The organism is Polyangium mundeleinium, from assembly GCF_028369105.1.
Taxonomy (GTDB): Bacteria; Myxococcota_A; Polyangia; order Polyangiales; family Polyangiaceae; genus Polyangium; species Polyangium mundeleinium.
Genome location: NZ_JAQNDO010000001.1, coordinates 10,670,481 through 10,726,866, shown reverse-complemented (window position 1 = coordinate 10,726,866; position 56,386 = coordinate 10,670,481). Strand labels below are relative to the sequence as shown.

General features: G+C 67.6%; 54 protein-coding genes and 2 pseudogenes (2 of these 56 only partly in view). 23 read left to right on the top strand and 33 right to left on the bottom strand.

Annotation, left to right across the window (positions count from 1 at the left end; translation table 11 throughout):
- From POL67_RS42185 to POL67_RS42170, 4 genes and pseudogenes are all read right to left on the bottom strand, one after another.
- A protein-coding gene (locus POL67_RS42185) for a hypothetical protein (RefSeq protein ID WP_271931070.1) crosses the window boundary here: on the bottom strand, positions 1–457 show its 5' portion. It extends 152 nt beyond the left edge of the window; only the first 457 of its 609 coding nucleotides appear in the window; it begins with the start codon at positions 455–457; its stop codon lies off the left edge, out of view.
- A 414-nt stretch (positions 458–871) separates the two neighbouring features.
- Positions 872–1,675 (bottom strand): annotated as a pseudogene (locus tag POL67_RS42180) (IS630 family transposase); the annotation flags it as partial.
- A 115-nt stretch (positions 1,676–1,790) separates the two neighbouring features.
- Complete coding sequence (locus POL67_RS42175; protein WP_271926778.1) at positions 1,791–3,020, bottom strand: hypothetical protein; 1,230 nt, start codon at positions 3,018–3,020, stop codon at positions 1,791–1,793.
- Between the two features lie 421 nt (positions 3,021–3,441).
- Positions 3,442–4,293 (bottom strand): amidohydrolase family protein, encoded by an 852-nt coding sequence (locus POL67_RS42170; RefSeq protein WP_271926776.1) that lies wholly within the window; start codon positions 4,291–4,293, stop codon positions 3,442–3,444.
- 163 nt (positions 4,294–4,456) lie between these two features.
- Between POL67_RS42170 and POL67_RS42165 the strand changes: the two genes are divergently transcribed.
- Positions 4,457–5,689, top strand: a complete 1,233-nt coding sequence (locus POL67_RS42165) for a hypothetical protein (protein WP_271926774.1) — start codon at positions 4,457–4,459, stop codon at positions 5,687–5,689.
- Between the two features lie 26 nt (positions 5,690–5,715).
- Here the strand turns inward: POL67_RS42165 and POL67_RS42160 are convergent, their stop codons facing one another.
- A complete protein-coding gene (locus POL67_RS42160) occupies positions 5,716–6,576 on the bottom strand; it encodes a sigma-70 family RNA polymerase sigma factor (protein ID WP_271926772.1) in 861 nt (286 codons plus the stop codon).
- Between the two features lie 80 nt (positions 6,577–6,656).
- Here POL67_RS42160 and POL67_RS42155 point away from each other — a divergent pair, with 80 nt between their 5' ends.
- From POL67_RS42155 to POL67_RS42145, 3 genes are all read left to right on the top strand, one after another.
- A complete protein-coding gene (locus POL67_RS42155) occupies positions 6,657–7,112 on the top strand; it encodes a carboxymuconolactone decarboxylase family protein (RefSeq protein ID WP_271926771.1) in 456 nt (151 codons plus the stop codon).
- 162 nt (positions 7,113–7,274) lie between these two features.
- Entirely contained in the window at positions 7,275–7,781 is a 507-nt protein-coding gene (locus POL67_RS42150; RefSeq protein WP_271926769.1) for a hypothetical protein, read from the top strand.
- 156 nt (positions 7,782–7,937) lie between these two features.
- A complete protein-coding gene (locus POL67_RS42145; RefSeq protein WP_271926768.1) occupies positions 7,938–9,086 on the top strand; it encodes a M35 family metallo-endopeptidase in 1,149 nt (382 codons plus the stop codon).
- A 9-nt stretch (positions 9,087–9,095) separates the two neighbouring features.
- Here POL67_RS42145 and bcp read toward each other — a convergent pair whose 3' ends face one another.
- The 5 genes from bcp to POL67_RS42120 all read right to left on the bottom strand — a co-directional run bounded on the left by bcp (position 9,096) and on the right by POL67_RS42120 (position 16,263).
- Positions 9,096–9,746, bottom strand: coding sequence for a thioredoxin-dependent thiol peroxidase (bcp, locus tag POL67_RS42140; RefSeq protein ID WP_271926767.1), 651 nt, complete (start codon positions 9,744–9,746; stop codon positions 9,096–9,098).
- A 65-nt stretch (positions 9,747–9,811) separates the two neighbouring features.
- On the bottom strand, positions 9,812–11,773 hold the full coding sequence (locus POL67_RS42135) for a hypothetical protein (protein WP_271926765.1): 1,962 nt from the start codon (positions 11,771–11,773) through the stop codon (positions 9,812–9,814).
- Positions 11,774–11,857: 84 nt separating this feature from the next.
- A complete protein-coding gene (locus POL67_RS42130) occupies positions 11,858–13,192 on the bottom strand; it encodes an FAD-binding oxidoreductase (protein WP_271926764.1) in 1,335 nt (444 codons plus the stop codon).
- Between the two features lie 117 nt (positions 13,193–13,309).
- Positions 13,310–14,197 (bottom strand): Hsp33 family molecular chaperone HslO, encoded by an 888-nt coding sequence (hslO, locus tag POL67_RS42125; protein WP_271926763.1) that lies wholly within the window; start codon positions 14,195–14,197, stop codon positions 13,310–13,312.
- Positions 14,197–16,263 (bottom strand): M3 family metallopeptidase, encoded by a 2,067-nt coding sequence (locus tag POL67_RS42120; protein ID WP_271926762.1) that lies wholly within the window; start codon positions 16,261–16,263, stop codon positions 14,197–14,199. Before POL67_RS42120 ends, hslO begins: the two co-directional genes overlap by 1 nt.
- 268 nt (positions 16,264–16,531) lie before the next feature.
- Between POL67_RS42120 and POL67_RS53950 the strand changes: the two genes are divergently transcribed.
- Both POL67_RS53950 and POL67_RS42110 read left to right on the top strand, forming a co-directional pair.
- Complete coding sequence (locus tag POL67_RS53950; protein ID WP_271926761.1) at positions 16,532–17,077, top strand: DUF350 domain-containing protein; 546 nt, start codon at positions 16,532–16,534, stop codon at positions 17,075–17,077.
- Complete coding sequence (locus POL67_RS42110) at positions 17,074–17,994, top strand: hypothetical protein (RefSeq protein WP_271926759.1); 921 nt, start codon at positions 17,074–17,076, stop codon at positions 17,992–17,994. The genes POL67_RS53950 and POL67_RS42110 overlap by 4 nt, the downstream gene beginning before the upstream one ends.
- Positions 17,995–18,001: 7 nt before the next feature.
- On the opposite strand, the gene POL67_RS42105 is transcribed toward POL67_RS42110, so the two are convergent.
- A complete protein-coding gene (locus tag POL67_RS42105) occupies positions 18,002–19,177 on the bottom strand; it encodes a hypothetical protein (protein WP_271926757.1) in 1,176 nt (391 codons plus the stop codon).
- Positions 19,178–19,756: 579 nt separating this feature from the next.
- On the opposite strand from POL67_RS42105, the gene POL67_RS42100 reads away from it, so the two are divergent.
- The 3 genes from POL67_RS42100 (at position 19,757) to POL67_RS42090 (ending at position 22,749) form a co-directional block, all read left to right on the top strand.
- A complete protein-coding gene (locus POL67_RS42100) occupies positions 19,757–21,067 on the top strand; it encodes a serpin family protein (protein ID WP_271926755.1) in 1,311 nt (436 codons plus the stop codon).
- 61 nt (positions 21,068–21,128) lie between these two features.
- Positions 21,129–21,788: a peptide-methionine (S)-S-oxide reductase MsrA gene (gene msrA, locus POL67_RS42095; RefSeq protein ID WP_271926754.1), complete on the top strand. Its 660-nt coding sequence runs from the start codon at positions 21,129–21,131 to the stop codon at positions 21,786–21,788.
- 73 nt (positions 21,789–21,861) lie between these two features.
- Complete coding sequence (locus POL67_RS42090; protein ID WP_271926753.1) at positions 21,862–22,749, top strand: fibro-slime domain-containing protein; 888 nt, start codon at positions 21,862–21,864, stop codon at positions 22,747–22,749.
- On the opposite strand, the gene thiD is transcribed toward POL67_RS42090, so the two are convergent.
- The 12 genes from thiD to POL67_RS42030 all read right to left on the bottom strand — a co-directional run bounded on the left by thiD (position 22,750) and on the right by POL67_RS42030 (position 33,752).
- Positions 22,750–23,550 (bottom strand): bifunctional hydroxymethylpyrimidine kinase/phosphomethylpyrimidine kinase, encoded by an 801-nt coding sequence (gene thiD, locus POL67_RS42085; RefSeq protein WP_271926751.1) that lies wholly within the window; start codon positions 23,548–23,550, stop codon positions 22,750–22,752.
- 49 nt (positions 23,551–23,599) lie between these two features.
- Positions 23,600–24,634 carry a lipase secretion chaperone gene (locus POL67_RS42080; RefSeq protein WP_271926749.1) on the bottom strand — a complete coding sequence of 345 codons (1,035 nt, stop codon included), beginning with the start codon at positions 24,632–24,634 and terminating at the stop codon, positions 23,600–23,602.
- Positions 24,635–24,657: 23 nt separating this feature from the next.
- Positions 24,658–25,671 (bottom strand): esterase/lipase family protein, encoded by a 1,014-nt coding sequence (locus POL67_RS42075; protein WP_271926747.1) that lies wholly within the window; start codon positions 25,669–25,671, stop codon positions 24,658–24,660.
- A 176-nt stretch (positions 25,672–25,847) separates the two neighbouring features.
- Complete coding sequence (locus POL67_RS53945; protein ID WP_271926745.1) at positions 25,848–26,615, bottom strand: energy transducer TonB; 768 nt, start codon at positions 26,613–26,615, stop codon at positions 25,848–25,850.
- Between the two features lie 60 nt (positions 26,616–26,675).
- A complete protein-coding gene (locus tag POL67_RS42065) occupies positions 26,676–27,692 on the bottom strand; it encodes an energy transducer TonB (RefSeq protein ID WP_271930993.1) in 1,017 nt (338 codons plus the stop codon).
- Positions 27,693–27,697: 5 nt separating this feature from the next.
- Positions 27,698–28,333, bottom strand: coding sequence for an RNA polymerase sigma factor (locus POL67_RS42060; protein WP_271926743.1), 636 nt, complete (start codon positions 28,331–28,333; stop codon positions 27,698–27,700).
- Between the two features lie 172 nt (positions 28,334–28,505).
- Complete coding sequence (locus POL67_RS42055; protein WP_271926742.1) at positions 28,506–29,444, bottom strand: hypothetical protein; 939 nt, start codon at positions 29,442–29,444, stop codon at positions 28,506–28,508.
- The gene (locus tag POL67_RS42050) at positions 29,441–30,388 is read right to left on the bottom strand and encodes a hypothetical protein (protein ID WP_271926741.1); all 948 of its coding nucleotides are present in this window, start codon (positions 30,386–30,388) and stop codon (positions 29,441–29,443) included. The genes POL67_RS42055 and POL67_RS42050 overlap by 4 nt, the downstream gene beginning before the upstream one ends.
- 39 nt (positions 30,389–30,427) lie before the next feature.
- Positions 30,428–31,180, bottom strand: coding sequence for a 2OG-Fe(II) oxygenase family protein (locus POL67_RS42045; RefSeq protein WP_271926740.1), 753 nt, complete (start codon positions 31,178–31,180; stop codon positions 30,428–30,430).
- Between the two features lie 40 nt (positions 31,181–31,220).
- Positions 31,221–31,574 (bottom strand): hypothetical protein, encoded by a 354-nt coding sequence (locus POL67_RS42040; protein WP_271926739.1) that lies wholly within the window; start codon positions 31,572–31,574, stop codon positions 31,221–31,223.
- A gap of 177 nt (positions 31,575–31,751) precedes the next feature.
- Complete coding sequence (locus tag POL67_RS42035; RefSeq protein WP_271926737.1) at positions 31,752–32,099, bottom strand: helix-turn-helix domain-containing protein; 348 nt, start codon at positions 32,097–32,099, stop codon at positions 31,752–31,754.
- A 225-nt stretch (positions 32,100–32,324) separates the two neighbouring features.
- Positions 32,325–33,752 (bottom strand): LA_2272 family surface repeat-containing protein, encoded by a 1,428-nt coding sequence (locus tag POL67_RS42030; protein ID WP_271926735.1) that lies wholly within the window; start codon positions 33,750–33,752, stop codon positions 32,325–32,327.
- Between the two features lie 160 nt (positions 33,753–33,912).
- Here POL67_RS42030 and POL67_RS42025 point away from each other — a divergent pair, with 160 nt between their 5' ends.
- Positions 33,913–35,196 carry a hypothetical protein gene (locus POL67_RS42025; RefSeq protein WP_271926733.1) on the top strand — a complete coding sequence of 428 codons (1,284 nt, stop codon included), beginning with the start codon at positions 33,913–33,915 and terminating at the stop codon, positions 35,194–35,196.
- Between the two features lie 63 nt (positions 35,197–35,259).
- Positions 35,260–36,801, top strand: coding sequence for an aldehyde dehydrogenase family protein (locus tag POL67_RS42020; RefSeq protein WP_271926732.1), 1,542 nt, complete (start codon positions 35,260–35,262; stop codon positions 36,799–36,801).
- Between the two features lie 9 nt (positions 36,802–36,810).
- Here POL67_RS42020 and POL67_RS42015 read toward each other — a convergent pair whose 3' ends face one another.
- Complete coding sequence (locus POL67_RS42015) at positions 36,811–37,125, bottom strand: hypothetical protein (RefSeq protein WP_271926731.1); 315 nt, start codon at positions 37,123–37,125, stop codon at positions 36,811–36,813.
- Between the two features lie 222 nt (positions 37,126–37,347).
- Positions 37,348–38,163 (bottom strand): response regulator, encoded by an 816-nt coding sequence (locus POL67_RS54400; protein WP_373372386.1) that lies wholly within the window; start codon positions 38,161–38,163, stop codon positions 37,348–37,350.
- A 50-nt stretch (positions 38,164–38,213) separates the two neighbouring features.
- On the opposite strand from POL67_RS54400, the gene POL67_RS54395 reads away from it, so the two are divergent.
- The 5 genes from POL67_RS54395 (at position 38,214) to galE (ending at position 43,229) form a co-directional block, all read left to right on the top strand.
- The gene (locus tag POL67_RS54395; protein WP_373372385.1) at positions 38,214–38,462 is read left to right on the top strand and encodes a matrixin family metalloprotease; all 249 of its coding nucleotides are present in this window, start codon (positions 38,214–38,216) and stop codon (positions 38,460–38,462) included.
- A gap of 304 nt (positions 38,463–38,766) precedes the next feature.
- Positions 38,767–39,471 (top strand): hypothetical protein, encoded by a 705-nt coding sequence (locus POL67_RS42000; RefSeq protein ID WP_271926725.1) that lies wholly within the window; start codon positions 38,767–38,769, stop codon positions 39,469–39,471.
- 60 nt (positions 39,472–39,531) lie between these two features.
- On the top strand, positions 39,532–40,995 hold the full coding sequence (locus POL67_RS41995; protein ID WP_271926723.1) for a hypothetical protein: 1,464 nt from the start codon (positions 39,532–39,534) through the stop codon (positions 40,993–40,995).
- Positions 40,996–41,013: 18 nt separating this feature from the next.
- Positions 41,014–42,210, top strand: a complete 1,197-nt coding sequence (locus tag POL67_RS41990; RefSeq protein WP_271926721.1) for a sodium/glutamate symporter — start codon at positions 41,014–41,016, stop codon at positions 42,208–42,210.
- 23 nt (positions 42,211–42,233) lie between these two features.
- Entirely contained in the window at positions 42,234–43,229 is a 996-nt protein-coding gene (gene galE / locus POL67_RS41985; RefSeq protein ID WP_271926719.1) for a UDP-glucose 4-epimerase GalE, read from the top strand.
- On the opposite strand, the pseudogene POL67_RS41980 reads toward galE, so the two are convergent.
- The 4 genes and pseudogenes from POL67_RS41980 to POL67_RS41965 form a co-directional block, all read right to left on the bottom strand.
- A pseudogene (locus POL67_RS41980) lies at positions 43,226–44,640 on the bottom strand (glycoside hydrolase family 1 protein). The gene galE and the pseudogene POL67_RS41980 overlap by 4 nt on opposite strands.
- A gap of 54 nt (positions 44,641–44,694) precedes the next feature.
- Positions 44,695–45,864 (bottom strand): galactokinase, encoded by a 1,170-nt coding sequence (gene galK / locus POL67_RS41975; RefSeq protein WP_271926717.1) that lies wholly within the window; start codon positions 45,862–45,864, stop codon positions 44,695–44,697.
- 24 nt (positions 45,865–45,888) lie between these two features.
- Positions 45,889–46,926: a hypothetical protein gene (locus tag POL67_RS41970; protein ID WP_271926716.1), complete on the bottom strand. Its 1,038-nt coding sequence runs from the start codon at positions 46,924–46,926 to the stop codon at positions 45,889–45,891.
- 123 nt (positions 46,927–47,049) lie between these two features.
- Complete coding sequence (locus POL67_RS41965) at positions 47,050–47,385, bottom strand: hypothetical protein (RefSeq protein WP_271926715.1); 336 nt, start codon at positions 47,383–47,385, stop codon at positions 47,050–47,052.
- Positions 47,386–47,510: 125 nt separating this feature from the next.
- Between POL67_RS41965 and POL67_RS41960 the strand changes: the two genes are divergently transcribed.
- Entirely contained in the window at positions 47,511–49,481 is a 1,971-nt protein-coding gene (locus POL67_RS41960) for a c-type cytochrome (protein ID WP_271926714.1), read from the top strand.
- Positions 49,482–49,519: 38 nt separating this feature from the next.
- Positions 49,520–50,545 (top strand): hypothetical protein, encoded by a 1,026-nt coding sequence (locus tag POL67_RS41955; RefSeq protein WP_271926713.1) that lies wholly within the window; start codon positions 49,520–49,522, stop codon positions 50,543–50,545.
- A gap of 29 nt (positions 50,546–50,574) precedes the next feature.
- Here POL67_RS41955 and POL67_RS41950 read toward each other — a convergent pair whose 3' ends face one another.
- Both POL67_RS41950 and POL67_RS41945 read right to left on the bottom strand, forming a co-directional pair.
- Positions 50,575–50,988, bottom strand: a complete 414-nt coding sequence (locus POL67_RS41950; RefSeq protein ID WP_271926712.1) for a SpoIIAA family protein — start codon at positions 50,986–50,988, stop codon at positions 50,575–50,577.
- A gap of 234 nt (positions 50,989–51,222) precedes the next feature.
- Positions 51,223–51,426 carry a hypothetical protein gene (locus POL67_RS41945; RefSeq protein ID WP_271926711.1) on the bottom strand — a complete coding sequence of 68 codons (204 nt, stop codon included), beginning with the start codon at positions 51,424–51,426 and terminating at the stop codon, positions 51,223–51,225.
- A 145-nt stretch (positions 51,427–51,571) separates the two neighbouring features.
- Between POL67_RS41945 and POL67_RS41940 the strand changes: the two genes are divergently transcribed.
- From POL67_RS41940 to POL67_RS41930, 3 genes are read left to right on the top strand one after another with little or no spacing between them, the layout of a single operon-like run.
- Positions 51,572–51,733, top strand: coding sequence for a helix-hairpin-helix domain-containing protein (locus tag POL67_RS41940; protein WP_271926710.1), 162 nt, complete (start codon positions 51,572–51,574; stop codon positions 51,731–51,733).
- 5 nt (positions 51,734–51,738) lie between these two features.
- A complete protein-coding gene (locus POL67_RS41935) occupies positions 51,739–53,271 on the top strand; it encodes a PHP domain-containing protein (RefSeq protein ID WP_271926708.1) in 1,533 nt (510 codons plus the stop codon).
- A gap of 57 nt (positions 53,272–53,328) precedes the next feature.
- Positions 53,329–53,691 (top strand): hypothetical protein, encoded by a 363-nt coding sequence (locus POL67_RS41930; RefSeq protein ID WP_271926707.1) that lies wholly within the window; start codon positions 53,329–53,331, stop codon positions 53,689–53,691.
- A 3-nt stretch (positions 53,692–53,694) separates the two neighbouring features.
- On the opposite strand, the gene POL67_RS41925 is transcribed toward POL67_RS41930, so the two are convergent.
- Both POL67_RS41925 and POL67_RS41920 read right to left on the bottom strand, forming a co-directional pair.
- Complete coding sequence (locus POL67_RS41925; RefSeq protein ID WP_271926706.1) at positions 53,695–54,207, bottom strand: hypothetical protein; 513 nt, start codon at positions 54,205–54,207, stop codon at positions 53,695–53,697.
- A gap of 53 nt (positions 54,208–54,260) precedes the next feature.
- Positions 54,261–54,878: a rhomboid family intramembrane serine protease gene (locus POL67_RS41920; RefSeq protein ID WP_271926704.1), complete on the bottom strand. Its 618-nt coding sequence runs from the start codon at positions 54,876–54,878 to the stop codon at positions 54,261–54,263.
- Between the two features lie 165 nt (positions 54,879–55,043).
- Here POL67_RS41920 and POL67_RS41915 point away from each other — a divergent pair, with 165 nt between their 5' ends.
- Complete coding sequence (locus POL67_RS41915; RefSeq protein ID WP_271926703.1) at positions 55,044–55,442, top strand: hypothetical protein; 399 nt, start codon at positions 55,044–55,046, stop codon at positions 55,440–55,442.
- Positions 55,442–56,386, top strand: partial view of a DUF3570 domain-containing protein gene (locus POL67_RS41910; RefSeq protein WP_271926702.1) — the 5' portion only. It continues 270 nt past the right edge of the window; 945 of the gene's 1,215 nt are visible here — the first part of the coding sequence; it begins with the start codon at positions 55,442–55,444; the stop codon falls past the right edge of the window. The genes POL67_RS41915 and POL67_RS41910 overlap by 1 nt, the downstream gene beginning before the upstream one ends.

Below are 56,386 nucleotides of genomic sequence, written 5' to 3'. Positions count from 1 at the left end.
CGCTACAGTCATTCGTGCACTGGGCGCCGTCCGTGGCGTCCAGGAGCCCGCATTGTAGCATCTTCTTGCAGGCGTCTTGACACCTCGCCAGGTTATTGCCCCCACCTCCGCCGCCGCCGCTCGAGCTCGCGCTCGAGCTCGACGTGGTGGTCATGTTGTTCTGGCACGCCCCCGTGGTCTCCCCCGCCGCCTTTTGACACGTCTGGTCCGAGGCGCAGTTCACGTTCGAGAGGCATCCGGCCTTGCAATCGGAGAACGCCGCGTCCGCGCAATATTGGCCCGGCTGACACGACTTCGCGACCATGTCGGGGAAATTGCCGCACGACGTGAAGCCCTGCTCGGGACCCGTGCCGCCGGTGGGCCCGGAGTCAGCGTCGCCCTCCCCCCCACAGGCCACGAACGCAACGAGGAGCGTCGACACGAGCACACCAAAAACAAGCGACGAAGAGCGGACCATCAAGACCTCCTGAGCGCCATCCATCCGTGGCGCCGTACCGAAGATGCTCGGGGGATCCGTTCGTCGCAGACATTCTGCATGCCCCCCCCGAATTTCGTCGGCCGGCGCCAGATGTAGGCGGGGACGCCGCCGCAGGCCACTCCGCGTTGCCCAACGAGCACGCGACGCGGATGGCCTGCGGACGCTGGAGGAGCGTGGCCTCAGAAACGGTCGAGGTAGACGGCGCGCGGTTCCCAACCTGGTTGCGGTTCCCGGTTCGGTTCCCGGTTTGGCGGAACCAGCCGGAGAGCCGTGGGACCAGGACCGGAGACGCGCGACCGCTGCGCTGGGTTGTCCGCTCGCGGTCAACCTGGTTGCGAGTGGTTCTTGGGGTGTAGTGCTTGTCACATCAAGCCAGCGCGAAAACCGAACGCTGATCGCCTTCTCCAGCTCGCGCACGCTGCAATGAACGCCACGCCGTAGCGCCGGTTCGGTGAGCAGCCCGAACCACCTCTCCACAAGGTTGAGCCATGCTCCGTGGGTCGGCGTGAAATGCACGTGGAACCTCGGATGCCGCGCGAGCCACCGCTGGATGAGCGGCGTCTTGTGCGTCGCGTAGTTGTCGAGGATGAGGTGGAGCTCGAGCTCCTTCGGCACCGCGTCGTCGATCGCTTCCAGAAACTTTCGGAATTCGACGACGCAGAGAACGACCGCATTGTCCGGCGGATGCATGTACAGGCCGACGATGTCGCGGACCTTCTCGACGAGGTGTGGATCCTTCGAGAACGTGAAGGTCTCGCTTCGATGGGGCTTCAGACCGAAGGCGCGCCAGATGCGGCCGACGCTGCGATAGCTGATGCCCGCGACCTTTGCCATCTGCCGCGTGCTCCAATGCGTGCAGCCTCGAGGCGTGGTCTCCAGGGTTTGGGTGACGATCTCCTGGACCTTCGCGTCGCTGATCTTGCGCGGCGCTCCTGGACGAGGCTCGTCGAGCAGTCCGTCGAGCCTCTTGCTGACGAAGCGCGCCCGCCATTTGCACACCGTCGCGTCGCACAGACCGAGCTCCCGCGCGACGTCCTGGTTGTCCTTCCCCTCCGCGCACGCAAGGACGATGCGCGCACGAAGCGCGAGCTGTTGCGAGGTCTTGCCTCGGCGCGTGTACCCCAGCAGCAGCTCGCGCTCCTCTTCCGTCCGTACCAGCGGCTTCTTCGGTCTTCCCCCACCTGCATATGTCGTCAGGTCGGTGCTTTGTACCGATGAACAGATAATTTTTACGAACTTCGGTCCCAGGACACGAGAACTCATCCCATGAACCATCTGGCCTCGGCGGATCTTGCTCGAGGCCGGATGTCCGTCATGGCTCGACGTCGCGCGCGGCGAACTCCGCCGCCGCACGCTCGATCTCCGAGCGCGCCGAGGCCACGTCGTACGCGGCAGGCACCTGGGAGAGCGCCTCGCCCGTGGCCTGCAACACCATCAAGTTGAATGCCACGAGCACCTCGGCCGTGGTGAAGTTGCAATGCCCGTACCGGGGGATGGGGATCTGGATCGTGCCGAACTCGCCGTTCGAGAGCAGCTTGATCTGGTAAAGGCTCTGGTGCCAGGAAGGGATGATCTCGTCCCCGAGGGTGTGCATGGTGACGAGGGGAATCGTCGGGGCGCCGGAGGTCTCGTAGTGCGTGACGTTCGCGAGCGCGATCGGGCTGGCCGAGAAACGCTTGACCTTCGCGTTGAGTGCAAGATCGTTGAAGGATCCGTGATAGAAGCGCGATTGGTTGTCGAACGGGTTGCCGCCGAGCTGTGCGATGCCGTCGTTCGTGGCGAACACGTTGTACCACAGGAGGCCCAGCGTCGTATTCACGGCCGTCGCGGGATTGGCGATGTCGATCGGGGCCTTGGAGGTGCTGATGAGCTGAGCGGTGGCGAGGGGCCGCGCGGGCAGCAGGGCGGCGATGCCCGGTGCGTATGTGGTCTCCCATTGCGCGATGACCGTCGGAGGGATCGAGATCGGGCTCGGGGGCAGGACGCCCGGGAAGATAGCATCGAAGAGCACCCGGAAGTCGCCCCAGTCGTTGAGCTGCCGCCGGAAGCTCCCAATCGGCCCGCAAAGTGACAGGGCGCCGTCGAACCGCTGCGTCCCGAGCTCGTCTTCCGCCAGGAGCGCGGTGACGAGTCCCCCTTCGGACGGCCCGGTCACATAGGCGCGGTCGAACGCCGCCGGGAACGCGTCGATGAGGTTCCGGATATCCTCCACGCCCTCGAGGACCGCGAGGCCGTTGCGGCGGTAGCTGGTCGTGGCGAACGCATACCCCAGCGATTGCACGAGATCGGGCAGAGGGGTGCCGTCCGCCATCACCAGACCATAATAATCGAGGGGTGCCATCGGCGGGACGTACCCATGGGCATACGCGACGACCTCGCCGTTCCACCCCTCGGCCGGGATACAATACAACGTACGGGCGCCCGAAAGCACCGGGCCCTCGAAGCATTCCCCAGGTACGGCTGCCCGGGCGGTCGATGCGGTGAGCGCGCCGCTCCCGATCAGCGCAAGTGAAAGCGCGAGACGAAGCACACCTTGATTCATGCGGTCCTCTCCCCGGGGAGGACGGCCATCCGACGGAGCCTGTCCTTCGCCCCTCAAAGCATTGTACGATGGTATCATCCACATCCGGGAACGCCAGGATCACCAGGCAAGTATGAATGGCGCACGTCCATGCGGAGTGCGCCCGAGGCGGTGGTGGCCCTGGGGACGACGTATCGTCCGCGATCGGAGGTGGATGGTAGCACCCCGATTGGCCGGCGAGCGGAAAATATGGCAAATGGCGCGAGAAGGAAGGGAAAATCCGCGCTCATTTGTCGTGGACGCAGCACGGGCCAACGCGGCCAGGCCAATCGATCCAGCAAGCCATCGACCAGGCGGTCCGTTCGATTGTGCCAACAAAGTGGGCTGTTGGAGCGGATGGACCTGCTGGATGGTTTATGGGATGCGTTCTACGGAGCGCGGATCAGCAGCAGCGCTTCAAGGCCGCCACGCGGGCCTGCTGCTTCGCCCCGATCGGGGGGTATTTGGCGATCTGGTCCATGAAGGCCGCGAGGTCGACCCTCTTGCCATTCGACCACGTTCCGTTCACCTTGACCTCGTCCACGAGACGGTCGATGGGGACCGCATAGGGATCGGCGGAGAGCTCGACGAAGTCCGCGAGCTTGCCGACGGTGATGGAGCCGAGATCGTTGTCGCGCTTCAGATGGTGGGCCGCGTGCATCGTGTGCGCCAAGAGCGCGTCGTGCAGGATCACAGCCTGCTCGGGGCCATGCAGCGTGCCCGAGGGCGTGCGGCGCGTGACCATGGACTGGACGTTGAGCAGCGGAATGGGCGGGCTGACGCATCCGTCATTGTGGAAGGAGACCGGCGCGCCGGTCTTCATCGCGCCCCCGGCCTGCACCCATTGCCTGCCGATCTCGGACGGGAACATCGTGCCGTCGAGCACGTCGCCCCAGTAAATGAACTGGAACGGCGGCAGCGAGATCATCACGCCGAGGGACGCGGCGCGCGCGAACTGATCGCCGCGACAACCTCCGCAATGCTCCACGCGCCAGCGATGATCGGTGCCGAGCAGGCGGTGCTTGACGAGCGCGCGGATGATTTCGTAATGCTTGATGTACCCGTCGCGCGGAATGGGGGCGAGCGAAGGCGGAGCGGCTTCGGGCAACGTGGGGTCGGGGGCCGAGGGGGCGGCGGACGGCGTGTCTGCGAGGTCCGGCTGGGTGAGCGTGCGGGTGGCGCTGTCCATCCGCGCGTGCCCTTGCTCCGCGGGCGAGGGGCGCGCCGGCAGGGGGTCGTGAAGCTCGCTCCTCATGACGCGGGGGGCCGAGCCTATCACGCACAGGAGAAGCAGGCAGGAGACAACCGTAGAAATCTTGATCAGCAGGGTCGGCAAGGCCGTCGTCCTCGGCGACGCGTCTCGACCGCGTGACGGTTCCATCGTTCCCGTGCGATGATCGACGCCGAGGAGCGAACCGATGGCGACGACGAGGGATTTCGACGAACGCTTGGACGAGATTCGGTACAACAACCCCGCGCTCGTCACCCCGCAGTTCTCGCGGGACGAGGTCGTCGCATACATCGCGGCCAAGGCGCTCGAAAAGACGGACTTCGGATATCCCTACAGAGACGTCCTGAAGCTCTTCCCACGTGATTGGTGGCTCCCATCGATCGAAGCGATTTTGAAGGCGAGACCCAATGCCGAGGGCGCGCGAAACTTCGTCGACGCGTTCGTCAAAGCGGAGCCAGCGTACTTCGCGGAGGCCCCGCACGAGCTGCTCGGTTGGAACGTCGGATTCGCCCGGACGATGAGGATGCTCCAGGATCGTCCCGACGTCGCACGCGAGGGGCTGCGCAGGATGTTCGAGTCGAGCAAGGACTTCGATCGATGGCATGCCGCCGGCCATCTCGCCATGCTCGATGCGTCGGAAGAGCCGTACGTTGGGAGGGCACTCGAGGCCGTGACGGTGCCTGATGGGGCCGACGAAGCGGCGAAGAAGGAGATGATCGTCGCGCAGTGGATGCTTCGCGAATATGGCTATGAGCTGCGTGCTGGCTCGCTCCATCGCGCGTGGCCGCGCGCGACCTACCATTTGGCGTTTCCTCTCGGCTATCTCGGAGGCCGGCCCAAGGAAATGCTGGAGACTCCGCCAGGTGACGTCTTGCCATCGACCTTCACGTTCGGCGGCTCGATCGAAGGACGTAGCTCTTCGGGGGAGCGCGTGCGCCTCGAGCACTTCATGACGCTCGATCCCGTGCCGGAAGGACTGGGAATCTCGGCCTCGCGCCTCGTGCTCGCCGCGTCGCTCTGGACGCTGGAAGACGAGCGCACGGCGAGCTTCTATCGACACCACCCGGACGGCACGATCGAAACCGAGAGTGACACGGTCGCGTCCCATCCTGCATTTCGACCGACGCAGGTGAGGCTCGTTCGCTCGCCGGCCATGTACCTTTTCCAATCATGGGGCGAGGGCACCGACGAAAACCTTTATCGTCTCGGCGGATATCCCGTCTTCGTTCAATCGCCGAGTTATCCGAAGTGCATCGACTGTGGCCTCCGAATGCTCCATCTCCTCTCGCTCGACTCCGGCTTGCCGCTCGAGGAGCCGCGCCAAGGGACGACCGAACACGCGTGGGGCTCGGGCGGCGTCGCCCACGGCTTCTGGTGTGATCCTTGTCGAATCAGCGCGTGGAGCTGGGATTGCACGTGATGGACGCCACGTCCGCGACAGCCGCGTCAGCCGAGCGTCGTGATCTCGAGCGTTTCCAGCGCGGCTTCGTCGTCGATGACGTCGATGCGCGTGATGACCCCCTCGCCGAACGTAAACCGGAGCGCGCGTGAGAGCCGGCCGCCGGACGTGTAGATCGCGCCGACGGCGCCGTCGACGAGCGCGGGTTCGGCGGTGTCGAATGCATGCGCCGTCCTCGCGAATGCGATAGCCGACCTGGCCAGGTTTCGCACGTTTCGGACCTCGCGCGCCCGGCCGCCCGCGTTGCCCCCGTGGACGACGACGTTCGGAGCGAGCACGGCGACGACGGCCTCGACGTCGCCCGCTCGAAGCGCGCCAAGAAGCGCCTTGACGACGTCGTGCTGTCGCGCAAGTTCGGCCTCATCGCGTTCGGGCGCGCCACGCACGCGCCGCCGCGCCCGGCTCGCGAGCTGTCTCGCGGCGACCTCCGAACGTCCGACGATCGGCGCGATCTCCTCGAACGATACGCCAAAGAGATCGTGAAGCACGAACGCGAGCCGCTCCACGGGTTCGAGCGTCTCGAGGACCACGAGCAAGGCGATGCTGACCGAATCGGCCAGCACGGCCTCCTCCTCCACATTCGAGGTCGCCGCCTCCGGCACGACGTCGCTATCCTCCGCCCGGGCCTTCCGCGAACGCAACATGTCGAGACACACCCGCGCGACGACGGTCGTGAGCCAACCGCGCAGGTTTTCGACCTCGCTCGTCTCTGCTCGCGACAGCCGAAGCCATGTCTCCTGAACCGCATCATCGGCCTCACTGCGTGATCCCAGCATGCGATACGCCACCGCGCAGAGATGCGGCCGGCTCTCCTCGAAAAGGCGGATGAGATTTTTTTCGTCGGTCACCGTCACGTCCTCCTTCTGCGGTTCGTCACATCCGTGACGGGCGAGCGTGCCCGGATGTGACCAGTAAGGAGAGATTTATCATGCAAGCACGACTGAAGAACCCGGCGACGCTCGTCCCGGAGGCGATGCAGCCCATCATGACGCTCGTGAAGAGCCTGCAGAACGGCAAGATCCCGCCGCGAACGCTCGGCCTGGTCCACGCGCGCATCAGCCAGATCAACGGCTGCGCCGTGTGCCTCGACATGCATGCCCGTCAGGAGAAGAAGGCGGGCGAGTTGGACGAGCGCCTGATCGTGCTCGCCGGCTGGCGGGATGCCCCCTCTTTCACGGAAGCCGAGCGCGCGGCGCTCGCGCTTGCCGAAGCCGAAACACGCCTCGCCGACCGCGCCGACGTCCCCGACGACGTCTGGAACGAGGCCGCACGCCACTTCGACGAACAAGCGTTGGCCCAGCTCGTCCTCTACATCGGGCTCATCAACATGTTCAACCGCGTGAATGTCACGACACGGCAGGTCGCGGGCGCTCAGAGCTGGTGAAGGTATTGTTTCCTACGGTCGTCGCCATCGGAAGCGACCCCAGCATCGATCTTTGGGACAACGGCCCAGCCTCCTGAAAAGTTGTGTTCCGGCCAAAGGAGGAATGCCCGCGTGCTGTCGAACGCGCACACAGGGCCCATTCCCCTGCACAAGGAGGATTTGATGTCGGAGAATTCGATTGGCAAGTACACGGGCGAGGGTGTCGTCGATGCGTCGCCCTTCAAGCACAAACTCGTCGACCTCAAGCGCGGCGAGATGACGAAGCTCAAGCGCTCGAAGCCGGGCTGCACGGGCATGCTCGCGGACCTCGCGAAGGCGATGTCCAAGCACGGCGACGAGGCCCGCATCCATCCGGATTGGTACGCCGAGATCGTCGAGATCAAGCAGACCCTCGAAGCGATCCGCGCCCAGCGCCCCGAGGCCGACAAGCTCGCCGAGGTCCTCCGGGAGAGCGAGGCCTATTATGAAGACAAACTCGAAGTCTTGATCAGCAGGGTCGGCAAGGCCGTCGTCGATACCGCGAAGGGCGAGGACAAGCCCGGCCTGCTCGCGACCTTCGAATCGACGCTCCGGTATCGCGCGCAATACGCGGAGAAGAGCGCCGCGACCCGCCGCAAGAACCTGCAGAACGCCGCCACGCCCGCCGCCGAGCCCTCCACCCAGGGCTGAACACGAATCCACGCCCCTCCCGACGTGGACCTGCGATGCTCCTTCCCGGGAGGGCACCGCAGGTCCACGAAGGTCGCCGAGCCGGAGGCTCGTGGCGTACAGGGCGCTCGATCTCGCGCGCGAACGCGGTTAGGATGGCCACGGAGAGAGCATCCGATGAGCAAGGCCGCCACCGACAGGTTCGACGAAGCGCTGAAGACGCTGGAAGACTTCTGCGTGCAGCGGCAGAACCCGAGCGCGTATTTCGGCGTGCTCAACTGGCTCCAGAAGCAGCCGAGCAGGGATACGGCCAGGGCGACGATCGGAGCCCGCATTTCCCTCGACACCCACGGCCCTCCGCCCGCGGATCGAAAGCTCGCGCGCGCCTTCCTCCTCGTCTCGGCCACGTGCGAGAACAAAGGCGAGGCCCAGGTGGGCCTGCTCCGACAGGAGCTGCTCGCGGCGCCGAAGGGCGCATTCGGCGCGAAGGTCCAGACGATGCTCAACGCGGCGCTCGCCCGCCAGCCCCACCTCCCGGGCGCCGTCGTCCTCGATGCGACCCTGCAAACGAAGATCGCGGAGGCGGGCTTCGCGAAGGCAAACATCCTGGACGCGTTCGAGACGGCGAAGTTCGTACTCGGAAAAGCGAAGCTCCTCCTCGACGCCGGGCAATGCAACGCCGCCTATCAGCGGTGGTTCGGGCCCATGGAAGCGTCCCGATACAACACCGTGAAGGGGAACATCTCGAACCTCGTCCTCGCCGCCCACGCGAAGCCCGTCGTGATCCGATACCTCGCGACCCCCGATTTCGGCAGCACGGAGAAGCAAACCTTCCAGCAATACAGCGGCAAGCGAGAAGCGTTGATCGCGCTCGGCGACAAGTTCTTCGGCGCGAACGCGGGGCGGCGGCCCAGGTCCAACGTCTACGACCTCGCCACGTACAGCGTGGCCGTGAACAACGTCATGGAGCTCAACGAAGCGAAGGCCAAGGCGGAAGCCGACGTCCTGAAACAAGCGCAGAAGCTCGCCGACGTGGCCAAGCAGACCGAGGTGATGGAGGCCGGGTTCAAGAAGATCGAGGCCGACATCGACACGAAACGCAAAGCGTTGGTCGCTGCCTTCAAGGACGACTACGTCATGGGATACACGGGCGTCATCGTCCACGAGCTCAGCCACCACGTCGCCGGGACGATCGACGTGAAGGCCGACGAAGTCACGATGTACGGCTACAACCTGTGCCGATACCTCGCCGCGAAGAGCCCCGCGACCGCGATCAAGAATGCGGACAACTATCGGCTGTTCTGCGACGAGTTTCTCCCGGCTTGACGGGGTCGCTCAGAGCGCGGCGAGCGCTGCGAGCACCTGGTCGGCGTGCCCGTCGACCTTCACATTCGCGAACCGCTTCGCGATCCGGCCCTGCTCGTCGATGATCACCGTCGTGCGGAGCGCGCCTTCGAACGTCCTGCCGTAATTCGTCTTCGTCCCCCACGCCCCGTAGGCGCGGTGCACGGCGCCGTCCGTGTCGGCGAGCAGCGGGAAGCCGAGGCTGTATTTCGCCTTGAACTTCATATGCGAGTTCACGCTGTCGCGGCTCACGCCGAGCACCACGGCGCCCTTGCCTTGCAGCGTCGCGAGGTTGTCCTGGAACGCGCACGCTTCGCGCGTGCAGCCGGGCGTGTCGTCCTTGGGGTAGAAATAAAGGACCACGCGTTTCCCGGCGAAATCGGCGAGCGACACCGTCTTTCCCGCGTCCGAGAGGAGCGAGAAGGTCGGGGCCGCCTCGCCGCCGCCCGTCGCCGCCGGGGCCGACTTGGCCGACTTGGCCGGGGTGGGGGCCGCCGCGGCCTTTTTCGTCGGCGCGGCGGCTTTTTTTGCGGGAGCGGCTTTCTTCGCGGGAGCGGCCGCCGCCTTTTTCGCGGGAGCTGCCTTCTTCGTGGTGGGGGTCTTCTTCGTCGTCGTCGCCCTGGTCTTGTATGATGTCGCCATGCCCGGTCCTCCTCTGCGCGCGGACGAACCGTAGCGCAGGAACGAGGCCGGATGCAATGGGTCCGCTATTCGGGATCGCAGGCGCCGTCGCAGGTGTTCTGGATCTGCCCGTCTGGCTGGAAGAACAGATCGAGCTGGTCCTTCACCTTCACGTTGCGCCGCACGCCCTCGTGCACGTCGTTCTTCTCGGACTCCGCGGGCAGTTTGCATTCGAGCCCGGGCTCGGTGGCGAGCTTGAAGTCGATGACGACGAGCGCGTCGTCGGCGGGCGACATCGTGCTTTCGAGGCCCCAGATCGGCCGCGGCGCGGGGTCGAGCAGGGGAATGCCCGTCGCGCGCGCGACGAGGTGGCTCGCGAGGTTGTTCACCGAGTGATCGCCGATCCCGATCTGCATGAGCACGTGCCGGTTCGGCGGGCTGTTCGGGTACGTGTCCTTGAGCAGGTGCGGCGCGTAGGTCATGGGGTCGACGCGGTCCCAGGTGCCCTGGCTCAGGGCCATCAGCTTCATGAGGGTGAGCGGGTTCTGGAGCTGGCCCTGGAGCACGCCGTAGAGCTGCTGATAACTCGCCGAGCGCGACATCATGAGCGAGTACGGGCCGCCGCCGACGCCGAGCGCCGCGCGATCGAGGATCGGGTTCAGGGCGAGCATGGTGACGCCGAAGATCGAGCCCTGGCTGATGCCGTAATAGAAGAGCTTGTTCGTGTCGTAGAGCGGCTTGCCGAATTGCTGGAGCTGGGGCAGCGCCGCGATCGGGCCCTTCAGGGCGTAGCTGAGGGCGATGTAATTGATGATGCCCTGGTGGATGCGGTCGATGAAGCTGAAGACGGTGCCGGGATCGCCGAAGGCCTTTTGCAGCACGATCTCGATGTCCGGCTCGGCCATGCCCCAGAGATCGACGGCGGCGGCGATGTACTTGCGCTCGTTCTCGTAGCCACGCATGAAGCCGTAATTGATCTCCTCGGCGAGCCCGAAGAAGCCGTGCCCGTACTGGAGAATACGCGCCGGCTCGAAGGAGCCGTCCGCGGGCTTCAGGCTATGCGGGACCTGGAGAATGAAGGGGACGTCCGCGTCGCCGTTCTGCGCCGGCTTGCCGCTCGCGTCCCTATGGATCAGCGCGCCCGGCTCGACGCTCTCCATGTAGAGCGGGACCTTGATCGTGCCCTCGATCCGCAGCCAGATGTTTTCATTTTCCGCGGGCGTGGTTTCCGTGACCACGACATTGCTCACGGCCGGCGGGGTCGCTTCGAGCTTGGTGATGAGGTCGTCGCGCATCGTGAGGAGGTCACGCGTGTTGACCTCCTCGCTGCTCGTCGTGAAATCCCAGGCGAGCTGGAGCGTCTCACGCGCGACGCCATGGGCCACGAGCGCCGGGAAGATGTCTTTCTCGTAGCGGCTCGCGATCGGGCCGAGGACCGGATCGGCGGACGTCTGTTTGTCGCGGATACGCTTGAATCCCTCGGGCGGCGCGAGCAGCGGGCCCGCGGCCGCCTCCGACTCCGGCGCGAGCCCCTGGAGCGCGACGATGTACCGTTTGCCATTGTCGAGCCGCACGAAGGGGCGGAGGATGAAGGCCCGCTCCGAGGGTTCGAGCGTGTTCTTGTCGACCTCGGCCCAGACGGGCACGGGTTTGCCCGTCGCCGCGTCGAGCAGGATCACCTTGCTCTCGGGCGAGAGGCTCTTCTCGGGCTCGTCCGTGTGGAAGACGACGCCCTCGGTGCTCACGCCCTCCTTGAAGTGCACGAGGATCGGCTGGTGATGCGAAAACCCGTCGATCGGGTGCGCTTTCGTGAAATCGAAGGACTTCTCATTCTTGTCCTTCATCTGCGCGGCCTCGGGGATCACGACCCGCTTGCCGCTCGGCATGGATGCGTCGTCCTGGAGATAAAAATCGGACGGATAAGGCAGAAGGCAGTCGTTTTCGAATGCGATGGGGTTGCACCCCTCGGGGACGGCGAGCGGCGGCGGGCCCGCGGGCGTCACCGCCTCGTCCGAGCATCCGAGCGCGGCGAGGCCGGCAAACGTCATGAGGCAAGCGACAAGAGTCCGAGACGGTAGCATGGCAAGCTCCTCCGGCCGCGAGACTATCACGCCGGACGGAGGAGCGGAGCGTCAGCTTTGGCGGACGCGGTGGCACTTCTCGTAGAGGCCCGGGAAGACGCCATGCGGGTCGAGCCTACGCTTCGCGGCCTCGTAACGCTCGCGATCGTAGATCTCCCAGAATCGATCTTCGCTGTAATGATTGCGCGAGATCAAAGTCTTCACGCCGCCGAGCTCGTAGGTCTTCTGCTCCAGCACCTCGGACCCGTCGACGAGCGGGTCGTCATTGGGTTTGCCATACACGGCGCAGTCGATCCAGAGCTCGTCCTTGTGCTTCGCGTGGGATGGGCGGATCCACGGATAGGGGCGCGGCATGCGGTAAGGGACGACCCAGAGCGGCCAGAAATCGAAATCACGCGCGTACCACTGGTAAAAGGCGGAGAAGTTGCGCTGCGGCACGAAGACGTCGCAGACGATGTCGGGCCGCGGTTTCAGGCCGAGCACGCGATCGAGCCGCTTCGACCATCGAATGAGGTTGCGCGAGCCGAGGACGTGGCGGCCGACGAGCCAGCGGACGGGCTTCGTTTCGAGCCCCGGGACGGTGCGGCTGAGCCAGTGGCATTCGGCGTCGTAGCGGAAGAAATAATCGGGCGTCGTGAGGTAGTCCTCCGTGCGTCCGAGGGTGCTCTTGTAATAGACGTCGAGCCAGCGATAGTTCGAGGTGAACGGCGCCTCGTCCACGAACGCGCCGAGGCAAAGCACGAACGAGCGCGGGCCGTGCACGATGCCGTCGATGAACTCGAAATCGCCCGCGCGGCAGCGCTCCGCCATGGCCGCATGGAAGGCGTCGAAGCTGTCGAAATGGCGGTATTGCATCCGGACGAAGCGCTTCGCCTGGACGAGCTTGAACGTGAGGCGCGAGAGGACGCCGAGCGTGCCGTACGAGCCGTGGATCATGTCGAAGAGCAGGGGCTCTTTCTCGGCCGAGCAGGTGACGATCTCGCCGTCGCCGGAGATGACCTCGTATTCGAGGCAGCCGTCGTGGAAGCCGCCATATCGGTACGAGCTCGATTCGATCGAGCAGCCCGCGACCGCGCCGCCGAGCGTGATGTCTTCGAGCTCGGGGACGACGGCGGGGACGAGGCCATGTTCGAGCGTGCGCGGGACGAGCTCGGCGAACGTGACGCCAGGCTCGGCGACGCAAATGCGGCGCTCCGGATCGATGGCGAGGACACGCCGGAACCTGGAGGCGTCGATCGCCGCGGCGTGCTCGCGGGGATCGCCCGGGACGGGCACGAAATGGGAGACGCCGCCCTTGTCGATACGGACGGGCCCGCCCCGGCTGGCATGAACACGAATGGTGGTCGCGACGCGAGTGACCTCGCGCTCGTGGGAAGAGAGATCCATTGGTTGCCCCCCGTGCCCGGGAGAGGTGGCATCCGAACAAAGGAGGGTCAAGCCGGCGAATCGCGAATTCGCGGCGCCGTGCAGGCCGGAAGGGGAGCGGCCGGGACGTGGGGGGATTCAGCTCGCCATGAGGAGCGCCTGGAGCTGCGAAGGCTGAATGCCGTATTCTTTCCGGCAATAATCGCAGGTGATCTCCAGGATCTTGTTGTCGCGGAGCAGGTCCTCGATGTCCGCGCGCGGGAGCGTGGCCAGGCTGGAGAGGACGCGGAGCTCGCTGCAATGGCACGCATACCGGAGGTCCGACTCCGCGAGCAGCGTGTACGGCATGCCATAGAGGAGATCCTCGATCAGCGCGTTCGGCGTGAGGTCCCCTTTGCGGAGCAAATCGTCGAGCTTCGGGAAGTCTTCGAGCCTTTGCGTCATGATCATGAGCGGCCCGCGCTCGACCTCCGGCAAGAGCTCGACGATGTAGCCGCCCGCGGCGACGACCTCGTCCCCTTCGAGCAGCGTGGCCACGGCGATCGTGGAGACGATCTGCTCGGAGTGCTGCATGTACGCCATGAGCGCCCCCGAGATCCCGCCGTCCTGCGCCTCGAACGAGACCTCCACGATGCCCTGGTGGAGCGAGCCGTTCGGCATCGTCCGCATCATCTTGAGCAGCGCGCCCTTGCCGCTGGCCATGTCCTCGCCCGTCGCGCCGCTGAAGCCCACGAGGCCGCGGTTCGTGCCGTCCGGGTGCGCGTCGGCCACGATGCTGCCCTTGCCGCTCGCGCCCTTCAGAATGCCCTGGACGCGCAGGCTCGGGCTCATCGCCTCGCGGATGAGGATCGCGCCCGTGACGAGCTCGCCGAAGCGGCCCGCCACCGCGCCCTTCGCGCCCTGCGAGGCGATCGCGCCGCGCACCGTCTCGGTGGTCAGCGCTGTGATGACCCGGAACGCGCCGTCGTTCGTCATCGCGCGGATGACTTTGTCGGCTTGTTGGTTCGTGACGTTTCGCTCGCTCATCAAACCGCCACCGCCGTCCCGGACGCGATGAGGCCGTCGCGTTCGAGCAGCGCCTCCAGGGTTGGTTCGCGCCCCATGAAGCGCCGGTAAAGGACCATGGGATCTTCGCTGTCACCTCGCGCGAGGATCTCGGAGCGGAAGGCCTCGCCGACCTCCCGGCTGAACAGCCCCTCGCGCTTGAACCGCGAGAAGGCGTCGGCGTCGAGCACCTCGGCCCACTTGTACGAGTAATACCCCGCGGCATACCCGACGGGGCTCGAGAAGAGGTGCGAGAACGAAGCGAGCATCGCGTGATCACCGGGCAGCGGCGCGGGCGAGTGGCGCGAGAGGATCTCGCGGCCGTAGTCCGTGGGATCCCCGTCCCGCGCCGGATCCCAGTCCACGTGCAGCGCGAGATCGACCTCGGCGAAGCCGAGCTGCCGCATCATCGCGTTCGCCGTGCGGAACGTGCGCGCCGCCCGCATGCGCTCGAGCAGCGGCGCCGGGATCGGCTCGTTCGTCTCGTGGTGCCGCGCGAAGAGGTCGAGCGCCTCCTTCTCCCAGCACCAGTTCTCCATGATCTGCGAGGGCAGCTCGACGAAGTCCCACGCCACGTTCGTCCCGGCCAGCGTGCGCACCTCCACGCAGCTCGACGCGTGGTGCATGAGGTGGCCGAACTCGTGGAAGAGCGTCTCGACCTCGCGGTGGTTGAGCAGCGCGGGGCGGTCGCCGATGGGCGGCGTGAGGTTGCCCGCGAGCACTTCGAGGTGCGACGCGGGGATCTTGGGCGACCACACGCCCGTCACGAGCCCCTGCATCCAGGCGCCGTCGCGCTTCGACTCGCGCGGCCAGATGTCGACGTAGAACACCGCGCTCGCGTGCCCGTTCGCCTCCACGATGCGGTACGTCGAGACCGTCTCGTGCCAGGCCTTCGTCTCGGGCGAAGGCTCGATGCGCACGCCGTAGAGCGCCGAGGCGATCGCGAAGACACCTTCGAGCGCCTTCTCCGCGGAGAAATAAGGGCGGAGCGACTCCTCGTCGAAATCGTAACGCGCGCGGCGGAGCTTCTCGGCGTAATACGCGACGTCCCACGGCTCGATCGCGGGCGCGTCCGGGCCCTCGATCTCGTTGCGGTACGCCTGGAGCTCGGCGTTCTCCCGATCGAAGTACGTCTGCGTCTTGTCGCGGAGGGTCTGCACGAACTTGCGCGCGGCGTGCCCCGACTTGGCCATGCGATCTTCGAGCACGAGGTCGGCGAAGCTCTCGAAGCCGAGCAGGCGCGCCTTCTCGCGCCGGAGCACGAGGATCCGCTGCACGAGCGGGCGGTTGTCCAAGGGCCCCTCGGTCGCGCGCGTGGCGTACGCCTTGTACATGCGCTCGCGGATCGAGCGATCGTCGAGGTACGTCATCACGGGCAGGTAACTCGGCGCCTGCATCGTGAAGCGATACCCGGAGAGGCCCTTCGCCTCCGCGCTCGCCTTCGCCGCGAGCACCGCGCCCTCGGGCAGGCCCGCGAGCTTGTCGCGCTCGCCGAGCACGAGCTCGAACGCGTTCGTCGCGTCGAGCACGTTCTGCCCGTAACGAAGCGTGAGCTGCGCGAGCTCGACGTCGATCTCCGCGAGGCGCTTCTTCCCCTCCGGATCGAGGTCCGCGCCGCTGCGCTTGAAATCGGCGACCGTCTTTTCGAGCAGCCGCTTGCGGGTCCCCGTGAGCGCCTTCGCCTCGTCCGTCGCGGCGTACGCCTTGAGCGCGTTCCACACGGGCTCGGAGAGCGCGATGCCGCTGAAGAACTCGCTGACCTCGGGCTGCACCGCGGAGTAAGCGGCGCGGAGCTCGGGCGTCGTGGCGACGGACTCGAGGTGGCCGACGACGCCCATCACGAAATCGAGCTGCTCCGTCACCTGTTCGAGCGCGGTGATGGTGTTCTCGAACGTGCGGGGCCCCGCGGCCGCCGCGAGGGCATCGAGCCGCGCCTTCGCCTCGGCGAGCAGCTCTTTCACGGCGGGCTGCACGTGCTCGCCGCGGATGCGATCGAAGGGAATTTCGTAGCCGAGGCCGAGCAGCGGATTTTCGTGAGATTCGGGCATGGTCGGTGCTCTCGCGGGCGCGCGCGCCTCCTCTGGGGACTTCTTCGTCCTTGCTACCTACGATCCCCGCTCGGCTCGCGCAACGCTTGGAGCACGACATCCAGACGAGTTCGCCGCGAACCGCATCCCGTGAGCCCGGCGACGCGGGAGGGCGAGCCCTCGGAGAGGGAACAGATCGAAACTCCATCGTTTTCCGTGGTATCCGGCCCTCGGGCCCCGTGCTCGTTCGCCGGTTTCGAGGGCCGCACGATTCCGCTACGCTCGCGCGGTGAACGTCGCGCTCTTCCTGATCGGGATCGGCAAGATCCTTTTCGGCATCCTCGTCGGCGCCCTCGGCGTGTGGCTCGGTTCGCGCGTGCTCGGGCGGGTCCTGCGCCTTGGCGAGATCGACGCGGAGCTCGGGAAGGGCAACACGGGCGTCGCCGTGATCTCGGCCGCGGGGTTGCTCTCGCTCGGGCTCCTCGCGCAGCACGCGGTGTCGGCGACGTTCGCCGCGATGGACTTCATGTACCGCGGCCAGAAGCTCGCGCCTGTGATGCTCGGCAAGTTCACGTTGTACGGCCTCGCGCACGTCGCGTTCTCGCTCGCCGTGGGCGCGGCCGCGCTCACCGTGGGCACGTTCGTCTTCGTGCGCCTCACGCGAGGCGTGGACGAGCTCGCGGAGATCCGGAAGGGCAACGTCGCGCCGGCGCTCGTGCTCGGCGCGGTGATGGTGGTGATCGCGCTCGTGGCCGCGCCGGGGCTCGAGACCGCCCTCGACGGTCTCTTGCCGCTGCCCCAGCTCGCGCGCGACGAGGTGATGGCGCCGTCATGAACGGGCGAACGCTCCTCGCGCTCGCCGCGACCTCGTGCATGTTCGTCGCGGGCTGCTGCTGCTGCGCCATCGACCTGAACGATCTGCTTTCGTCGAGCAGCGACGAGGAGCCGTCCGCGGATACGCCGGGGGTCGATCTCGGCGTCGCGGTGTATCCCGAAAAGACGCCGGCGTCCGGCGCGACGAAGTATGCGTGGCGGGACCGTCGCCTCGAACCACCCGTCTATCGCGCCGGCTACGCGCTCGCCGCGGACGAGCAGCGCGACGTCGACGCCGCGCACCACGAGCTCGCGCAGCGCCTCAAATACCAGGACGCGGGCGACGGCGCGTTCAAGTGGGTGCCGCCGCCCGGCTGCGACGCGAGCATGCAGTGCATCTTCGAGTCGCTCGCGGAGCGCAGCAAACCCGATGTCGATCCGCTCGCCGCGCGCTTCAAGACGCGCATCCACGAGGCGAAGCTCGGCACGCTCGACGCCGTCGAGCTCCTGGCCTCGTTCGTCCAGGCGATCCCTTACGAGATCCCCAAGGGTCGTCCCTTCGGCCTCATGCCGCCGGCGCTCGTGGTCTCGGGGAAAAAAGGCGACTGCGATTCGAAGGCGCTGCTCTTGCACATGCTGCTCGACGCCATCGGCGTGGACAGCGTGCTCTTGAACTCGAATGCCCACCGGCACGCGATGCTCGGCGTCGCGGTGCCGGCGCAAGGCGAGAAGATTCGCTACCAGGGCCGCGAGTACGTGTTCGTCGAGACGACCGCGAAGAACGCGCCCGTCGGATGGATCTCGAAGGAGCTCTTGAAGCCGAACGACTGGGTCGCCGTGCCCGTGCGTATCCGTTCGCCGGAGAAGGCGCCGAAGAACGACGCGGCGACGGGCAAAGCCACGGACCCGCCAAAGCCGACGTCGACGAAGAAGCGTTGAGGGGAGCTTACGAGCCGAGCGCGTCCGAGAGGGCGTGCACGGCGGCGATCATCCCTTCCGTCGGGTTTTCCCCGCGCGCGCGCTGCACCACGAGATCGAGGAGCGTCACGAGATACGCCGAGGCCTGGGCGTCGTGGAGCGCTTGTTTCAACGCGCCGACCTTCTTCCGCGTCTCGTCCGTTGTATCGAGCGCCGAGAGCGCGGCGAGCGCCGCGGCCGCGCGTGCTTCGTCCTTTTCTTTGATCGCGCCCTGCGTGACGTCGAGGAGCACGTGGCCGAACGCGGCGAGCCGCGCTTCGGTGAGCTCGGGGGAGGCGCCGGCGGCTTGCGCCACGAGCTCCTGGAGCTCCGCGAAAGCACGCCGCTGGACGAGCGCCAGAAAGAGCGCATATCCGTTCGTCTCCCAGTCCGCTTTCGACACGAGCCGCTTTCCGATCCAGGCGACCACGGGCGAGGCCACGGGCCCCTGATGCAGCGAGGCGAGCGCGACGCTCATGAGGCGCGCGGCGTCGATGCCTTGCGCGGCGAGCCAATCGAGCAGCATCGCGCGCTCGTCGCCGTTCGTCCCGTTCGTGACCTTCGCGAAGGCATCTTCGACGGTGAGGCCCGCGAAGGGATCGGCGAAGAGCGGGCCGCCTTCGTCGTCGCCGAGGCCGAGATCGAGGTCGTCGCCGAGCGAGCCGTCGCCGAAGAGCGAGCCGTCCCCTTCTTTCGAGGCTGACGCATCGAGCGCGCCGCCTTCGTCGAGGTCGAACATCGCGGCGAGATCAACGGGTTCGTCCGCGGGCGCGAAGACCGCGACGGGCGCGGGCGTTCTCGTTTCCTTCCGCTCGATGCGCGCCTGGAGCGCGGGCGGGGCCTTTCCGCGGACGAGGTCGGCGAGCGTCTCCCATTCCCGATCCTCGAAGGAGAGCCCGGGGGCGTTCAGCACCTCGTGTTCGAACTCGGCGGGTTTGTCCTCGCAGAGCTTCGCGAGCGCGACGAGGATGGGCTGGCGATCCGCGGACGAGGTGCGCGCGCGCCAGCGCAGGAGATCTGCGGAGGTGAGCTCGTGCGCGTGCGCGGCGAGGAAGTCGTGATCGTCCGGCGCGAGCGCCGGCTGCCGGAGGACGTGCAAGAAGGCCACGGCGCGGGCGCTTCCACGATGAGCGTGCACGAGAGCATCGATTTCGGCCTTTTTCATGGGAGCCCCCACCTTACCAGGGTCGGGCCTTCCCACGCGATGCTCGTATCGTGCTTCGTCGGATGGGGCCTGCGCCCTGGAATGACCACCCGCGGCGGCGCGTCGACGCGGCGCCGAAGCGCCGACGCGATTCATGACACGCACACGAATGCATGCCGCGCTGCGCGAAGGTTCGAAGCTGTTCGGGCGCGCTCCGCCCGGGGCGATAAGCGAAGGCGAACCTCGAACCAAAAGAATTGCATTGGTCGAAATCGAGTTGACGAGACGCGCGGGGCGGGCTTCCATGACATCGATCGCGATTGTTCCCGCTCGGCGATCCGGCCCCGGGGCTCATGGGGAGCCCGGGGCTGTATGTTTTTCAGGGCCGATCATTTCCTCGCCTCGGCCTGCGAGGTAGCGAGCGCCCGGCCGCGCATGGCGCCTCCCCTCTGCCCTCGATGCAGGCCGAGGATCTGGGGCTTCGGCGACGCCCCGTGCCACCCTGAGCCGCCCACCGACACCACTGCCGTGCTCTCGGCGCGAGCGCGATGGAATCACGGAGAACGGCCTGCGGCACGCCGATTGCTTTGAGGCCCCAGCATGCGAACGCTCCCTCTTCTTTCCCTGGTTCTCTCCTTCTCCGCCCTTGCTTGCAGCTCGTCTGCGCCGCCCGAGCCCCCCGGGGCCGTGGATACCGGTGATTGCCACGACGCGAACACCCCCGGCTGTGTCGTGACTTCCGGCGCGCAGCGGATCACGAACCCGAATGTGCCGAGCGACCACCTCACCGCGCTCGTCGATGGCAACACGGCGTTCGCGCTCGACATCTACAAGAACCTCCGCAGCGAGCCCGGCAACCTCTTCTATTCCCCGCACTCGATCTCCAGCGCGCTCGCGATGACCTGGGCCGGCGCGCGCGGGCAAACCGAGACGGACATGGCGAAGGCGCTGCACTTCACCTTGCCGCAGGCAGAGCTCCATCCGGCGTTCAACAAGCTCGACCTCGCGCTCGCGAGCCGCGGCAAGGACGCGAAGGGCTCGGACGGCCAGGGCTTCCGGCTCAACGTCGCGAACGCGGTTTGGGGCCAGGTCGGGTTTCCCTTCGAGACGGCGTTCCTCGACGTGCTCGGCCTCAATTACGGCGCCGGCATGAACGTCGTCGATTACGTCGAGGGGACGGAGGAGGCCCGCTCGCTGATCAACGGCTGGGTCGAGAAGAAGACCGAGGGCAAGATCAAGGACATCCTCGCGGAGGGATCGATCGACGCGAGCACGCGGCTCGTGCTGACGAACGCCGTGTACTTCAATGCGGCCTGGCGGACGCCGTTCGAGGAGGAGAACACGCAGGATGCCTCGTTCACGACGGGCGACGGCGGCTCGGTCTCCGTGCCCATGATGCAGGGTTACGTCGAGGCGCCTTACGCGCAGGGCGCGGATTACGCGGCCCTGGAGCTGCCGTACGACGGCAACGAGCTCTCGATGGTGCTCGTGCTGCCGGACGATCTCGACGCGTTCGAGGGGAGCTTCGACGCGGCCCGCCTGAAGGAGGTCGTCGGTGCTCTCTCCGAGCACTCGGTCGATACGCGGATGCCGCGATTCAAGTTCGAGTCGAAGTTCAGCCTGGTCGAGCAACTGAAGACCCTCGGCATGGGCGTCGCGTTCACGGGCGAAGCCGATCTCTCGGGCATCAATGGGAAGGGCGGGCTCTTCATCTCGGACGTGATTCACCAGGCGTTCGTCGGGGTGAACGAGGCGGGGACCGAGGCCGCGGCGGCGACCGCGGTCATCGTGGGCGAGACGAGCGCGCCCGAGCCCGCGGCGATCACGTTCGACAAGCCGTTCCTGTTCTTCATCCGCGACATCGCGACGAAGTCCGTGCTCTTCGTGGGTCGCGTGGTCGACCCGAGCTGATCAAAACCCCGACGGATGGGCGTATCTTGCCGTGCGGAGCCTTCCGCACCAAGATACGCCCATGTTCTTCAAGGTCGACCCTCGCAAGCTGCAGATGCCCACGAAGGAGCAAGCCCTGCCCGGGCGGAGCACGCCGATGCGTGTGCCCGAGCGGCACTTCGTGAACGGCGCGCGGATCGTGCCCCCGTTCCCCGAGGGCACCGAGCAGGCGATGTTCGGGCTCGGGTGCTTCTGGGGCGCGGAGCGCAAGTTCTGGCAAACGAAGGGCGTGTACGCCACGGCCGTCGGATACGCCGGCGGGTTCACGCCAAACCCCACGTACGAAGAGGTCTGCAGCGGCGGCACCGGCCACAACGAGGTCGTGCTCGTCGTCTTCGAGCCCGCGAAGGTCTCGTATGAGGCGCTGCTCGCGGTCTTCTGGGAGAACCACGATCCGACGCAGGGCATGCGCCAGGGCAACGACGTCGGCACGCAGTATCGCTCGGGCATTTATTGCTTCGGCCTCCTGCAAAAGATGGCCGCCGAGCGCTCGCGTATCGCCTACCAGAAGGCGCTCAAAGCCGCGGAGCACGGGGACATCACGACCGAGATCCTCGAAGCGCCCACGTTCTATTACGCCGAGGACTATCACCAGCAGTACCTCGCGAAGAACCCCGACGGGTACTGCGGCATCGGCGGCACCGGCGTGAGCTGCCCGGTGGGGCTCGTTTCGGCGGAGTGAGCTCGGGAAGAGCACGGCGTCCGCGCGTGCTCCGGCGTGACAGGGCCCGCGAAGCGCGGATACCATCCCCGCCATGATGAAGACACGACACGCGGGCCGGATGGGGCGCTTCGCGCTCGTCCTTGGGATGATGGGCCTCCTCGGCGCGGCGACCGCGTGCGGGGACAGCGGCACCGGCGCCACGGGTGGCCCCGGCGGTTCGGGCGCCGGCGGCAGCGGCGCCGGCGGTTCGGGGCAAGGCGGCGTGGGCCAGGGCGGCATGGGCGGGGAGGGCGGCGAGCTCTTCCCCTCGGGCGTCGGCGGCGCGGGTGGAGGCGCGGGCGGCGGCGATCCGAACTGCAATCCCATCCTCAAGGCCACCGTGCGCGATTTCCAGATCGCGCACCCGGATTTCGAGGATTTCCTCGGCGACGACAAGGGCATCGTCACGAACGAGCTGGGCGCGGACGGAAAACCCGTCTATGCGGGCAACCCCACGACGTCGACGACCACGGGCAAAGCCAATTTCGATCAGTGGTTCAACGACGTCGAGGGCGTGAACATCGCGATTCCGGTCGAGATCCCGCTCATGGCCGCGGGGGGAGGGGTGTATACGTACTCCAACTCGGCGTTTTTTCCCATTGACGGCCAGGGCTTCGGCGACGAGTTCCAGACCCACAACTACCACTTCACCCTCGAGCTGCGGACGCAGTTCATTTACGAGGGCGGCGAGGTCTTCACGTTCACGGGCGACGACGACCTCTTCACGTTCATCAACGGGAAGAAGGTGATCGACCTCGGGGGCGTGCACGGCGCGCAGACCTCGACGGTGAACCTCGACGAGCGCGCGGCCGAGCTCGGCATCGAGAAGGGCAAGACCTACCCGCTCGATTTCTTCTTCGCCGAGCGGCACACGAGCGAATCGAACTTCCGGATCGACACGACCATCGGCTGCTTCTCGGAGCCGCCGATCCCCGAATAGTCAGTCGAAGGGCGCGACCGTCACCGCGTGATTCAAAGGCCCGTGCCCGTGCCCGAGGCCCGGCGCCTTCAGGATCGCGAGCCGGAGGTACCGCCGCGCCCGCGTGATGGCCGCTTCCATCCCGAGCCCCTGCGCGATCCCCGCGGCGATCGCCGAGGCGAGCGTGCATCCCGTCCCGTGCGTCGAGGTGGTCTCGATGCGATCGTCCTCGAAGAGCCGTTCTCCCGAAGCCGTGACGAGCACGTCCGTGACCTTCGCCCCTTCGAGGTGTCCGCCCTTCAAGAGCACCGCCTTCGGCCCGAGCGCGAGCAGCGCGGAGGCCACGCGACGCATCGCGGAGACGGAGTCGATCGTTTGTCCAGCAAGGACTTCGGCCTCCGGCACGTTCGGCGTGATCAGCGTCGCGCGCGGCAAAAGTCGGCCGATGAGCGCCTCCCGCGCCTCCGGGAGCAGGAGCGGCGCGCCGCCCTTGGCCACCATCACGGGATCGACGACGAGCGGGACGTCCTTCGCGAGGCGCTCGTGCACGTCGGCGACGACGTCGATCACCTCGGCCGAATGCAGCATGCCGGTCTTGATCGCGTCGGCGCCGATGTCCTCGAGCACGAGGCTCATCTGCTGCGCGAGGAACGCGGGCGGGACCGGAAACACCCCGAAGACGCCGCGCGTGTTCTGCGCGGTGAGCGCCGTGATTGCGGTCGCCCCGAACGCGCCGAGCGCCGTCACGGCCTTGAGATCCGCCTGGATACCGGCCCCGCCGCCCGAGTCCGAGCCAGCCACGATGAGCACACGCCCTTGCATCGCGGCTCGCGTACCAGCGCGGAACCCGACGCGCAAGGTGCGGCTTCGTTCACTTGCTCGACATGGCCAAGGTCGCCCGCACCCTGCGCTGTTCGAGCGGCGTGAACGAGCGATCGAGCAGCGCTTGCTCGGCGGCCTTGAACGCGGCCTCGTCCTGCGTCTTCGCGGCGAGCGTGTCGCGCTCCTTCCGGAATGCTTCGATCCGCGCTTTCCACGCTGCGCGCTGCGCGTCGAGCTCGGTCAGCCTGTCGGCCGCCTCCACGCCGAGCGTCTCGACGCGCTTCGTGTACACGTCCTCGTCCGTCGCCCCTTCCGCGCGCATCGCATCCGCCTCGGCGCGCGCGCGGAGCGGCAACGTCGCGGCTTCCCGCGCCTCGCGCGCCCCTTTTGGCAAGCTCGCTTCGAGCTCGGCGACCCTTTGCTCCCGCTCGTCCGCCGTCAGCGTTTCGTCCTGACGAATGCGGCTCGCTTCGGCGGCCACCTCGCCCTCGTGCTCCTCGTCGCCGAAGAGCGCGTCCGCCGTCTCCTCGCCGAAATGCTTGCGCCGGAGCTTCTTCAGCGCTTCGAGCCGCGCCGTCGGATCGGCCTCCTCGTCCTTCGGCAGCGCGAGGCCGTCCTTGTCTTTTCGATACGCGAGATACTGATCGAGCAGCGCCGCGGCCTGGAGCGCGGCCGGGCCAGAGGCCCGCTCGCGAATGGCTGCCAGGATCCGGGCGCGGATCGTCTCGTCGCTCTCCTCGCCCTCGGTGGTGAAGTAGTAATCGAAGAGGCGCAGGATCTCCGGACCGAGGAGGAGGGATCCGTCGGGCCCGACGCGCAAGGCCCCGTCCTCGTCCGTGCCGCGCAGCGAGCGGGCTTTTTCCTTGAAGGGGCTCTTTTCGCGGGTGTCGACGTTCGCCTCGGCGCGTCGGACAGGCGGCGCCGAGGTTTTTCGAGTCGCGCTTTTCGGGTCGCCGCCGCGCGTCTCGGCCGTCGTCTCGGCCGCGCGCGCGGGTTCGTCCCCGCCTCGTTTCCACGCGCCGATGCCGGCGGCGGCGACGAGCGTGACGAGGGCGAACCCCGTGGCGATGCGGCGGCGGTTCACGCGCATCCTCGCTGGGAAGAACGTCAGAGGCCGAGGGTCTTCAGGCGGTTCGCGTGGGCGCGGAAGACCGACTTCGGGCTCGTCTGGAAGGGCGCCGTGATGCCGAAGAGCTGGTTCACCTCGTCGAGGTGGTTCATCTTGTAATCGTCGCGGATGACGTCGCCGAGGTGCGAGCTGCAGCGGCCGACGAGCCCGTCGTTTGCGTCGTCGTAGAGGATGCCCGTGAGGCCCATCGGGTAATCGGAGACGTCGAGCACGTTCGTCACCTTCGAGGTGCCGGACCACGAGAAATACCGGATCCCGTTCACCACGTGCGCGCCCTCGCCGCACCACGCGGCCGGCAGGCCCGCGCCGTAGGTCGCGTTGTACGCCGCGGCGCCTTCGGACGAGAGCGACTCCAGCGCGGCCACGGAATTCTGCGGGCTCGTCTGGCCGGAGAGCAGGCCGAGGATCGTCCCGAGCGAGTTCGCGAAGAGCGAGAGCACGGCCTCGGAGAACCCGCCTTCCGTCATGTTGTCGCGGAGGAAATCGGCGAGGTCGGCGCCGTGGTGCGGCGAGCCCACGCTCGTCACGCTCGCGACGAGGTCGGGCCGCATCGTGGCGACGTACCGGATGTCGAGGCCGCCGTGGCTATGGCCGATGAGGTTCACCTTCTTGGCGCCCGTGACCGCGACGATCTCCTCGACCTGCTGGAGGAGCTCCTCGCCGCGCGCCTCGGTGGACGAGAACGCGGGCACCTGCGTCACGAAGACACGCGCGCCGCCCGACGCGAGCGACGACTCGATGCCGTGGAAATAGTCCACCACGCCGAACAGCTCGTCGAAGCCCGCCATGCCGTGGCAAAGCACGATGGGGAATTTCGTCTGCGTGTACGTGTCGGTGTACCCATTGGCCGCCGACGTCGACGTCTCCTCCGCCGCCGCGAGCTGGTTCGGCGACTCGCCGCCACACCCGCTGATGAAGGCCGACGCGAACATCGCCGCGCCGAACGCCGCCGCCCGACCCAACCGAACTCCCAAGCCAATGTTCCAGCGCATGTTCAGGCCCTCCATCCTATCCGAATGGCACCGTCCATGCCAGAGGATCGAATGACGCGTTGCGCCTGGAACAAGCCATTGAGGCTGCAACGGCTCGGCGTGATGGTGATCTGGATTGGGTCAAAAGGGATCCAGGGTGGATCGCCCGTGTATCAGTCCTTTCGATCCAAGCCGCGTCACTGCAGCTTGAATTTGAACGTGAGGATGTAACGCACGCTGACGGGCCGGCCGCCGTACATCATCGGGCTGTAACGCTGCTGCGCGAGCGTCGTGTTCACCGCGGGGTCGAGGAACGGGTGCCCTTTGAGGATGCGGCAATCCCGCAGCCTGCCTTCGGTGGTGATGACGCATTGTGCGATGACGGTGCCTTCGAGCCGCTGGCGCGCCGCGTCGCTCGGATAGGGCGGCTGCGCAGGGCCGGCGAGGAGGACGGGGCGGCCCATCTCGGAGGTCCAGCTCAACGTGGTGTTCGTCGGCGGCGGCTCCGGCGGAGGCGTCGCGGTCCCCGTGCCGGTCGGATCCCCGCCGAGGACGCCGTCGGGCTTGCCATTCGGATCACCCCCATTGCCGGTCCCGTCCGGCGCCGTCGCCCCGTCCCCGGTCGCGGCGGCGGGCGGCTCGTTCGCCGGTTCGGGTTCGGTCGGCTCGACCTGGGGCAGCTCGTTCGTCAGGATCGGGACCTGCGGGCGCTTCGGCCGGGGCGTCTTCGGCGGCGCGGCCTGCGGGGGTTTGGGCGCCGCGGGGCCGGGAGATCCCAGCAAGGCCGCCGGCTTCGGCGGGACCTGAAACACCACGACCGGCTCGTCCTCGTTCGAGGAGGCTTTTTTGCCGGGAATCGCGAACACGATGACGGCCGCGAGCGCGTGCGCGCCAATGGAGAGAAGAGCTCCGGTGCCGAGGTGCGGACGAGCGCCCTCGTACCGGCCCATGGCCGATTCGAACACGAATGCCTCCTTTCCAGGACGAGCGAGGTGCGTCCCGGAGAACCCTATTTCAAGACCGATTCACTTCGGCAGAACGAGATTGACCTTCGAGACGTACCGCACGGAGATGGGCTGTCCGCCCTGCGTCGCCGGCGAGAATCGCCACGTGCGCGCGGCCGCGAGCAGCTCGCCGTCCATGTGCGGCAAGGATTTCAGGAGCTGACAATCCCTCGTGGCGCCTGTCGCCGTGATCTCGCATTGCAAGAGGGCCGTGCCCTCGACGCGGGCCTGGAGCGCCTCGCGCGTGTACACGGGATCCCGACCGCCGATCCGCTTCGGCTGGGACATGGTCCCTTGCTCGAACGGGCGCACGCTGGCGCTCGGCGTCTCGGGTTTGGCCGGGAGCACCTCGGGCGAGCCGGCGCTTTCCACCCGGGCGATCTGCGGGGGCACGTCCTCGGGGGCGCGGGGGGCCTCGGACGAGGGAGGTTCGTCCGTCATGGCCACCTTCAGCGGCGGCGTGACCGCATTCGGCACGGCGCGCGGAGCATTCGCGGGCGTCGCGACGCGATGGGGCTCCGCGTCGTGGCCCTTTGCCTCCGCGCGAGGCGCGGGCACGGGGATCCCTGCGCCGAGCTGGAGCTCGGGGTATTGCTGCGGCTCGTCCGCGGGCCCCTTCGAGGCCTCGGGCCGATGCATGGGCTGCGAAAGGAGCGTGATTCCGACGAGCACCACCTGCGCCGCCGCCACGAGCCCAGCGCCGAGCCGTCCTTTTTGGAAAAACCCAACCGGCTTCCCGGTCGGCCCGAGGACGCTCTGGAACAACACATGCGGCGTCGCCTGCGCCGATCGCTTTGCGCCGGCCATCGCAGCCCGCGCCGGGCGAGGCGCGGGCCTCTCGGGCCGCATCGGGGTCGCCAGGCGAGGCACGTTGATGTCCCGTGCCGGAATCTCGATGGCCTTCACCCCGCGCGCCGGCTCGATTCCGAGCGCCGCGAGGGCCCGCGCCTTCGAGCCCGCCGGCGCCCGATCGGCCCGCGCCGAGCGCAGGAGCGCCGTCGCCGCGTCGTCCCCCTTCTCGTCGAGCAGCCTGCGCATCTCGCTCACGGCCGCCCCCTTCCTTGGGTCCCCACGACCCGCGCCGAGATCTTCGCAAAGAGCTCGCGCGCGCGCCGGAGCCGCGACGCCACCGTGCCCATCGGCAAGTCGAGCGCCCCGCTGATCTCCTGCATCGTGAGCTCTTCGAGCTCGAAGAGCACGAGCACCGTCCTGAGATCCTCCGGCATCGCCGCGAGCACCTCGTCGAGCAGCACCCGCAGGCGCCGTTGCTCCACGATCTCGTCCGGCCGAGGCCCTGCATCGGCCCGTGCGTCCGCCACCTCGTCCGCCTCGGCGACCTCGCGCCGCCGGCGTTGCGCGCGCTTGGCGTGCGAGGCGACATGCACGGCCGTACCCATCAAGAACGCCTTCTCACGCCCCGGCTGAATGGCCGCGAGTTTCCCCGACGCCACGACGAACACCTGCTGGGCGCAATCATCGAGCTCCGCCGCCGGCACCCCGAGCCGCCGGAGCGCCACGTACACGGCGTCGAAATGCGCGTCGACCATCCCCCGGAGCCGCGCCTTCTCCGCGCCGCCCTCGCCGCCCCTGGCCCACCCCTCCTCGACCGTGCGAGGCTCTTCCGCGTCGCAGACTTCAGCGCCCGAGAAGAGGATGTCCAGGTCGGAGACGAGGGTCACGCGCTCACCCTCCGTTTCGACGAACGGAGCCCGGCGGCCACGCAAGGCGCGGCGAACGCGGGGAGGACATGGGCAAGAGCGGTGGCCACGTCTCTACCATGCCCGGTCCGGGGCACGTTGATCACAGAAAATGGGGGGGCGTGCGATCGCCGAAATGTGCGGGGGACGACGGCTACTTCGACTCGCCCGGCTTGGGCAAGCTCGCCGGATCGTAGATCCCGTCGCTTTCGATCTTCCCCCACCGGTCCTCGAGGGATTTCACCCAGCCCGGATCGTGGATCTCCGTGAGCTTCTTCTTCCACGCCCCTTCGAGGAAGCTCGTGCTGAAGGGATCCCCTCGGTCCTCGGGAATGCCCACCTCCGTCTTGCACACCTGCATCTCGTAGCCCCCCGGGGAGGGCTCCGCCTGCTTCAGGCAGAGGTCGTATTTGCTCTTCCAGTTGGAAATCTCCAGCCGTTGCACGAGCAGCGCTTCGGCCTGCTTGAGGAGCGGATGGAGGCGCTTGTATTCGGCGTCGACCAGCGCCTTCGCCTCGCTGGCCTCGGGGCTCGTGGGGAAGAGCTTGGCGATTTTCTTGCCGAGATCGACGCAGGAGCCGGTGCCGTCCGGCTTGCACGCGGCTTTCACCTCGTCGAGGAGGAGGGCCGGGCCATTCTTCGTGAGCCACTCCTTCGCCTTGTCCGCGACCGGCGAGCTTTGCCCGGCGAGCTCCTCCATCTTGGCCCGCGCCGCAGCCTTGTCCGCCGAGGCGTTCGCCTCCTCGAACGCGGCCGCGCTGCTCATCGCCCGCGTTTTTGCGAGCGCCTCGAACGCGCGTTTCGCCGGCGCATCCGTGACCGTCGCCGACAGCTCCTTGGCTTTGCCGGATTGCCCTTCGGCGACGAGCGTGGTCGCCTCCCGGACCGTGAGGGCCTCGATTCGTTGTTTCGCCACGGGGCAAAACGGCGAGCTCTCGGCGGCCTTGCAGACCTCGGCATAAAGCGCCTTGGCCTCCGCGACCTTGCCGGCCGCCTCGGCCTCTCTCGCTTTCGACATCGGCTCCTTGGCCGCATCGCAGCCCGCGAGCGCGAGGGCGAGGACGGCGAGGGCCTGCACCATGGATCGGCTCATTTCGCACCTCCCGCGGCCTTCTTCGGATCCTCCCCCGTCGCGAGGGCGCCCTTCTGGCGCGCCTCGTACCTCGCAATGGCGACCGGATCACCGAGCGTCGCGAGGCGCCTGCGAAAGAGCGAGTCCTCGGTCTGCCGCGCCTCGAACCGCTCGTAGGCGGATTTGCCGTCGGCGTAGATGTCTTCCTCGCAGGCGCGGATGCGCTGAAACTCGGCATCGATCTCGCTCGCCTTCTCGGCCAAGCAGAGGTTGAACGCCAGGTCCTTCTTGCCCCGCTGCGCGAAGACGGCGACGAACCTGTCGAGCTCGGCGCGCGCCTTCTCCGTGCGCTTTTGCTCGGCGTCGTAAGCGGCTTTGGCCTCGCCTTCACCGGGCGGCTTCTCGGGCAGCGCTTCGAGTTTCTCGAACGTCTCGGCGCACGAGCCCTGATGCTCCGGACTGCACGCGGCTTTGACCTGCGCCACGAGCAGCCCCGGTCGCTCTTTCTCGACCCAAGCCTTCGCCAGCGCCGCGGCGGGCGTGCTTCCGGCGGCGAGCGCGTTCATCGTATCGAACGCGCGCGCCTTGTCCGTATCGGCGGCGGCCTGCTCGAAGCGAACGCCTTCGGTCAGGTCCTCCTTGCCGAGGCGGGCCTCGATGTCCTTGGCCGTGGGTTCGTCCGCGGAGGCGAGGGCGCGGAGGAGCAGGCGCTCGGCCTTGCCGAATTCATTTTTCTCGACGGCCTTCGTCGCGGCCGTCCCGAGCGCGCCCGCGGCCCGTGCGCTGCTCTGCTGGCATTCAGGGCTCGCCGGCCCTTCGGCGCAGACGAGCTCGAACTTCTGAGCGGCCTCTTCGAAGTTGGCTTGGGCTTCGAGGTTCTCCGCCTCCTTGAAGGAAGGCGGCGGACCCGAGCATCCGCCGATCGCGAGCGGCAGAAGGACCAGGAGACATGCACGTACGAGCACGTTGCGAGTAGAGCCGCGCCCGCTTGGCCTGTCAATGTCTCAGGCCGCCTCGCACCGCGGGCACCACGCCGTGGGGCCTTCGTGCGGCGCTCGGTGAAGGCGGCGGTGCCTGGAGCTGCGTGCCCAGACGATGAGATTCACGCGCCGCCCGGATCGCAAGGGATGCACGCCGTGCCGGTGGGCGCCCGCATGCAAGATCGCGCGGCCCGCGGCGGGCTGCCATTGCCACGCCTCCGCGTCGTTCGCCGGGTCCTCCCGATGCGCGTCGCAACGAGCGCCCCGGAAGTACACCTCGGCCCCTTCGAACGAGAGCCCCAGGCACGCGTTGAGCGTCACCTCGCTATCGTCGACGTGAAACCCGAGGTCGGTATCGCCGTTCTCCGCATACTCCACGACGAACGCGTGCTGGTGATCGAGGCTCGAACCGTCATGCTCCGGGAATGCCCACTTCGTGAGGGGCGCGAGCCAGGTGTAGAGGAGCTCATCCATCGCGTCTTCGAGCCCGAGCTCCGAAAGCACGACCCCCTGGTTGTTCATGCTGTTCGGCCGGAGCGGGCGCACGCTCCGGTGGCGGCACGCGTGCTCGAATGCGTGGATCTCCCGCAGGAGGGCCTCCATGTACTCGGTCGAGAACAGCGGGAATTCGAGCACGCCGGCATGAGGGCGCTCCACGAGCTCTTCGAGGGCCTCACGCGTCCCGGCCTGCACCGCGCGGACGAACCCGGGATCGAGGCATCGCTCGGTGAGGTCGGACAGCCACGTCTGGCGGAGCGAATACGAGGGGCGCGTCATGCAAACGCGAGCGTACCACGATAGCCGCTCGCGGGAGGGCTCAGTCGCGGAGCAGGGAAGGCACGGCGGCGAGGAGGTAGGCCGCGGACGTGCCGGCCATGATCGATTGGGCGATCACCGCCGCAGGCCGCTCGACCGGCTCGCCGCGGAGCAGCGCAGGCAGCTTGCCGAGTCCGCGCGCGGCGCCGGCGAGGCCGAGGCCTGCCACGGCCGTCGCGCCCACGAGCGCGGCCTTCCGGGACGAACCCCGACGGGCGAGCAGGCCGAGCCCCAGCGCCGCCGCGCCCACGCCCGCGGGGATCAGCGCCGTCTTGTGCTCCCTGCCTGTCGCGACGAACCCCCCGATGCCGAGCGCGGTCAAGAGACCGCCGTACCCGATCGTCCAGCCTGTCATGACGTCGAACCCTCCTTCGGTCGGGACATGCGGCGCGCCGCGCATCCCATGCTGCCCATTCATGACACGCCGCGTGGCGCCACGCTCGATACGTCGAGGGCAACGTGACCGGCGGGCGCGACGACAGCGGACGTCCGCCACCCCCGAGGGCCTCCGCGGCGCCCCGGGGGGCGCTCGTCATCCGCGCTTCTTCGGCGCAGGCGCGGCCCGGCCTTCGATTTCCTTCCGCAGCTTCTTCCAGTCGCCCTTCGGCAGCTTGCGGAGGGCGTCGGCGATGCGGGCCCGCTCATCCTCCGCGGGGAAGGCGAGGATGTACAGGGGCGGGATATCGAGCGCGCGAGCGATGCGATCGACGGTCTCGATCGTGATTGCAGCGAAGCCGTGCTCGATGTTCGAGAGGTGGCCCTTCGAAATCGAGCTCGCCTCGCCGAGCGCGGGCAGGGACATGTTGCGCTCGAGCCGGAGCTCGCGGATGCGCGCGCCGACCTTGGAGGAAAAGGGGCTGGGTTCGGTTCGTCGGGGCATGGGTCACCTCTCGTCAGCGAGGATTCCCCCTTACCACAACATGCGCGGAAGACAAACCACCCAGTTCGTCCGACCCGTAGATTTTGGAGAGGACATCCGAGAACCAGCCTACACCCAGGGGTGCAGCGGGATCGTTTGGCCCCCCCGTACATAGTTGTTGATCGTTCCCGGGAAAACTGGCAGAGTCCCGGCCGGGCAAGATCCGGACCCGGCCGGCGCTCGGGTTCAGAGCCCGACGTTCATCACGGGCAAGAACGGCAGCCCGCCCTCGCTCGAGAGGTTCACGAGGCCGAGCTGCACGCCGCGCAGCCGCGCAGCTCGATTGACGAGCCCGACCTGGAGCCCCGTGACCTCGCCGCCGACGTTCACGACGCCGAACGTCGCGCCCTTCAATTCGCGCGAGAGGTTCACGGCGCCGAGCTGCGCACCGTACACCTCGCCCGCGCCGCTGATGAACCCGGCCTGCAAACCATAGAGGTTCTTGTTCGTGAGGTTCACCGCGCCGAGCTGCGCGCCGTGGTGGTTCTTGAACGTGAGGTTCACCGCGCCGAGCTGCGCGAGCATATACGCGTCGTCGCCGACGCCATTGAACGCGGCGGCCTGCACGACGCCCCGGAAGTCGTTGCCGACGAGATTGAGGACCCCAGCGATTTGCAGGGCGCCGCGATACTGTTCGAGCGTCGCGTTGAAGGCGGCCCCCACCTGCATGAAGCCGCGGAAGTCCTGCTTGATGAAGCTGGCGAGCCCGACCTGCCCGATGCCGTCGAACGCGCCCGCTCCGTTGTAGCTGCCGGCCTGGAATCCGCCCGAAAATTTGCCGTTCACGATGTTGCCGAAGCCGAGCTGCAGGATCTCGTAGGAATCGCCCTTGACCTCGTTCACGATGCCCACCTGGGAGGCGCCGTAAAAGTCCTTCGTGTTCCGGTTGGCCGCGCTGATCTGGAGGAGCCCGTGAAAATCCCCGTCGATGACGTGGTTGACCGCGCCGAGCTGGAGCAGGCCGTAGAAATGCGCGCGCTCGAGCTGATTGAACGCGCCGATCTGCGCCGCGGTCACGATCCTGCTTTCAAAGCCGTCCTCAGGATCGTCGTGGACCCAGTTGTACGCCCCGAACTGCAGCCCGCCGATGAAACGCTCGGCGTCGTTCCAGGGGCCGAGCTGCCCGATGCCGTAAAACGCGGCCGCCGTGTTTTTCCCGAGCGTGACCTGAAAACCGCCGTGGAAGCTCTCTTCGATCCGCGACGTGAACAGGCCGAGCTGGATCGCGCCGACGAAGCGATCGGCTCGGCTCTCGTACGGGGCGAACTGGAGCAGGCCGTAAAATTCTTTTGATGCGCTCTTCACGAGGCCGATCTGGGTGAGGCCCACGAAGGCGTCGGCCTCGGGGAAGATCCCCGGATGGATCACGTACCAGTCCGAGAGCGGCGGGTGCGGCGGCGGCGGTGGGGGCGGCGGAGGCGGGGGCGGAGGCGGCGGCGGCGGGAGATCGCCACCCGCGACTTCGAGCGGAGGACGCGCCGGCGCCGAGGGCTCCGTCTCGGGGCCGGCGATCTCGGCGCCTTCTTCGCCCACGCTCGCCTGCGCGGGCGCGACGAGCGCCACCGTGGAGAGGCAGCCTGCGAGGAGCGTGATGCGCAGAAGTCCGGTTTTCATGCCGTGTGCCATGGAACGTCGGGAGCGCAGTGATCTTACATGCCCTCGTGCCCGAGAGGGCCAGGACGTTCTCTGACCGCTCCTCCCTCCCTCACCCTTGCGGCCCTGACGAATCCGGAATACTCCGTGGGTATCCGAACGCTTTGCCGGAGGTGCGTGCTTGATCTCGAATCGATCCTTCGTCGCCATTTCGTTTGCGGTCGTCCCGCTCGTCCTGTTTGCCTGCGCCAAGGGGAATACCCGTCCCGGCGGTGAAGGCGGCGCAGGAGGCGAGGGGGGCGACGGGTGGGGTGGGCCCGCGCAATCCTCGAGCGGCAGTGGAGGAATGGGCGGCAGCGGTGGCATGAGCGGCGCGTCGAGCTCGGGCGCGGGTGCGTCGTCGTCCTCATCCAGCGCGAGCAGCGGATCGGGTTCGTCCTCGTCTTCCGGCAGCGGCGGCGGCGGAAGCGGGCCTTTGCCCATCGTGCTCCTGCGTATCGGCGACGGCGTGACGACGCTCTCCTCGGCGGCGTCGCCCGTCACCATCGAGTGGCGCCTCACGGACGGCTCGGCCATGCCAGGGTCGCCGGGGACGACCGCGATGCCGCAAGTGATCTCGGGCTCGAATTACAATCTCACGTTGTCGGGGACGGCGTCCTCCGAAGGTCACCTGTCGCTCTCGGCGAATGGCAAATACGTCTTCCTCGCCGGGTATGTCGCCGACGTGGGCGCGCCGAACGTGAGCACGCAGCTCGTGTCGCGCGTCGTCGGCCGGGTGGACGCGTTCGGCAACGTGAACACCTCGACCTTGCTCTCGGGCGCGTTCAACGCCAGCAACGTGCGCGGCGCGACGTCCTCGGATGGCACGTCGATATGGGTCTCGGGCAACAGCGCCACGTCCGGCGGCATTCATCATATTACGCTCGGCTCCAACGCGCCCACGCAGATCCTCGCGAACCCGCTCAATACGCGCTGTGTGCAGGTCTCCGGAGGCCAGCTCTACGCGACGTCCGGCGCGGGCACGTTCGTCAACGTCTTCACGGTCGGCTCGGGCCTCCCCACATCGGTCGGACAAACCGCGACGTCGCTCCCGGGCCTGCCCACCGCCAGTGCGAGCCCGTATGGGTTTGTCTTGCTGGATCTTTCGGCCGGCATCGCAGGCCCGGATACGCTTTACATCGCGGATGATCGGAGCCCGGCGAACGGCGGCGGAATTCAGAAATGGACGTTCGACGGCTTCTCGTGGTCGCTCGCGGCGACGTGGAACGACGGCACGGCGGGCGTGCGGGGCCTCGCGGCGACGCCCTCGGGAGGCGGCGTGCGGGTCGTGGCGACGACCGCGGAGAACAACGAAAACCGGGTCCTCACGCTCTTCGACGACGGCTCGGCGTTCCCCGAGATCGTCATCGCCACGATCGCGCCGCCGAATACCGTCTTCCGCGGCGTCGCGTTCGCCCCGCAATAAAAGAGACGTTCGCGCGGCGCCGGGCCTTGACAAGGGCCCGGGCGCCCGGGACCCTTCTGCCCGATGTCTCCCCTCCTCGCGCAAGGGCCGTCGGATCTCCTCGAAGGACGCTGGGTCCCGCTCCCCGGCGACGCCATCGCCTCGCGAAACCCCACGCGTCCGGCCGAGATCGTCTGGCAGGGCAGCCCCGACCCCGCGCATGCCGACGAGGCCGTCGCAGCGGCGCGGCGCGCCTTGCCAGCGTGGGCGTCGCTCCCCGCCGAGCGGCGTTTCGCGGCGCTCCGTCGCTTCCGCGACCTCTGCAAGGCGCGCGCGGCCGAGATGGCCCGCCTCATCACGGACGAGACGGGAAAGGCACTATGGGACGCGCGCGCCGAGGCTGATCTGCTCGCGGCCAAGGTCGACATCACGCTCGACGCCTCCGAGCACGGCGGGCTCCGGCGGGTCTCGGGCTTCGAAATTCCACTCTCGGCCTCGCGCGCCGGGCGCACCTGGTTCCGCCCGCACGGCGTCATGGTCGTGCTCGGCCCCTTCAATTTCCCCGCGCACCTGCCAAACGGGCACATCATCCCCGCGCTCGCGCTGGGAAACACCGTCGTGTTCAAGCCGAGCGACAAGGCCCCGGCGGTTGGACAAACCCTCGCGGCGTGGCTCGCCGAGGCGCTCGACGCCGAGGGCGCGCCCCCGGGCGTCGTGAACCTCGTGCACGGCGGTGCGAGCGTCGCGTCGCGCCTCGTCGCGAACGCCGACATCGACGGCGTGCTTTTCACGGGTTCGTGGCCCGTGGGCCGGCGTATCCTCGAAGCGAGCCTCGATTGGCCGGGCCGCGTGCTTGCGCTGGAGATGGGCGGCAATGCCCCCTCCGTCGTCCTGCCCGACGCGGATCTGCGGCAGGCCGCGATCGAGGTCGCGCGCTCGGCGTTCGTCTCGACGGGGCAACGCTGCACATGCACGCGGCGGCTCGTCGTGCACGGCGCCGTGGCCGAGCGGTTCATCCGGACGATCGTGGAGATGGCCTCGAAGCTTCGTGTGGGGGATCCGCTCGCGGATCCGCAGCCGTTCATGGGGCCGATCATCTCGGCGGAGGCGCGCGCGGCCGTGTTCGCGGCGCAGGAGCGGTTCGCGGCCGGGGGCGCCGAGATCCGGCTCGCGGCGCGCGCCCTCGAATCCCCGTCCGGCGGCCATTTCCTCTCGCCGGGGGTCGTTCGTGTCGATCGGTTCACGCGTTCCGAGGACGGGCCTGGCGCGGACGTCGAGGTGTTCGGGCCGCTGCTCCGGTATGTCGTCGTCGATTCGGTGGACGAGGCGATCGCGCAGGCGAATGCCACGCGGTTCGGGCTCGCGGCCTCGATCTTCACGAAGGACGCGGGCACGATCGAGCGGTTCCTCGCTGAAGTGCGCGCCGGCTGCGTGAACGTCAACACCGGCACCGCGGGCGCGAGCAGCAAGCTCCCGTTCGGCGGGATTGGTTTGTCTGGGAACCATCGGCCCGCGGGGGCCTTCAGCCTGGATTATTGCGCGTATCCGGTGGCGGGGATGATCGAGAGCGGCGCGACGGCGCCGCTGCCGATCGGGATGACGTTCGAGGAGAGCTGGCTCGAATAGGCACGAAGCTCAGTTGACGTTCGGATCCGGCGCGGCGTTCGTCGCGTCGGACGCGGCCGCCTTCTCCTCGGCGGCTGCCTCGGGGGCCTTCTTCGGCAGCTTCTCTTCGAGGGTCGCGAGCCGCTCGGCCGCGCGTTCGAGGGCGCGCGCGCTCGTCGTGAGCGCGGTGCGCCCGTACCCGAGGCTGAAGCCCGCCCATTTCACGGAAGCATCGACCAGCACGTCGTACACCTCGCGCGCCTTCTGCTCGACACGGGCCGACGCGGCCTTCACGTCCTGCAGGCTCGGGATCTTCGTCTCGCTCTGGGTTTGCGTCTCGACCATAAGGGATGCCTCCTTTTCGTTGGAAAGCCCTCGTCCGGCAGGGCCATGCGTCGCGCGTGGCCCCACGAAGGACCCGCGCGAATCGCGCAGCCATGCGCCGCCCTGGGCGCACGAACCCCGCCCCGGACGCCGTTCGGATGTGTCCGTCTATCTATGACGCGACGTGTTACATGTCAAGACGCGGTGCGTCGGTTTTCCAGACTGTCCCTGGATCGGCGCGGATCAGGCGGCTCGGCGGGCGGAGGCGGCCCGCGTCACGGCGGAGACGAGGGTGTCGACCGCGTGGGGGCAACTCCGGAGGTCGATCGCCTCGCGGAGGAGCGGCTCGTGCTCGTGCTCCGCCGTCGTCGTGAGGACGAACGCGGGGCGCGAGCCGACCTTGGTTCCGCGGAGGAACGTGAGAAACGGGACGCTCTCGTCATGCGGGGAGACGTCGTACACGACGACGCGTGGATCGTGCCGGGCGAAGAGCGCGAGCGCCTCCTCGGGCGCGGCGACGAGCGAGCCCAGCGCGGCCGTGACCGCGTGGAGGCCCGACGCCTCGATCTCTTCGGCGAGCGACCTCGCCACGGCTTCGTCTTCGTGAATGATGGCCACGACGGCAGAGTGCTGCATGCACGGGATCCCAGGCAGGGCGCGTGCCTGGCCGCGCCGCGTCGTGCTCGCACGCTCGCAGCGTCCGCCCGGATCGATTATGCTGTGGGACCTCGCCATGCTTTCCCGCCGCGCCATCCTCTCGTCGGGCCTCGTGTTCGCGGGTTCGCTCCTCGTTTCGCGGCGCGCGTTCGCGAAGAAGCCCGAAAAAGACCCGATCCCCGCGCTCCCGCTCTCGTTCGCCGTCGCCGAGGAGGACGGCGTCGCCGTGCAAAACGAGACGTGGATCGCCGAGCAGATCACCGAGGCGACGAGGCTCTTCACGCCGATCGGCGTCACGCTGCGCAAGGCCTCCGCGCGCGTGCTCCCGCCGGCGCTCGCCAGGCTCGAGACGCGCGCCGACAGGGACGCGCTCGCCGCGCACCTCGAGGCAAAGCGGATCAACGTGATGATCGTGGCATCCCTGCGGGACGTGGACGATCCGAAGCTCTTCGATGGGCGTGCACTGGCGGCACAGAAAGACGCCGGCGAAGCATTGGGTGATCGTCGCGGCGAGCGCACGACCGAGCACGCTCGCGCACGAGCTCGGCCATTTCTTCGGGCTCGGCCACAGCGACGTGACCGACAACGTGATGAGTTATTCGCGTACGGGTGTTCCCCCTTTCTTCGACGCCAAGCAGGCTGATCGGATCGAGAGCATGGCGCGGATGTACGTGGGGTCGAAGCTCCTCGAACCCGCGTGAGCCACGCGCGCTTCGATTCGCTCGCCACGGGGCCCCGGATCGTTTACCCTACCGATCGCCCGGCCGATCGCGCCGGGGTTCCGGCATGCAACCGCCTCCCCGTCGAACGACCCCGCCGCCGCCGTCCGTCGCCCCGCCCTCCTTGGAGCGCCCGAGTGAACGTGTGCCAGCGATTCCACCGCTCAGCAGCGGATTGTCGCGGCCGAGCCGCCCGCCGCCGTCGTCGGGCGAAGGCGCGCCTCGCCTGACGGACACGTGGGGGCCGAGCCGCCCGCCGCCGTCATCGGGCGAAGGCACGCTTCGCTTGACGGACACCTGGGGGCCGATCTCTTCGGAGCGCCCCTCCTCGCGCCCCTCGACGCGCCCGCCGACCGCGACGGGCGAGCGCGCCTGGTACCTGGATCTGCCATGTCCGCCGGGGGAGGGCACCTTTCGGAGCAAAGGGATCGCGTATCGGGGGCTCGCCCACCTCGTGACGTCCCGCGTCGAGGGCGGCCCGGCGGCGTTCGCCGCGGCATTGCCGACGCCCGCCTTGCAACGTTTCTTCGACCAGCCGTTTCTCGCGAGCAGCTTCTACGACATGTTCCCGCTCGTGGCGGGCAGCGGCGTCCTCGCCTCGCTCGCGCGCATCCCGCTCGACGTCTTCGCGCACCAGCAGGGCCGCACGCAGGCCGCGCACGACGTGGAGCACGCGTATCGGGCCCTCTTGCAGGGCAAATCGACCGACGATATCCATTCGCGCCTGCGCCCGCTCGCCGGCCGGTATTACGATTTTGGAGAATGGGACGTCGAGCGTCAGGGCCCGGATCGGATCCGCGTCGTCGAGAGCGCGCTGCCCATCTGGATCATGCCGTGGTTCGTCCCGATGCAGATCGGCTACTTCTCGGGCCTCATGGCGGCGATGGGCAAGCCGAGCTCCACCGTGACGATGCAATCATTCCGCCGCGAGGGTCTCGCGGGGGCGATGTCGCTCGTCGTCCTGGAGCTCGCGGTCGTTTTGCGCGACTGATCGGACGTTTCGCCGGGCGATCGGGCTTCTCGCGGCCGCCTCGCCGTGGTACGGCGGGCCATGCGGTCCTTCCTCGGTGCTACCTCGATATGCCTCCTCGGGGCCCTCGGCTGCAGCGGCGGCGGCGAAACCCCCAACCCGCCGTTTTTCGACGTCACCGGCACGATCGTCGATCTCCACCTGACCGAGGGGGGGGACGCGACGAACGTTCGTGATCCCGGGCAATTCGAGATTGCCGCGCTCGTCCCCGGCGAGGACGGCGCGCCGCGGGAGCTCGTCGCCGAGGTGGCCGAGGACGGCACGTTCCGCATTCGTGATCTCCCCGAGGGGCCTTACGATCTCCGCTTCACCGAGCTCTTTGGCACGGGGACGAGGCCGCCGCGGTTCATCATGGGCGCGCCGCGCACGATCGATCTCGGCCGCGTCTTCGTGGGCCGCCCCGACGCCGAGCCCATCGCGACGGGGAGCACGACGGAGCTCGAGCTCACGTTAGATGGATTGAGCGCCTGGGGGGAAGGGTCGAGCATCGAAGTGTTTTCGCTCGGCGCAGGCACGATCGGGACGCTTCCCCCGGCGAACGGCATGCAGCCTGCGATGGGCGCCACGCAGGTCACCGATTTTCGTGTAGCCACGTCGGAGCTCGTCGTGCCGAACCTCGTCGCGGGCGACGCGGGGGACCAGGTCTATTTCACGCAAATGGTCGGGACGGCCGGCCCCGGGGCGCCTTATCGCTCCGTGCGCAAGGCCTTCGGGCCGACATCGTTTACGCTCGCCGACGGCGCGACCACGCCTGTCGAGGGCACGTTCGTGAATGCGACCCCGAAGAAGCTCGCCGTTTCTTTCGATGACGCCGCCTTCCAGGCCCTCGCCGCGAGCGTGCATCCCGAGGCGACGATCGCGGGCAAGGACGTTCGAATCGGCGTGGAGCCGGGGGGCGCGGATCGAACGAGCGTCTCTCCCACGCCCGATTTGCTCTTGTTCTCCGGCCTTCCTGCGGCGCAGCCCCCGGCCGAGTTCGTGTATGGCACTCCTTTCCCCGACGGGTGGGCCGAAGTCGCCGCCGTTCAGGTCTCGTATGCCGTGACGCACGTCATGCCCACGGGCATTCCGAAGACCACGGCCGTCGCGATCGGCCGCAGCGGCCCGGTCTCCTCGTTCTCCGGCGCGGTTGCGCCGCCGCTCGGCCCGCCGCTCGACATCCGCGTGAACGATCAGCCTGCGTATGGCGAGCTCCTCGGCATTGGCAAGACGCCCACTGTGACCTGGAGCGCGCCCTCGCTCGGCAAAGCCGCGGCGTACGTCATCACGCTCCGGCGGCTCGATCCCGGCGGACAACTCACGCGGACGATGGCTTCGTTCTCGACGAACGAGCCCGTGCTGCGTATTCCAGATGGATTGCTCGACGTCGGGTATTATTATTACCTTCGCATCGGCGTGCGGGACGAGTTCGACAGCACGGCGCCGCTCCAGGTCCAGAGCAGCCGCGCCTATGCCGAGGCGATCACCGGCGTCCTTTCGCCCTGAGGCGCGCGCGGTCCTGCCATGGATGTCCCTACCTTTCAAGTCTCGTCCATTCAGGTCCTCGGGCTCGGCTGCTTCGGGCTCGTCCTCGGCCGCGGAATCCGGCGCGTCCTGCCCGTCCTCGAGCGGCTCAGCATTCCCGCGTCGATCCTCGGCGGCCTCGTGTATGCGATCGTTGGCCTCGCCTTGCGGGATCGTGTCTGCAATTTCAAGTTCGACCTCGCCTTGCGCGACATCCTCATGATCGCGTTCTTCACGACCGTGGGGATGACGGCGAGCCTCCGGCTGCTCGCGCTCGGGGGCAAGCGCGTCGCCATTTTCCTCGGCGCATCGGTCCTTGGCCTGCTCGCGCAGATGGGCTGGGGCGCGGGGGCGGCGAAGGTGATGGGGTTGCCGCCGCTGCTCGGCGTCATTCCCGGCGCCGTATCGCTCACGGGCGGGCCTGCGACGGCGCTCGCGTTCGGCCCGGTCTTCGAGCAGGCGGGCGTCCCGGGCGCGACCGCGATTGGCCTCGCGTCGGCGGTCTTTGGGATCATCGTGAGCGGCCTGCTCGGCGGGTTCGTCGGCAGCTTCTTGATTCGCCGCCACACCTTGCGCCCCGGCGAGGCCGACGCCATGCCTGTGCCCGAGATCGACATCGACGCGGGGCCCTCCGAGAAGCACGGCGATTACCTCGTGCACATCATCGTGCTCGGCGTGGCGATGGCGTTCGGCTCGTTGCTCTCGGCGCAGTTCACGGCCTGGAAGCTCACGCTCCCGGCGTACATCGGGGCGATGATCGTGGCCGGTGTTGTGCGCAACCTCGACGATCGCTTTCAATTCGCGGGCATCGATCAGAAGAAGATGGAGGAGATCGGTGCCGTCGCGCTCGAGCTCTTCATCGTGATGGCGCTGCTCACGCTGGAGCTCTGGCAGCTCCGGACGCTCGCGCTCCCCGTGTTCTTCATCCTGGTCGGCCAGGTCGTGCTCACGATCGGGCTCTGCTGGACGGCCATTTACTGGATGATGGGCCGCAGTTACACCTCGGCGGTCATGGCAGGCGGGTATTGCGGGTTCATGCTCGGCACGACGGCGAACTCGCTCGCCTGCATGAACGAGATCGTGCGCAAATCGGGACCGGCGCCCCAGGCGTTTTTCGCGGTGAGCATCGTGGGCGCCTTTCTCATCGATTTCATCAATGCGCTGCTCGTCACGCAGGCCTTGAACGTGCTTCGCTGAGCGCGCGCCGCGGCTGGAGGCCCATGACCCCCGACAGCAGGACCGTTCTCGTCACCGGCGGCGCCGGGTACATCGGCGCGCACGCCGCCCTCGCCCTCGCGGAGCGCGGTTACCGGCCCCTCGTGCTCGACAACCTGAGCAAAGGCCACCGCGAGCCGATCGCGCGAGCGCTCGGCACGCCCGTGATCCAGGCCGATACGCGGGATCGCGCCGCCCTCGATGCGATCTTCGCGCGCGAGCGGATCGATGCCGTCATGCATTTCGCCGCGTTCATCGAGGTCGGCGAGTCCGTCGCGGATCCGCTCAGGTATTACGAGAACAACGTCCACGGCACGGTCACGTTGCTCCAGGCGATGCAGGCGGCCGGCGTCTCCAGGTTCGTCTTCTCCTCGACGTGCGCGACGTACGGCGTGCCCGAGGTCGTCCCGATCCCCGAGGATCACCCGCAAAACCCTCTGAACCCGTATGGCCGGTCAAAGCTCGTCGTGGAGAAGATCCTCGCGGAGTGCGAGACGGCCTGGAGGCTCCGGTCCGTGATCTTTCGATATTTCAATGCAGCCGGCGCGCATCCGAGCGGCCTCCTCGGCGAGGACCACGACCCCGAGACGCACCTCATTCCGCTCGTCCTCTCTGCGGCGCTCGGAAAACGTCCTTCGATCCGGATCTTCGGCGAGGACTACGACACGCCCGACGGAACGTGCATCCGTGATTACATCCATGTCTCGGACCTGGCGGACGCGCACGTGCTCGGGATCGAGTATCTGCTCGGCGACGGAGCGAGCACGGCCGTGAACCTGGGCAATGGGCGGGGTTTTTCCGTGAAGGAGGTCATCGCGGCGGCGACGCGCGTCACGGGCCGCCCGATCGACGTGGAGAAGGCCGAGCGCAGGCCCGGAGATTCACCGGTGCTCGTGGGTTCGAGCGCGCGCGCGCGCAAGCTGCTCGGCTGGGCGCCGCGGTATCCGGATCTCGAAACGATCCTCGCCCATGCATGGGCGTGGCATCAGCGAAAAGCCTAGCCGGCCTCCGGCCGGAGCCCGAGCGCGCGCGCGATGTCCTGGAACGCCTCGACCGCGGGCGTGGGCGTGCGTCGTTTGTCGGGACTGTCGAAGTCGACGCGGAAGAGGCCAAAGCGAGGCTCGTAGCCCTCGGCCCATTCGAAGTTGTCGAGGAGCGACCAGTGGAAATACCCACGCACGTCGATGCCTTCGCGCGCGGCACGCACGAGCGCCTCGAAATGGGAACGCAGGAACGAGGGGCGGACCTTGCCATCCTTGTCCGCGATGCCGTTCTCCGTGACGTACACGGGCAGCCCGAGCGAGCCATACCTCTTGAGGACCTGGTAGAGGCCCTCCGGGTAGATGTCCCAGCCGAGGTCGCTGACGGGCCGATCCGCGGGCACGTATTGCTTGGAGAGCGAAGGATCACGGAGGTCGGCGCGGACGTGGTCGCGGCCGTAGTAATTGATGCCCATGTAATCGTAGGAGCCGAGCAGGCCCGGGACGGCCTCGTCGATCTCGATGATCCCGGGAATGCCGAGCTCGATGCGGCCCGTGAACGGCGCGGACGCGATGGCCTCGTTGAAGAATCGGTCGGTGAAGCCCGCGATCAGCCGATCGAGCGGAGAGCGCGTCGCCGGCTGAAAGATGCGGACATGGTGCGCGATGCCGACGCGCGTGGCGTGCCCGTCGCCGTCCGCGTCCATGGTATCCGCCTCGCGGATCGCCTCGGTCATGCGCGCGTGCGCCTTGAGCATGCGCGCCATCGCCCGCACGGCGATTCGTTGATCCGAGAGCCCCGGCGGAAAGATCCCCTTCACGTAGGAGAGCGTCGCGAGCACGTTGGGCTCGTTGATCGTGCACCAGAGATCGACCGCCGAGCCGAGCTTTTTTGCGACCCTGCGCGAGAAGGCCGCGAGGAGCTCGATCGTCCGATCGTTCATCCATCCGCCCTGCGTCGCGACCCAGCGGGGCAAGGTGAAATGGTGGAGCGTGACCATGGCTCGATTCCGGCCGCGCGGAGGGTGAGCGCCCAGGCGAGGTATCGATCCGCGGCCTCCTCGTTCCAGGCGCCCTCCGTGGGTTCGAGGCGGCTCCATTCGACGCTGAATCGATACGCATTCGCGCCGAGCCGGCGCATGAGCGTGATGTCCTCGTCGATGCGGTTCCACGAATCACATGCGGCGCCCGAGACGGTGCGATCCTTGATGTGGGGCGCGCCGCCGAAAGCCCCGCGCTCCCAGTCGGTCCAGTCGTTGTCGAGGCCGCCCTCGATCTGGTGTGAGGCCGTCGCGGTGCCGAGCAAAAAGCCCGCAGGCAAGGCAGAGGGCAACGAGGAAAGCGCGTCCTCCGCGCCGAGGACGCACGGGGGTGGGTGCGGATCTTTGGTGAGCGCGGCGTAACCGAGGCGGGCGAGGCGTCCGAGGTTCATGCGGCCGGCGACTTTATAAGTCGGCGGTCCCCGTGCGCAAAGAGGCTTTGCAGTTCAGCCTCGAATTTCCCGCGCGCCTTCGCCGCCGCGCGTGACGACGAAGCCGGGCTCGACGCCGAAGCGGTTCCGGTAGCCGTCGCGGACCGCAGCCATGACCGCTTCGAGCGCGGATTCGTCGACGAGGGACACGGTCGAGCCGCCAAACCCGCCGCCGGTCATGCGAGCGCCGTAGACACCTGGCTGGGCGACAGCGAGGTCGACGAGCGCGTCGAGCTCCGGGCAGCTCACCTCGTAGTCGTGCTGCAAGGAGCGGTGCGACGCGACGAACGAGGCACCGACGGCCGCGACGTCGCCGCGGCGGAGGGCCTCGGCGACGGATTGCGTGCGGGCATTCTCGGTGACGACGTGACGCACGCGGCGGATGATGGGTTCGGGGAGGCACGAGGCATGTTCGGCGAGCGCCTCTTCCGTGACGTCGCGGAGCGCGCGGATCCGGGGGAGGGCGCTGCGGAGGAGCACGACGCTGCGCTCGCACTCCGCGCGTCGCGTGTTGTATTCGGAGATGGCGAGAGAGTGTTTTTTGCGGGTATCGCTGACCAGGAGCGCGACGGGGCCGCCGGGCAAGGGGACGGCTTCCATCGCGAGCGAGCGGCAATCGACGAGCAAGGCCGAGCCTGCGCGGGCGCACGCGGAGACGAGCTGGTCCATGATGCCGCAGCGCGTGCCCACGAAGGTATGCTCGGCGGCCTGGCCGGCGAGGGCGAGGGCCACGCGGTCGACCGTCGCGCCCGCGAGCGAGAGCAGCGCGAAGCCGGTCCCGATTTCGAGCGCCGCCGAGGAGGAGAGGCCCGCGCCCCGCGGCACGTCGCCCGCGACGAGGAGATCCGCGCCGCGGAGCGCCTGGATCCTCGAATCGACCATGTGCGCGACGCCCTCGATGTAATTGACCCACCGGCCAGTTTGTCTGGGGCCGGGGTGGTCGAGGTCGAGCTCGGCGGTCTGGCCGAGATCCTGGCTGTGCACACGAATGCGGCGATCGTCGCGGGGCGCGGCGATGACGGTGACGCCGAGCTCGAGCGCGACCGGCAGGACGAACCCGTCGTTGTAATCGGTGTGCTCGCCGATGAGGTTGACGCGGCCGGGGGCGAAAAACGCCCGGGGCGCGGGGCTTCTGGAACCGAAGCGAGCGCGGAATTTGGACCTCAGGTCCAGGGTGTCTCTCATGAGGGCGTGGACCCGAGTCTGGGCTCAGGTCTTCGATTTGTACAGGTTGAAATCCGCGCCTATGACGAGGATCCAGGAAAAAGCGTATTGCCACATGGGGTCGATGAGGTTCGTGCCGAGCTGCGCGATGGCGAAGGGCGACATGCGATTCGACAGGAATTTCTTCGGCCACCGGCCGAAAGCGACAGCGTGCAGCGTGAGCTGTTCGAGGCCCGTACCGAGGACGCGCTGATACCGGCCGCTCAAGCCGAGCAAGAGCTCGCCCGGTTTGGGGACGGGAGCCGCGTAGGCCACGAGGATCTCGTGCGCGTGGCTGAAATCCTGGAGCTTGCGCAGGGTGAACGTGAAATTGTCGTGATACACATCGTCTGCGCCCGCGCCCGGGGCGGTGTAATAATTCCAGTCGGCAGTGAAGTTGTATTGAAAGGCGATGGGGCCGACCTTGCCCTGGAGGGTGGGGAGGACCCGGAGTCGCAAGCCTCCGTGGTTGATGGGAGCAAGGAAATGGGCCGGATTGTCCATTCCCTCGTCGTCGTCCTGGTTCACCCAGTCGATGGCCGATCGCCTGCCGCGTCGGATCTGCCCCGCCGCGAGGCGCTCGCGGCCGAGCAGGGTCATGACGCGGAGGCCGCCGTTGAAAGGCTCCTTGATGAAATAATCGTAGGCGCCCTGGACCTGAAGCCGAAAAAAGGCGATCGGGGTGATGTCGACGAAGGGCCCGACGGTATTGTTGACGAAGCCATAGACGTCACGCACGCCGACGGTGATGTTTGTCGAATCCCACAAGATCCCTTTCTTTTGCACGAGCGGAATTTTGTACCCGAGCGTCGCGCCGATGGCCGAGCGGGTGTAGTGCATACCCCACGGGACGTAAAAGACCCCGAGGTCGAGCGAGGTCGGGCGGGGCTCGTCGGGCGGCGCGGTGGGTTTCGTCTCGGCGGGTTTGTCCGGGGCTCGTGGCTCGCCGTCCTTTCGGTTTCGCTCGTCGGCGTCGCCGGCGCGCGCGGGCAAGGAGAACGAGAGCAGGATGAGCGCCGTGAGACCGCGGAGGAGGGTTCGCATGACGTTACGCCGTGCGGCCCGCGCGAGGAGGTTTCGAGGTGCGCCGGGCTTGCTCGGGAGAGCATATCGGGAGTCGCGTGGGGTGTATATACATCGCGCCACGCGTCGTCCGGCGCGCAGAGATCAGGGCTCGGCGCGGCGACAGGTGACGTCGACGATTTCGCGCTGCCAGCCCACGGACGAGCTTGCCTGGATGCGGCGGAACTCGGCGACGGCGCGGACACGCGCGTCGTCCTCGTCGGCGGCCTCGATACGGAAGGTGCCGCGGAAGGTCCGCGCCTCCTGGCCCGCATGCTCGGCGAACGTCGGTTCCTTGTACGATATGACGATCTCGTAGAGAGCGCCGCGCGGGGCGGGGGCGCTCTGGGAAGTGCGCTCGGCCCTCTCGCGCTCCAGCGTATCGGGGAGGACCCGCCGCGTGCTCGGGGCGTCGTCCGTCGCGTCGTTTGGCGTCGTCACGAGGGACATCCTAGCAGAGGGAACACGCCTCCCCCAAGAGGGTTTCGTGCGTGGTCCTTGACGCAGAAAGGAGGCAGCGCGAAAAAATCTCGCGCATCCCGCGGACACGAAAGGCCGCGATCAAGATGACCTGTCGCTCTCCCTGGAAACACGCGGCGCTCGCCGCGTCCCTCGTCGCGTGCGGCGTCGCGGGAAGCAGTTGCACCTCCAACAATCGTAGTGGGGAGAACGTCGGCGCCGCGTCGAGCGCGTCCGCTTCTCCAGCCGCGCCCGCGGCGTCCGTCGCGCCGAGCGGCCCGCCGCGTTGCGCAGCGCGATCCCCCCGTCGCTTCGAGCGCGCAGCGGCCGGCGGCGCGAGCTCGGCGGTGACGCTCGTCCGTGCGGGGGAGCACACGCTCGCGGTCGTCGCGGATCACGACGAGCGGGCGCTTCATGTGGTCGACACGGGTTCGATGCAACAGGTGTCGGTGACGCCGCTCGAAGGCCGGCCAGGGCACGTGCTCGCGCTCGAAGGTGGCCTCATCGCGGTGGGGCTGCGCGATACATCGCGCGTGGTTTTGCTCGAGCCTGCCGACGAGGCGCTCGCAAAACCCTTCGAGGAGCGATGCGCGGTGGACGTGGCGGCCGAGCCGTGGGCGTTCGCGGAAGAGAGCGGATCGCTGCTCGTGACCAGCGGGTTCGGCGGGGCGCTCACGGTGCTCGCGACGGCCGATCTCTCGGTTTCGCGCGTGACGCCGCTGCCGCGTGAGCCACGCGCGGTGATCGTGGCGAACGCGGGCGGGGCGGCGTTCGTCACGCACGCCGTGGGGGGCGTCGTGTCGATGATCGATCGGAAAGACGCGGCGAAGGAGCCCGAGACGATCTCGCTGCACACGGGCCGGCGCGTGGGCGCGGATGGAACGTTCGACGACAAAACACCTCGCGCGGCCTCGCAAGGGTATGCGCTCGCGCGTGTGGTCGGGACGCGCAGCGACGGGACGCGGGACGCGCTCCGGATCTTCGCGCCGCACACGAGCGTGGATCCAGGCGCGCCGGCCGTGGGAATGACGATCGGATACGGCGGATCCGGTCAAGGGCCGCGGACGATGGCGCAGCTCGTGAGCGTCGTCGATCCGGGCGCGAAGCGATCGATCACGAATCACGTGGCGAGCGTATTCAACGCGGCGTTCGGGCAGGATTGTATTCTGCCGCGGAGCGCGGCGGCGGACGAGGATGGCCTCTTCGTCGCGTGCCTCGACATCGACGCGGTGATCGAAATGGATCCGTGGGTCGGCGATCCGAGCCTCGCCGAGCGGCGGCGGGTCGCGCTTCCCGCGGGCCCGAGCTCGCTCGTGCTCTCCGACGAGGGAAAACGTGTGTTCGTATGGTCGGAGATGGATCGTGCGCTCTCGCGTATCGAGCGTGAATCGTTTGCCGTGACGAGCGTACTGCTCTGGCGGCGATCGGGCGTGGCGCGGGACGCGAAGATCGAGCGAGGCCGGCGGCTGTTTCATACGACGCGGGACGCGCGTCTCGGCATGGGCCGCGGCTGCGCGAGCTGCCATCCCGAAGGGCGCGAGGACGGGCTCGCGTGGACGAGCCCCGACGGCCTGCGACAAACGCCGATGCTCGCGGGGCGCGTCGCGAGCACGGGGCCGTATGGATGGTTCGGGGAGCATGCGACGGTGCGGGATCATTTGAACGAGACGTTCACGCGGCTCGGCGGGACCGGCCTCGCGAAGCATTCGGAGGAGGAGTACGAGGCGCTGCTCGCGTACGTGTCGTCATTGCCACCGCCGCCGCAAATGAAGTCGAAGGATCCGGAGCTCACGGCGCGAGGCAAGCAGGTGTACGTGGCCTATGGCTGCAATGGTTGCCACAAGGACGGAGGCACGGATGGGAAGCCGCACGACGTGGGCAGCGGGCAAAAAGGCGAGCGACGCGTCGATTTCGACACCCCGTCGCTGCTCGGCGTGCGCGGGACCGCGCCCTATTACCACGACGGGCGCTACTCGACGCTCGACGAGATGCTCTCGGCGAAGGATCAACGCATGTTCCCCGGCACGCTGAGCGGCGCGGACAAGAAGGCGCTGCTCGCCTACCTGGAGACGTTGTGATGGTGCGCTCGGTGCGAGCGGGGATCGGAATGCGAAACGTGGCTGCGTTGGTGTTCGGCGCGACGCTGCTTTCGATGCAGGGAGGGCCCGCACGCGCGGCCGACGCGCCCGCGCCGCCGCCGGGCTGGGAGGCGCCTCCGCCGCTCGCCACGAAACCGGCGAAGGCCCCGAGGGCCCCCGCGTGTTGCCAGCACGACGCGATCTGTTGCTCGCGACAAACCTCGATCGATCAGGCGCGGATCCGCCGTGTCGTGCGGATGATCGAGGTGCGTATCGCCGACTTGCCGAAGGAGGAGGTGCAGGAAGCGCCGAAGGACGGGCCGGGGATTGCCGGCGTGCGGCCGCTCAAGATTGTGGACGGCAATGGTAGATCCTTTCCGTGGCTCGATGGGCCTGTGGGAGAGATTCGCCTGATGCCGCCGGGGCAATGCGGCGAGCTCACGATCGGCAAGGACGCCTGGCCCTTGCCGTTCTACGCCGAGCCGGAGTTTCAGGGCATGGGCAGCGGGCGGGTGCTCGGGCGCTTCACGGACAAACCGGCCGACAAGGGGCGCAGCCTGATCGCGGGCTCTCTCTCGTATCTATCCTTCGATCGCGCCGAGGGGGACGGGATCGTCGTGGAGCGCGTGGAAGGAAACCTCGAAGGGACGCCTGACCTCCGCGTGACGCGCCGGGCGCACGTCGTGGCCGCGCCGATCCTGCCGGGCCGCGTGAATGCATACCAGGACAAACAAGGGGACGAGGTGCGGGTCGTCTTTGTCTTGCCAGAGGTGCTGCTGGGGTTCGAGGCGAAGGAGACGAAGGTCGCAGGCGGGTTTTTGCGGGTGCGCGGCGAGGCGACGGAGACGTTCACGACGTACACGATCCCGATGGGACCGGGGCGGAGCGGGGTCGGGACGTTCGTGATCATGAGCCGCTGGCTCCGGCGGTGGTTTCCCCCGAAAAACCAGGAAAAACTGCCGGCGTCGCAGCCGGGAGGCGTCGCGGTGAGCCAGACGTCGGTCGAGGCGGAGCCACGCGCGCGGGTCTTTTTGTACGAGCCGGAGCCCGACATTTTCGAGTAGGCCTGTCCGAATCGGGCGGGCTTTTGCCATTACGAGGAACCGTTTTGCCTTCCGGCCTTGATGAGCGCGCGGCGCTCCGCGAGCCAGGCGCGGGCTTCGGTTTCGGTCGCGAAATAGCGGGTGGGCACCGCGTCGATTCGCCGGAGGAAGCTGCCGGCGCGTACGACGAGGTCCGCGAGGACGCGGATCGCGAAGTGCGCCCCGAAGACGGCCACGCCGAGCACGGGGACGTCGTGCACCTTCTCCGCCCCCGCCTTGCGCGCGCCCGCGCTGACGGATCCGGTGCGTGAGAGATCCACGAGCTTCAGGAGATAGGGGCGGCCGGCGATGAGGGATTTTTCCCGTGACGTCAGCTCGCGCATCTCCGCCTCGCTGATGTCACCGACGAACCTCCACACGGCCGTATCCGGCGGCTCGAAAAATACCGTATGCTTCTCCCTCATCGGGTGTCTCGCGACACGATCGAGCGTAGATCGTGCCGAAGCCGATAGGTGAAACCAAGCAAAAACAGCGCGCGAACCGCGCTCGGTCGGGAGAGCCGTATTACCTCGAAGCGGCGCGTCAGCGGGATGACGGAAGTGCCTTGCTTGCGCTCGGCACTGCTGGATACGCGTGCGACCCACGTCGTGGTGTAATGCTATAATGATTTAGAAGGGAAAACCAACGGTGGGGCACGCTCAGTACCGGCGTCCTGGCGCGGCGGTATCCCGGAGCGGTGCCGGCATATCGTCGGAATCGCGCGCTGGTGCCATTTCGAGCGTCGACGGATGAACGAGGACGGGCGCGCGGGAAAGGAGCACGTACGCACCGAGCAAACACGTCACGGTCACCACGACGACGGCGAGCGGGTGCGGCTTCGCCTGCAAGTGCGCATGCGGCAAGGGGACCTCCTCGAAGAAAAAAAGGATGCCCGCTCGAGGGCGCCATCGTCCACGGAAAAGAAAGCGCACGCGGACATTGAATGTCCCAGGCTTGACAGGGCGTCGGTTCTGTGCCTGTTGGTACTGGCTGGAGAGGATGAGCACGATGGTGGACAAGCTCGATGTCGCCCGAGCGCTTCGCGAGATCGGAGCCCTGCTCCGATGCAAAGGGGAGAGCTCGTTCAAGGTGCAGGCCTACGAGAATGGCTCTGCCGCCGTGGAGGCGATCTCGAGGACCTCGTTCGGCTGGTCGAGGAGGGGCGCCTGACGCAGGTGCCCGGCATTGGTGCTTCGCTCGCCTCCATCATCACCGAGCTCGTCCGCACGGGGCAATCCGAGCTGCTCACGAAGCTTCGCGCGGAGCTGCCGCCCGGCGTGCTCGAGCTGTGCGAGATTCCCGGGCTCAGCCCGAAAAAAGTCCAGGTGCTCCACGACGCGCTGGGAATCACGAGCGTGGAGGAGCTCCGGCAGGCGTGCCTCGCGGGCCGCGTCCGTTCGGTGAAAGGATTCGGTCTGAAGACGCAGCAGAGCCTGCTCGAAGCCATCGCGCAGCGGGAGACGCGCGAGGCGCGGGTGCTGCTCGTCGACGCGCTCGGCGTCGCGGAGCCGCTGCTCGACCACCTCCGCGCCTTCCCCGAGGTGAAGCATGCGGATCTCGCCGGGGACGTGCGTCGTTTTTGCGAAACGGTCTCCGAGGTGCATGTCGTCGTGGCGAGCGACGAGGCCTGCGTGGTGCTCGATCACGCCGAGCAATTTCCGCGGGTGACGCGGGTGCGGGGCCGAGACGCGCAGCGGGTTGATCTGTGTCTTGCGGGAGACGTGCCGGCATCGGTGCATGTGGTCGCGCCGGCCCATTACGCGGGCGCTCTTTTGACGCATACGGGCTCCTCGGCGCACCTCGCCGAGCTCGGCCGGGTGGCCGTGGAGCAGGGCCTCGATCTCGATGGGGGGCGCGCGCTCGTCAGCATCGAGAGCGAGGCGCAGATGTACCGGGCGCTCGGCCTGCATCCCGTGCCGCCTGAGCTTCGCGAGGGCGACGGGGAGATCGAGGCCGCGCGGCAGGACGATTTCGCCGACCTCGTGACGCTGGGCGACATCCAGGGCATGGTGCATTGCCACACGGTCTTTTCCGACGGCAACGACACGATCGAGGACATGGCGCGCGCGGCCGAGGCGATGGGGATGAAATACCTCACGATCACAGACCACTCGCCGACGGCACATTACGCGAGGGGCGTGGAGCTCGATCGGCTGAAATCGCAATGGGACGAGATCGCGCGCGTCCAGGAGCGCGTAAAGATCAGGCTTCTGCGCGGGACGGAGTCGGACATCCTCGCGACGGGCGCGCTCGATTACCCCGACGTCATCCTGGAGCAACTCGACGTGGTGATCGCGAGCGTCCATTCACGCATGAAGATGGACGAGGCCGCGATGACGCAAAGGCTCGTGGAGGCGATGCGGCAGCCGATTTTCAAGATATGGGGCCACCCGCTCGGACGCCTGCTCTTGCGGCGCGAGCCCTTTGCTTGCCGGGTCGAGGAGGTGCTCGACGTGATCGCCTCGTCGCGGGCCGCGATCGAGGTCAACGGGGACCCATACCGGCTCGACATGGAGCCGCGCTGGCTGAAGGAGGCGTGGAAGCGAGGGATTCGTTTTGTCATCTCGACGGACGCGCATTCGACGAAGGGCCTTTCGTCCCTGCGTTTCGGCGTGGGCATGGCGCGGCGAGGCGGGCTCCGCAGGGGCGAGGTTCTCAATGCGCTCGGCCCCGATGGCTTTGCGGCGGCGGTCAGGCCCAGCCATTGATGGTGGGCGCCGAAGTTGCAGGTGCTTCGGGTACGATCCTCGCACGGGCGTATCGGCATGACCCCCAAAGCGATGAACGACAGCCGCCCCCCGAGCCCCGCCCGCCCGCGGACGCTCCCGGGACGCGCTCCCGCCTCGAACGCCTGCCCGCTGTTTTTCCGTGTCCTCGTGTACGAGGCGCGATCGGGCGAGAAGAGTTTCACCGATTGCGGCTACGAGCTCGGCCGGCAGATTTTCTCCATCGTGGGAAATGAGCTCGGGGAAGACGTGCTCGGCGAGCTCGTCGTGCTGATCATGAAGCGCGACACCCTGTCGATCTTGCAATGGCTGAAGAGCCGCGTGCCCCGCATGATGGACATGATCCCGACGCGTGAGTACCGCGCATTCATGAAGGGATTCATGCAGGCGGTCGTCGAGTAAACGTCATTTGAGCTCGAGCATGAGCTCGAACTCGCCGGCCTCGTCCATCCACCCGTCGACGATGACGTAATAGGTCGCGTCCGCCTGGACGTCGATTTGATTGACGTCGTGGGCGTCGATCATCGATCCGAACGAGCAATCGAGCACGTCGCCTCCGCTGCCGGGGCAGGACGTCCACGTGTGCAGCCAGTGGTGCGCGTACTGGGGCTTCAGCGTGGCGATGAGCGTGCCCGGCGACGAGGGCCGGACGGGAAAGACGAGCTCTTTGCCGATTCTCTCGCCCGGCATGCAGCCGTTGAACATCGGGCTCTGCGTCGTCAAGTCCGTCCCCCGGCTCGTGTCGTCGAAGAGGGACAAGGACTCGCCGGGCGCGATCTCGGTGAGCGATGTGCAAGCCTCCCCGTTGTCCTGGTCCGGCGGGGCCGGAGGCGTGTATTCGTCGAGCGCGCAAGCCGAGAGCAAAAGGACGAGCCCCAGGCAAACCCCAGGACGTACGAGGCGAGGAAGGGTCCGCATGGCCTGCCAGCTTTCCATTGCGGCGCGCTCGATACAAGCGGGAAGTCGGGCGGTCAAAAGAAGCTCTTCACCGTTCGCTCCACGCGCGCCGGCTCGAAGAGGTACGTGAGCAGGGCGCCGTAAATCGCGCCGGAAAAATGCGCGTCGTGGTTGATATCGTCGCCGGCGGCGACGGAGTGCCAGGCGCTGTAGGCGAGGTACGCCACGGCGAACACGATGCCCGGCACGGGAATCGGCAGGAACATGAGCTGCAGCTTGAGCTTCGGGACCAGGAGGACGGCGCTGAACATCACGGCGGCCACGGCGCCGGACGCCCCGAGCGAGCTATAATTCTGTTTTCGCATGTACCGCAGGGTCGTGGGAATGAACCCGACGATCACCGCGGTCACGTACAGCACGAGGTACCGCGTCACGCCGAGCACGCGAATGGTTTGCTCCGTGAAGAAGTACAGCGAGAACATGTTGAACGCGAGGTGCGAGAAATCCGCGTGCACCCAGCCTGCGGTGAGCAGGCGATGGACGTGCCCGTTCTTGCGCACCTGGTAGGGGCTCAAGATCAGCGCTCGCCGCACGGGTTCGGAGGCCAACCCGAGAAGGCTCACGATCGCCACGGAAGCAATCAGCAAGACGGGAACGGGCAAGGCGAGGAGATGCGCCGGGAGATCGTTCATGACCGAAGGATATCACGGTACGGACGCATCGCGTGCCTCCCGCTCGTTGTTGAAAATCACTTGCATTTTCATGATTGTTCCGCTAGAAGCTGGCCATGATGTCAGAGGAAGCACGTGTTTGTGGCTGTTTCGCTGGAGGAGCACTCATGATGTTCGGGGGGATGTATGCGTGATTTCGTTCTGCGACGTTGCCTGACGAGCATGGTCGTCCCGGCCCTCGTCGTCGGCCTGCCTGCTTGCGCGGCGCTCGATAGCCACGACCAGGCACGAAAAACGGTGGAGGTATTGGACGAGGGCGCGAACGACGACACGAGCGCGAGCGCCGGAGGCGGTACGGGCGGCGCCGGAGGCACCGGCGGCAGTGGCGCGTCGACGTCCAGCTCCACGGGCTCGGGCACGTATCTGCCGCCCGACGACGACGACGACGACGACGACGATGATGACGATGATGACGATGACGATGATGACGACGATGATGACGACGATGATGACGACGATGATGACGATGATGACGATGATGACGACGATGATGACGACGAGGACGAATACGACGGCGAAGGTTGATGTCTTTCCTGCACCGTGAGATCGCGCTCCTCTGCGCTCTCCTTTCGTCGGTCCTCTCCCTTCCCCTTTCGTTTGCGAGCGACCCGAAGGCTGCGACGCCGGTGAAGCGTCAGGCCACGTCGGGCCTCGATGCCAGCGCCAGCGCCGAGACGTCCTTTTATCTCGACGATACCCATGTCGGTGTCGTGACCCCGACGATTGCGGGCACGATTTCGAGCCCGACGGCCGGCTGGTCCTTGAGCGGTCGTTATCTCGTCGACGTGGTGACCGCAGCGTCGCCCGATATCGTGGCCACCGCGTCGCCTCCCTGGACGGAGGTCCGTCACGCCGGAAACCTTGAAGGGGGCTACGAAAAAGGAGACGTGGGGGTCGGCGCGCATGCGTCGCTGTCGCGCGAGCCGGATTATCTGTCGATATCGGCAGGGCTCCGCGGGACGCTCGAGCTCGACGAAAAGAACTACGGGGTGCTGCTCGGGTATGCGTACCGGCACGATACGGCGGGACGCGCGGGCACTCCGTTCGACGTGTTTGGATGGACACTCGAGCGGCACGACCTGAATGCCGGGCTCACGATCGTCGTGAATCCCTCGACGATCGCGGCGATTCAGCTCGACGCGATGTTCGAGCGGGGAAATCAGGCCAAACCGTATCGTTACGTGCCCCTCTTCGAGGCAGGGGCCGCGGAGGAGGTCCCAGTCGGCGCGAGCGTCGAGCTCGTCAGCGCGCTACGCCTGCACGCGCGGCCCCTGGAGGCACTGCCTTTCACGCGGGATCGGTTCGCGCTGACCGGGCGTCTCGCGCACCGCCGCTCGGGCGGCACGCTGCGCGTCGAGGAGAGGCTCTACACGGATTCGTGGGGAATGGCCGCGAGCACGACGGATGCGCGATATTCGATCGATATCGGGCGGTACGTCACGATATGGCCACGCCTGCGCTTCCACGCG

What these genes read in the sequence shown, in the direction of transcription:
- POL67_RS42175 (WP_271926778.1), bottom strand. Translation starts at nt 3,020, where the DNA reads ATGAATCAAGGTGTGCTTCGTCTCGCGCTTTCACTTGCGCTGATCGGG.
- POL67_RS42170 (WP_271926776.1), bottom strand. Translation starts at nt 4,293, where the DNA reads ATGAGGAGCGAGCTTCACGACCCCCTGCCGGCGCGCCCCTCGCCCGCG.
- POL67_RS42165 (WP_271926774.1), top strand. Translation starts at nt 4,457, where the DNA reads ATGGCGACGACGAGGGATTTCGACGAACGCTTGGACGAGATTCGGTAC.
- POL67_RS42155 (WP_271926771.1), top strand. Translation starts at nt 6,657, where the DNA reads ATGCAAGCACGACTGAAGAACCCGGCGACGCTCGTCCCGGAGGCGATG.
- POL67_RS42150 (WP_271926769.1), top strand. Translation starts at nt 7,275, where the DNA reads ATGTCGGAGAATTCGATTGGCAAGTACACGGGCGAGGGTGTCGTCGAT.
- POL67_RS42145 (WP_271926768.1), top strand. Translation starts at nt 7,938, where the DNA reads ATGAGCAAGGCCGCCACCGACAGGTTCGACGAAGCGCTGAAGACGCTG.
- bcp (WP_271926767.1), bottom strand. Translation starts at nt 9,746, where the DNA reads ATGGCGACATCATACAAGACCAGGGCGACGACGACGAAGAAGACCCCC.
- POL67_RS42135 (WP_271926765.1), bottom strand. Translation starts at nt 11,773, where the DNA reads ATGACGTTTGCCGGCCTCGCCGCGCTCGGATGCTCGGACGAGGCGGTG.
- POL67_RS42130 (WP_271926764.1), bottom strand. Translation starts at nt 13,192, where the DNA reads ATGGATCTCTCTTCCCACGAGCGCGAGGTCACTCGCGTCGCGACCACC.
- hslO (WP_271926763.1), bottom strand. Translation starts at nt 14,197, where the DNA reads ATGAGCGAGCGAAACGTCACGAACCAACAAGCCGACAAAGTCATCCGC.
- POL67_RS42120 (WP_271926762.1), bottom strand. Translation starts at nt 16,263, where the DNA reads ATGCCCGAATCTCACGAAAATCCGCTGCTCGGCCTCGGCTACGAAATT.
- POL67_RS42110 (WP_271926759.1), top strand. Translation starts at nt 17,074, where the DNA reads ATGAACGGGCGAACGCTCCTCGCGCTCGCCGCGACCTCGTGCATGTTC.
- POL67_RS42105 (WP_271926757.1), bottom strand. Translation starts at nt 19,177, where the DNA reads ATGAAAAAGGCCGAAATCGATGCTCTCGTGCACGCTCATCGTGGAAGC.
- POL67_RS42100 (WP_271926755.1), top strand. Translation starts at nt 19,757, where the DNA reads ATGCGAACGCTCCCTCTTCTTTCCCTGGTTCTCTCCTTCTCCGCCCTT.
- msrA (WP_271926754.1), top strand. Translation starts at nt 21,129, where the DNA reads ATGTTCTTCAAGGTCGACCCTCGCAAGCTGCAGATGCCCACGAAGGAG.
- POL67_RS42090 (WP_271926753.1), top strand. Translation starts at nt 21,862, where the DNA reads ATGATGAAGACACGACACGCGGGCCGGATGGGGCGCTTCGCGCTCGTC.
- thiD (WP_271926751.1), bottom strand. Translation starts at nt 23,550, where the DNA reads ATGCAAGGGCGTGTGCTCATCGTGGCTGGCTCGGACTCGGGCGGCGGG.
- POL67_RS42075 (WP_271926747.1), bottom strand. Translation starts at nt 25,671, where the DNA reads ATGCGCTGGAACATTGGCTTGGGAGTTCGGTTGGGTCGGGCGGCGGCG.
- POL67_RS42065 (WP_271930993.1), bottom strand. Translation starts at nt 27,692, where the DNA reads ATGCGCAGGCTGCTCGACGAGAAGGGGGACGACGCGGCGACGGCGCTC.
- POL67_RS42055 (WP_271926742.1), bottom strand. Translation starts at nt 29,444, where the DNA reads ATGAGCCGATCCATGGTGCAGGCCCTCGCCGTCCTCGCCCTCGCGCTC.
- POL67_RS42045 (WP_271926740.1), bottom strand. Translation starts at nt 31,180, where the DNA reads ATGACGCGCCCCTCGTATTCGCTCCGCCAGACGTGGCTGTCCGACCTC.
- POL67_RS42040 (WP_271926739.1), bottom strand. Translation starts at nt 31,574, where the DNA reads ATGACAGGCTGGACGATCGGGTACGGCGGTCTCTTGACCGCGCTCGGC.
- POL67_RS42035 (WP_271926737.1), bottom strand. Translation starts at nt 32,099, where the DNA reads ATGCCCCGACGAACCGAACCCAGCCCCTTTTCCTCCAAGGTCGGCGCG.
- POL67_RS42030 (WP_271926735.1), bottom strand. Translation starts at nt 33,752, where the DNA reads ATGAAAACCGGACTTCTGCGCATCACGCTCCTCGCAGGCTGCCTCTCC.
- POL67_RS42020 (WP_271926732.1), top strand. Translation starts at nt 35,260, where the DNA reads ATGTCTCCCCTCCTCGCGCAAGGGCCGTCGGATCTCCTCGAAGGACGC.
- POL67_RS42015 (WP_271926731.1), bottom strand. Translation starts at nt 37,125, where the DNA reads ATGGTCGAGACGCAAACCCAGAGCGAGACGAAGATCCCGAGCCTGCAG.
- POL67_RS54395 (WP_373372385.1), top strand. Translation starts at nt 38,214, where the DNA reads ATGGGCGTGCACTGGCGGCACAGAAAGACGCCGGCGAAGCATTGGGTG.
- POL67_RS41995 (WP_271926723.1), top strand. Translation starts at nt 39,532, where the DNA reads ATGCGGTCCTTCCTCGGTGCTACCTCGATATGCCTCCTCGGGGCCCTC.
- POL67_RS41990 (WP_271926721.1), top strand. Translation starts at nt 41,014, where the DNA reads ATGGATGTCCCTACCTTTCAAGTCTCGTCCATTCAGGTCCTCGGGCTC.
- galE (WP_271926719.1), top strand. Translation starts at nt 42,234, where the DNA reads ATGACCCCCGACAGCAGGACCGTTCTCGTCACCGGCGGCGCCGGGTAC.
- galK (WP_271926717.1), bottom strand. Translation starts at nt 45,864, where the DNA reads ATGAGAGACACCCTGGACCTGAGGTCCAAATTCCGCGCTCGCTTCGGT.
- POL67_RS41970 (WP_271926716.1), bottom strand. Translation starts at nt 46,926, where the DNA reads ATGCGAACCCTCCTCCGCGGTCTCACGGCGCTCATCCTGCTCTCGTTC.
- POL67_RS41960 (WP_271926714.1), top strand. Translation starts at nt 47,511, where the DNA reads ATGACCTGTCGCTCTCCCTGGAAACACGCGGCGCTCGCCGCGTCCCTC.
- POL67_RS41950 (WP_271926712.1), bottom strand. Translation starts at nt 50,988, where the DNA reads ATGAGGGAGAAGCATACGGTATTTTTCGAGCCGCCGGATACGGCCGTG.
- POL67_RS41940 (WP_271926710.1), top strand. Translation starts at nt 51,572, where the DNA reads ATGGTGGACAAGCTCGATGTCGCCCGAGCGCTTCGCGAGATCGGAGCC.
- POL67_RS41930 (WP_271926707.1), top strand. Translation starts at nt 53,329, where the DNA reads ATGACCCCCAAAGCGATGAACGACAGCCGCCCCCCGAGCCCCGCCCGC.
- POL67_RS41925 (WP_271926706.1), bottom strand. Translation starts at nt 54,207, where the DNA reads ATGCGGACCCTTCCTCGCCTCGTACGTCCTGGGGTTTGCCTGGGGCTC.
- POL67_RS41920 (WP_271926704.1), bottom strand. Translation starts at nt 54,878, where the DNA reads ATGAACGATCTCCCGGCGCATCTCCTCGCCTTGCCCGTTCCCGTCTTG.
- POL67_RS41915 (WP_271926703.1), top strand. Translation starts at nt 55,044, where the DNA reads ATGCGTGATTTCGTTCTGCGACGTTGCCTGACGAGCATGGTCGTCCCG.